47 protein-coding genes and 1 riboswitch (2 of these 48 cut by a window edge) are annotated in these 57,671 nt (G+C 67.6%); of the genes, 14 read left to right on the top strand and 33 right to left on the bottom strand.

The features are described 5' to 3' along the window. The 7 genes from cobD to btuB all read right to left on the bottom strand — a co-directional run. Positions 1 to 626, bottom strand: the 5' portion of a protein-coding gene (gene cobD / locus JI752_RS05145; RefSeq protein WP_216960109.1) for a threonine-phosphate decarboxylase CobD. The gene continues 370 nt to the left of window position 1, outside the view; 626 of the gene's 996 nt are visible here — the first part of the coding sequence; its start codon is at positions 624 to 626; its stop codon lies off the left edge, out of view. Then, positions 619 to 1,545 (bottom strand): adenosylcobinamide-phosphate synthase CbiB, encoded by a 927-nt coding sequence (cbiB, locus tag JI752_RS05150; RefSeq protein WP_216960111.1) that lies wholly within the window; start codon positions 1,543 to 1,545, stop codon positions 619 to 621. Before cbiB ends, cobD begins: the two co-directional genes overlap by 8 nt. After that, complete coding sequence (locus JI752_RS05155) at positions 1,542 to 2,840, bottom strand: cobyrinate a,c-diamide synthase (RefSeq protein WP_216960114.1); 1,299 nt, start codon at positions 2,838 to 2,840, stop codon at positions 1,542 to 1,544. Before JI752_RS05155 ends, cbiB begins: the two co-directional genes overlap by 4 nt. Next, a complete protein-coding gene (gene cobO, locus JI752_RS05160; RefSeq protein WP_216960116.1) occupies positions 2,837 to 3,463 on the bottom strand; it encodes a cob(I)yrinic acid a,c-diamide adenosyltransferase in 627 nt (208 codons plus the stop codon). The genes JI752_RS05155 and cobO overlap by 4 nt, the downstream gene beginning before the upstream one ends. Beyond that, entirely contained in the window at positions 3,460 to 3,984 is a 525-nt protein-coding gene (locus JI752_RS05165) for a hypothetical protein (protein WP_254200390.1), read from the bottom strand. Before JI752_RS05165 ends, cobO begins: the two co-directional genes overlap by 4 nt. 104 nt (positions 3,985 to 4,088) lie before the next feature. Beyond that, complete coding sequence (locus JI752_RS05170; RefSeq protein ID WP_216960122.1) at positions 4,089 to 4,670, bottom strand: hypothetical protein; 582 nt, start codon at positions 4,668 to 4,670, stop codon at positions 4,089 to 4,091. Positions 4,671 to 4,694: 24 nt separating this feature from the next. Further along, positions 4,695 to 6,539, bottom strand: a complete 1,845-nt coding sequence (gene btuB, locus JI752_RS05175) for a TonB-dependent vitamin B12 receptor (protein ID WP_216960125.1) — start codon at positions 6,537 to 6,539, stop codon at positions 4,695 to 4,697. 131 nt (positions 6,540 to 6,670) lie between these two features. Continuing rightward, positions 6,671 to 6,906, bottom strand: a riboswitch (cobalamin riboswitch). Positions 6,907 to 6,998: 92 nt separating this feature from the next. Here btuB and JI752_RS05180 point away from each other — a divergent pair. Further along, on the top strand, positions 6,999 to 7,592 hold the full coding sequence (locus JI752_RS05180) for a hypothetical protein (protein WP_216960128.1): 594 nt from the start codon (positions 6,999 to 7,001) through the stop codon (positions 7,590 to 7,592). Between the two features lie 75 nt (positions 7,593 to 7,667). Here the strand turns inward: JI752_RS05180 and clpB are convergent, their stop codons facing one another. Then, on the bottom strand, positions 7,668 to 10,253 hold the full coding sequence (gene clpB, locus JI752_RS05185) for an ATP-dependent chaperone ClpB (RefSeq protein WP_216960131.1): 2,586 nt from the start codon (positions 10,251 to 10,253) through the stop codon (positions 7,668 to 7,670). Positions 10,254 to 10,403: 150 nt separating this feature from the next. On the opposite strand from clpB, the gene otsB reads away from it, so the two are divergent. Genes otsB through otsA form a run of 3 tightly spaced genes read left to right on the top strand, consistent with a single transcriptional unit; the run spans position 10,404 to position 14,364 of the window. Beyond that, positions 10,404 to 11,153 (top strand): trehalose-phosphatase, encoded by a 750-nt coding sequence (gene otsB / locus JI752_RS05190; RefSeq protein WP_216960133.1) that lies wholly within the window; start codon positions 10,404 to 10,406, stop codon positions 11,151 to 11,153. A 47-nt stretch (positions 11,154 to 11,200) separates the two neighbouring features. Further along, positions 11,201 to 12,997, top strand: coding sequence for a glycoside hydrolase family 15 protein (locus JI752_RS05195; RefSeq protein ID WP_216961824.1), 1,797 nt, complete (start codon positions 11,201 to 11,203; stop codon positions 12,995 to 12,997). After that, positions 12,994 to 14,364, top strand: coding sequence for an alpha,alpha-trehalose-phosphate synthase (UDP-forming) (gene otsA, locus JI752_RS05200; RefSeq protein ID WP_216960136.1), 1,371 nt, complete (start codon positions 12,994 to 12,996; stop codon positions 14,362 to 14,364). The genes JI752_RS05195 and otsA overlap by 4 nt, the downstream gene beginning before the upstream one ends. Before the next feature lie 45 nt (positions 14,365 to 14,409). Here the strand turns inward: otsA and gloA are convergent, their stop codons facing one another. From gloA to rluD, 7 genes are all read right to left on the bottom strand, one after another. After that, the gene (gloA, locus tag JI752_RS05205; protein ID WP_216960139.1) at positions 14,410 to 14,940 is read right to left on the bottom strand and encodes a lactoylglutathione lyase; all 531 of its coding nucleotides are present in this window, start codon (positions 14,938 to 14,940) and stop codon (positions 14,410 to 14,412) included. Positions 14,941 to 14,998: 58 nt separating this feature from the next. Further along, positions 14,999 to 16,603, bottom strand: coding sequence for a hypothetical protein (locus tag JI752_RS05210; RefSeq protein WP_216960143.1), 1,605 nt, complete (start codon positions 16,601 to 16,603; stop codon positions 14,999 to 15,001). Positions 16,604 to 16,747: 144 nt separating this feature from the next. Further along, positions 16,748 to 17,194, bottom strand: a complete 447-nt coding sequence (locus JI752_RS05215; RefSeq protein WP_216960148.1) for a DUF3574 domain-containing protein — start codon at positions 17,192 to 17,194, stop codon at positions 16,748 to 16,750. Next, entirely contained in the window at positions 17,191 to 17,607 is a 417-nt protein-coding gene (locus JI752_RS05220) for a thiol-disulfide oxidoreductase DCC family protein (RefSeq protein WP_216960151.1), read from the bottom strand. Before JI752_RS05220 ends, JI752_RS05215 begins: the two co-directional genes overlap by 4 nt. Beyond that, entirely contained in the window at positions 17,597 to 18,145 is a 549-nt protein-coding gene (locus tag JI752_RS05225; RefSeq protein WP_216960154.1) for a DUF4166 domain-containing protein, read from the bottom strand. Before JI752_RS05225 ends, JI752_RS05220 begins: the two co-directional genes overlap by 11 nt. After that, positions 18,142 to 18,897: a peptidoglycan editing factor PgeF gene (gene pgeF / locus JI752_RS05230; RefSeq protein ID WP_216960157.1), complete on the bottom strand. Its 756-nt coding sequence runs from the start codon at positions 18,895 to 18,897 to the stop codon at positions 18,142 to 18,144. Before pgeF ends, JI752_RS05225 begins: the two co-directional genes overlap by 4 nt. Positions 18,898 to 18,900: 3 nt before the next feature. Next, a complete protein-coding gene (rluD, locus tag JI752_RS05235; RefSeq protein ID WP_216960159.1) occupies positions 18,901 to 19,887 on the bottom strand; it encodes a 23S rRNA pseudouridine(1911/1915/1917) synthase RluD in 987 nt (328 codons plus the stop codon). 79 nt (positions 19,888 to 19,966) lie between these two features. Between rluD and JI752_RS05240 the strand changes: the two genes are divergently transcribed. Beyond that, positions 19,967 to 20,812 carry an outer membrane protein assembly factor BamD gene (locus JI752_RS05240; protein ID WP_216960162.1) on the top strand — a complete coding sequence of 282 codons (846 nt, stop codon included), beginning with the start codon at positions 19,967 to 19,969 and terminating at the stop codon, positions 20,810 to 20,812. Between the two features lie 69 nt (positions 20,813 to 20,881). Here JI752_RS05240 and JI752_RS05245 read toward each other — a convergent pair whose 3' ends face one another. The 3 genes from JI752_RS05245 to sucC form a co-directional block, all read right to left on the bottom strand. Next, positions 20,882 to 22,516 carry an NAD+ synthase gene (locus tag JI752_RS05245; RefSeq protein ID WP_216960176.1) on the bottom strand — a complete coding sequence of 545 codons (1,635 nt, stop codon included), beginning with the start codon at positions 22,514 to 22,516 and terminating at the stop codon, positions 20,882 to 20,884. Positions 22,517 to 22,677: 161 nt separating this feature from the next. Further along, positions 22,678 to 23,553, bottom strand: a complete 876-nt coding sequence (gene sucD / locus JI752_RS05250; RefSeq protein WP_216960179.1) for a succinate--CoA ligase subunit alpha — start codon at positions 23,551 to 23,553, stop codon at positions 22,678 to 22,680. Between the two features lie 12 nt (positions 23,554 to 23,565). Next, positions 23,566 to 24,732: an ADP-forming succinate--CoA ligase subunit beta gene (gene sucC / locus JI752_RS05255; RefSeq protein WP_216960182.1), complete on the bottom strand. Its 1,167-nt coding sequence runs from the start codon at positions 24,730 to 24,732 to the stop codon at positions 23,566 to 23,568. 217 nt (positions 24,733 to 24,949) lie between these two features. Here sucC and JI752_RS05260 point away from each other — a divergent pair, with 217 nt between their 5' ends. The 8 genes from JI752_RS05260 (at position 24,950) to coaE (ending at position 36,762) form a co-directional block, all read left to right on the top strand. Then, complete coding sequence (locus JI752_RS05260) at positions 24,950 to 26,575, top strand: ATP-binding protein (protein WP_254200192.1); 1,626 nt, start codon at positions 24,950 to 24,952, stop codon at positions 26,573 to 26,575. 84 nt (positions 26,576 to 26,659) lie between these two features. Beyond that, positions 26,660 to 28,123: a sigma-54 dependent transcriptional regulator gene (locus tag JI752_RS05265; protein ID WP_216960187.1), complete on the top strand. Its 1,464-nt coding sequence runs from the start codon at positions 26,660 to 26,662 to the stop codon at positions 28,121 to 28,123. A 408-nt stretch (positions 28,124 to 28,531) separates the two neighbouring features. Further along, complete coding sequence (locus JI752_RS05270; protein ID WP_216960189.1) at positions 28,532 to 28,945, top strand: pilin; 414 nt, start codon at positions 28,532 to 28,534, stop codon at positions 28,943 to 28,945. A gap of 100 nt (positions 28,946 to 29,045) precedes the next feature. Then, positions 29,046 to 32,087, top strand: coding sequence for a fused MFS/spermidine synthase (locus JI752_RS05275; RefSeq protein ID WP_216960192.1), 3,042 nt, complete (start codon positions 29,046 to 29,048; stop codon positions 32,085 to 32,087). 108 nt (positions 32,088 to 32,195) lie between these two features. Continuing rightward, the gene (pilB, locus tag JI752_RS05280; RefSeq protein ID WP_216960195.1) at positions 32,196 to 33,917 is read left to right on the top strand and encodes a type IV-A pilus assembly ATPase PilB; all 1,722 of its coding nucleotides are present in this window, start codon (positions 32,196 to 32,198) and stop codon (positions 33,915 to 33,917) included. A 3-nt stretch (positions 33,918 to 33,920) separates the two neighbouring features. Continuing rightward, complete coding sequence (locus tag JI752_RS05285) at positions 33,921 to 35,180, top strand: type II secretion system F family protein (protein ID WP_216960198.1); 1,260 nt, start codon at positions 33,921 to 33,923, stop codon at positions 35,178 to 35,180. 45 nt (positions 35,181 to 35,225) lie between these two features. Then, a complete protein-coding gene (locus JI752_RS05290) occupies positions 35,226 to 36,089 on the top strand; it encodes an A24 family peptidase (protein WP_216960201.1) in 864 nt (287 codons plus the stop codon). 55 nt (positions 36,090 to 36,144) lie between these two features. Further along, complete coding sequence (gene coaE / locus JI752_RS05295) at positions 36,145 to 36,762, top strand: dephospho-CoA kinase (RefSeq protein WP_216960204.1); 618 nt, start codon at positions 36,145 to 36,147, stop codon at positions 36,760 to 36,762. Between the two features lie 26 nt (positions 36,763 to 36,788). On the opposite strand, the gene JI752_RS05300 is transcribed toward coaE, so the two are convergent. The 3 genes from JI752_RS05300 to JI752_RS05310 all read right to left on the bottom strand — a co-directional run bounded on the left by JI752_RS05300 (position 36,789) and on the right by JI752_RS05310 (position 41,783). Then, complete coding sequence (locus JI752_RS05300) at positions 36,789 to 37,787, bottom strand: Nudix family hydrolase (RefSeq protein ID WP_216960207.1); 999 nt, start codon at positions 37,785 to 37,787, stop codon at positions 36,789 to 36,791. 75 nt (positions 37,788 to 37,862) lie between these two features. Continuing rightward, on the bottom strand, positions 37,863 to 40,592 hold the full coding sequence (gene secA, locus JI752_RS05305; RefSeq protein ID WP_216960210.1) for a preprotein translocase subunit SecA: 2,730 nt from the start codon (positions 40,590 to 40,592) through the stop codon (positions 37,863 to 37,865). Between the two features lie 267 nt (positions 40,593 to 40,859). Beyond that, on the bottom strand, positions 40,860 to 41,783 hold the full coding sequence (locus JI752_RS05310) for a M23 family metallopeptidase (protein ID WP_216960213.1): 924 nt from the start codon (positions 41,781 to 41,783) through the stop codon (positions 40,860 to 40,862). Here JI752_RS05310 and JI752_RS05315 point away from each other — a divergent pair. After that, positions 41,782 to 42,237, top strand: coding sequence for a DUF721 domain-containing protein (locus JI752_RS05315; RefSeq protein WP_216960217.1), 456 nt, complete (start codon positions 41,782 to 41,784; stop codon positions 42,235 to 42,237). The two genes, JI752_RS05310 and JI752_RS05315, sit on opposite strands and share 2 nt — an antisense overlap. A gap of 223 nt (positions 42,238 to 42,460) precedes the next feature. Here JI752_RS05315 and lpxC read toward each other — a convergent pair whose 3' ends face one another. The 12 genes from lpxC to JI752_RS05375 all read right to left on the bottom strand — a co-directional run. Further along, positions 42,461 to 43,375: a UDP-3-O-acyl-N-acetylglucosamine deacetylase gene (gene lpxC / locus JI752_RS05320; protein ID WP_216960220.1), complete on the bottom strand. Its 915-nt coding sequence runs from the start codon at positions 43,373 to 43,375 to the stop codon at positions 42,461 to 42,463. A gap of 260 nt (positions 43,376 to 43,635) precedes the next feature. Further along, a complete protein-coding gene (ftsZ, locus tag JI752_RS05325; protein WP_216960223.1) occupies positions 43,636 to 44,856 on the bottom strand; it encodes a cell division protein FtsZ in 1,221 nt (406 codons plus the stop codon). 186 nt (positions 44,857 to 45,042) lie between these two features. Continuing rightward, a complete protein-coding gene (ftsA, locus tag JI752_RS05330; protein WP_216960225.1) occupies positions 45,043 to 46,278 on the bottom strand; it encodes a cell division protein FtsA in 1,236 nt (411 codons plus the stop codon). Next, a complete protein-coding gene (locus tag JI752_RS05335) occupies positions 46,275 to 47,015 on the bottom strand; it encodes a cell division protein FtsQ/DivIB (protein ID WP_216960228.1) in 741 nt (246 codons plus the stop codon). Before JI752_RS05335 ends, ftsA begins: the two co-directional genes overlap by 4 nt. Next, the gene (locus JI752_RS05340) at positions 47,012 to 47,992 is read right to left on the bottom strand and encodes a D-alanine--D-alanine ligase (protein ID WP_216960231.1); all 981 of its coding nucleotides are present in this window, start codon (positions 47,990 to 47,992) and stop codon (positions 47,012 to 47,014) included. Before JI752_RS05340 ends, JI752_RS05335 begins: the two co-directional genes overlap by 4 nt. Then, complete coding sequence (murC, locus tag JI752_RS05345; protein ID WP_216961827.1) at positions 47,989 to 49,431, bottom strand: UDP-N-acetylmuramate--L-alanine ligase; 1,443 nt, start codon at positions 49,429 to 49,431, stop codon at positions 47,989 to 47,991. Before murC ends, JI752_RS05340 begins: the two co-directional genes overlap by 4 nt. An 8-nt stretch (positions 49,432 to 49,439) precedes the next feature. Next, complete coding sequence (gene murG, locus JI752_RS05350; protein WP_216960234.1) at positions 49,440 to 50,531, bottom strand: undecaprenyldiphospho-muramoylpentapeptide beta-N-acetylglucosaminyltransferase; 1,092 nt, start codon at positions 50,529 to 50,531, stop codon at positions 49,440 to 49,442. Then, positions 50,531 to 51,856 (bottom strand): putative lipid II flippase FtsW, encoded by a 1,326-nt coding sequence (gene ftsW / locus JI752_RS05355; protein WP_216960236.1) that lies wholly within the window; start codon positions 51,854 to 51,856, stop codon positions 50,531 to 50,533. Before ftsW ends, murG begins: the two co-directional genes overlap by 1 nt. Then, on the bottom strand, positions 51,856 to 52,941 hold the full coding sequence (gene mraY / locus JI752_RS05360) for a phospho-N-acetylmuramoyl-pentapeptide-transferase (protein WP_216960239.1): 1,086 nt from the start codon (positions 52,939 to 52,941) through the stop codon (positions 51,856 to 51,858). Before mraY ends, ftsW begins: the two co-directional genes overlap by 1 nt. Next, on the bottom strand, positions 52,931 to 54,286 hold the full coding sequence (gene murF / locus JI752_RS05365; RefSeq protein ID WP_216961828.1) for a UDP-N-acetylmuramoyl-tripeptide--D-alanyl-D-alanine ligase: 1,356 nt from the start codon (positions 54,284 to 54,286) through the stop codon (positions 52,931 to 52,933). The genes mraY and murF overlap by 11 nt, the downstream gene beginning before the upstream one ends. Before the next feature lie 29 nt (positions 54,287 to 54,315). Continuing rightward, the gene (locus JI752_RS05370) at positions 54,316 to 55,788 is read right to left on the bottom strand and encodes a UDP-N-acetylmuramoyl-L-alanyl-D-glutamate--2,6-diaminopimelate ligase (protein WP_216960242.1); all 1,473 of its coding nucleotides are present in this window, start codon (positions 55,786 to 55,788) and stop codon (positions 54,316 to 54,318) included. Further along, positions 55,785 to 57,671 carry the 3' portion of a penicillin-binding protein 2 gene (locus JI752_RS05375; RefSeq protein WP_216960245.1) on the bottom strand. 54 nt of this gene lie beyond the right edge of the window, so 1,887 of the gene's 1,941 nt are visible here — the last part of the coding sequence; the start codon falls outside the window, past its right edge — the gene reads right to left on this strand; the stop codon is at positions 55,785 to 55,787. The genes JI752_RS05370 and JI752_RS05375 overlap by 4 nt, the downstream gene beginning before the upstream one ends.

Raw genomic sequence — 57,671 nt, forward strand, 5'->3', positions numbered from 1 at the left:
TCCGGTGATGCGCAGACGAACCCTGCACGCGCGCCGGCCAGGCCGAAGAACTTGCCCACCGAACGCAACACGATCAGTCCTTCGCGATCGCTCGCATCGCACAGGCTGTCGTGCGGCGTCGCATCGAGGAAAGCTTCGTCGACGACCAGCCAGCCGCCGCGCGGTGCCAACGCGCAATGCAGCGCAAGCAGCGTCGCGCGTTCGAAGCGTTCGCCGCCGGGATTGTTGGGATGGATCAGCGCGACGACGTCGAAGCGCTCGTGCGCCGACAGCAGCGCGTCTGCCGCCAGTGTCTCCACTTCGTGCCCCGCCGCGCGCCATGCGTGCGCGTGTTCGGCATAGCCGGGCGCGATGACGCCGACGCGCGAATGCGCACGCATTCGCGGCAAGGCCTGGATCGCCGCCTGCGATCCCGCCACGGGCAGCAGGTGCGACGCGTCGTAGTAGTCGCGCGCGGTCTCGATCAATCCGTCGTCGTCCTCGGGCAGCCGATGCCATGCCGATGCCGGAACCTCGGGCACGGGCCAGGCGAACGGACTGATGCCGGTGGACAGGTCCAGCCATTCCGAAGGCGCGATGTCGTAAGTTCGCGCCGCGCGCAGCAAGCGGCCACCGTGTTCAAGCATGCAGGTCTCCCGCAACAAGGGCCGCCACCGTCGCCATCGCGAGCCACAGCCCCACGCCGCGTCGAACCAGGCGTCGCGCGGCGGCGATGGCGTCGGCGTCCGCGAGCGCGCCTTCGCCGAGCGCGGGACGCGATTCCCAGACACCGTGATACGGCGCCGGTCCGCCCAGGCGCACCCGCAGCGCGCCTGCGCCGGCGGCCATCACCGGGCCGGCGTTCGGACTGTCCCACTGCGGCGCCTGCGTGCGCCAACAGCGCAATGCGGCGGCGGCATGGCCGAGCAGCGCGTAGGTGAGTGCGGTCAGCCGCGCGGGCACGTAGTTCAGCGCATCGTCGATGCGTGCAGCCGCCCAGCCATAACGTTCGAAACGCGGCGTGCGATAGCCCCACATCGCATCCAGCGTGTTCGACAACCGGTAAAGCACGACACCCGGCGCGCCCAGCAGCGCGAACCAGAACAGCGCCCCGAACACCGCATCGCTGCCGTTCTCCAGCACCGACTCGGTGGCGGCGGCGGCGACCTGCGAGGCGTCGAGCGCGCCAGTGTCGCGGCTGACCATCCGCCCCACCGCTTGACGTGCGGCATCCAGATCCCCCTCGCGCAACGCGGCTTCAACCGCGCGCGCATGCTCGCCCAGACTGCGATGTCCAACGGCTAGGTACAGTGCACACGCCGCGAACAGCCACGACGCCGTTGCCGACCACGCAGCCAGTGCCTGCACGATCAGCGCGGCGATCGCCACGAACGGCAGCACGGCGATGCTCCAGCCGATGACGCCGGCCAGGCGGCGGTTGCGATGGATGCGTCGTTCGATGCCCATGGCGATGCGTCCGAACGCGACCAGCGGATGCGCGCGCCGCGGCTCGCCCAGCAGCGCGTCCAGCGCCATGCCCGCCAGCATCGCCAGCGCCGTGCTCATGGCAGGAACAACCGCGTGGCCGCGACCGGGTCGGACGGGAAGTAGAAATGCACGAAGCTGGCCGTCATGCGCGCATCGCGATAGACCGCCTCGATGCTGGGGCCGCCGTTCGGGTTGATCGCCGATGCCAGCGCCGGCGATTCGATGTTCGCCTTCGCATAGTGGAAGGTGTGCCCGCGCAGCGTCCCTTCCGGCAGCGCGACCGACTGCAGCCCCAGCGCGGCCAGGCGCGGCTGCATCACGGCATGGCCGCGCAGGAGTCCGGCCATCGGTGCCTGCGCGCCGTCGCGATCGGTCAGCGAATCCAGCGCGAACAGCATGCCGCCGCACTCGGCCAGCAGCGGTTTGCCTGCGTCGCGATGTGCACGCAGTGCCGCGTGCAGGTCGGTGCGCTGCGACAGCGTTTGCAGGTGCAGTTCCGGGTAGCCGCCGGGCAACCATGCCGCATCGCAGTCGGGCAGCGCGTCGCCTGCCAATGGCGAGAAGAAGTGCAGCTCCGCGCCGGCCTGGCGAAGCAGGTCGAGGTTGGCGGGGTAAAAGAAACAGAACGCGGCATCGCGCGCCACGGCGATGCGCACGCCATGCAGGTTCGCATGCACGTCATTCGTGCGCGCCGGCGCGAAGGCGACCTCGGGCGGCAGCTCGGTCGACGCGTGGAGCTGCCATGCGTCGGCCAGCGCATCCAGAAGTCCATCGAGATCGGACAGTTCGCCGGCCGATACCAGGCCCAGGTGACGCTCGGGCAACGCGAGTTGCGCATCGCGCGGCAGCGCGCCGAGCCATTGCAGTTCAGGCGAAAGGCTCTCGCGCAGCAGCTTCGCGTGGTGCGCGCTACCGATGCGGTTGGCTGCGACGCCGTACATCGCCAGGCCTTCGCGATACCGTGCCAGCCCCACGGCCAGCGCGCCGAAGGTTTGCGCCATCGCCGAGCCGTCGATCACCGCGAGCACGGGCAATCCCAACGTCTGCGCGAGATCCGCGCTCGACGGCGCGCCATCGAAGAGACCCATCACGCCTTCGACGAGGATCAAGTCGGCTTCGCCGGCCGCGGCATGCAGCCGCGCGCGCACATCCGCCTCGCCGGTCATCCACAGATCGAGCTGGTACGCCGGCGCACCGCTTGCACGCTCCAGGATCATCGGGTCGAGGAAATCGGGCCCCGTCTTGAACACACGCACGCGTCGCCCTTGACGCGCGTGCCAGCGCGCGAGCGCGGCCGTCACACTGGTCTTGCCCTGCCCCGAGGCAGGCGCGGATACCAGCAGCGCAGGGCAGCGGCGCGCGTCCATGGTCACAGCTCGATTCCGTGCTGCGCCTTGATGCCGGCCTTGAACGCATGCTTGACCACGCGCATCTCGGTGACCGTATCGGCCGCGTCGATCAGCGCCTGCGGCGCGCCGCGCCCGGTGATGACCACGTGTTGTCGTTCCGGTCGCGAGGCCAGCGCGGCGAGCACCGCATCCAGCGCGACGTACTCCTTCGTCAGCGCGATGTTCAACTCGTCCAGGAGCACGAAGTCATAAGCAGGATCGGCCATCATGCGCGCGGCCACGTCCCACGCCGCACTTGCCGCGGCGATGTCGCGCGCGCGGTCCTGCGTTTCCCAGGTGTAGCCCTCGCCCATGACGTGATACTCCACCGCGTCGTCGAAACGACGGAAGAAGGCCTCCTCCCCCGTGGAGAAGCTGCCCTTGATGAACTGCACCACGCCGCAGCGAAATCCGTGCCCGAGCGAGCGCGCGAGCATGCCGAAGCCGGACGAGCTCTTGCCCTTGCCGTTGCCCGTGTTCACCACCACGACGCCGCGGTCGATGGTCGCACGGGCGATGCGACGGTCCACGAGTTCCTTCTTGCGCTGCGCGCGCTCGCGGTGATGCGCTTCCTCGCTGAGCCCGCGGCGCTCGGAGCCGGCGCTCACGCGCGCACGCTCCGCGCGGCGACGCGCGCGAACGCACCGATCGCGATCGCCCGCAACGCGAACGCCAGCCCGACATAGCCGGCGAGCGTGCCCAGCGCGCGCGGGTAATACTGCGGGATGCGGACGATGAAGCCCGTGAGCGTGGGCTCCGGATAACGGCCGGAGAAGAAGTAGAAGCCGCCCTTGGAAATCAGGTACGCCACGCTGGCCGTGACCACCAGCGCCAACACCAGGCGCGGCAGCGCGCTCCAGCGGTCCCGATGCAGCCGCGTGGCGTACACGTGACCGCCCAGCCACAGCGCCGCATACGCCAGCGCGACCGCCCAGTACGCCGGCGACAGGCACCAGTCGGTGATCGTGCCGGTGGCCAGGCTGGCGAAGTCGAGCAGCGAGGACAGCACGAAGAACGCCGGCAGTGCCCACATCGGCCGCAGCGTCGCGCCGACCAGGAAGAACACTGCCCACGATGCACTCGGCAGCGCATTCACGCTGGCGAAGTGCTGGCCGCGCGTGCAGATCATCAATGCGGCGAGCGCGGCGGCGACCAGAATCTGCGCACGCGGCGACGAGTACGGCAGGAGGCTTTCGGTGCCAGAGAATCGCAGTGCGTTCATGGTGAATCTCCTCAACGGCCGGCGGGCTGCGTGTTGGAACGAAGGCCCACCACGCGATCAAGGATCGCGTGGACGACCAGTGCGACGGCGATGTAGGCCATCGTCGTGCGCACGAACAGCGGACCCCACTGCCAGGCGCGCGCCAGATACTCGGCGGAATGCGGCTCCGCGTAGCGACCGCCCAGCCAATAGAACGCGCCATTGGAAATGGCGAACGACACCGACGCGCTAAGCAGTGCGACGCCGGCGGCGCCGAGCATCGACGCCCATGTGGTGCGCAGTCGATCGGCGTACAGACGTCCGCCATACCAGAGCGCGGCGTACGCGGGCAGCAGGAACGAATACGCCGCAGTCACGCAGAAATCGCTGACGCCGGCGTATTCGATGGCGATCCAGTCGATCGCCACCGCCAGCGCGATGAACACCGCGAACTGCCAGTGCTTGCGCAGGTAGAGGCCGCCGAGGAAGAACAGCGCCATCGAGGCGTCGGGCAGGTGCAGCGCGTCGCCGAAATGATGGAAGCGCGTGGCGATCATCAGCGCGGCGAAAGCGGCGAACAGGCCCAGGTCGGCGTGGCGTGTCAGGGGTTTCATCGGCGGCCTCACGTTGGTGTCCGCTCAGCGGACGGTGGGTTGATAGCGCACGGTCAACAGCCAGGTGCGACCCGGCTGGTTGTAGAGCGCGGCGGTCTCGTAGCGTTTGTCGAAGGCGTTGTCGAGCGAGGCCTGCACGCTCCATGCGTCGGTGAATGCATAGCCCGCCCGCAAGCCGAACAGTCCGTACCCGCCCATGCGGGTGGTGTTGGCGAGGTTGTCGTAACGCTCGCCCACGCCGATGACGCTGGCGCCGATGCTGAAGCGATCGAACTTGCGATCAAGGTCGATCCGCCCGGACTGCTTCGCACGGCGCGGCAGCAACTTGTCGTGGTTGACGTTGTCGCCGTCGTTGCGCGGGTCCAGCCAGGTGAGGCTGGTGCGCAGGCTCCAGTCCATCCAGACCACGCCCGCGGTCGCTTCCACGCCCTGGATGCGCGCGCGGTCGATGTTGTTCGGGCCGCCCATCGGGCCGAGCGTCGAGTCGAAGGCGATCAGGTCGTCGATCTTCGTGTCGAATGCATTGAGCGACCAGGTGCCCCAACCGTGTTCGCCGCGCAGGCTCACTTCGACACTGCGCGAGGTTTCCGGGCCCAGGTCGGGGTTGCCGTAGCCGGGGAAGTACAGCTCGTTGAACGTCGGCGCCTTGAACGCGGTGCCGTAGCTCGCACCCAGGCGCAGCGACGGCGTGAAGTTCCAGCCCCACAGCACGCTGCCGGTGGTTTCGCCGCCGAACTGGCTGTCGTCGTCGCGGCGCGCGCTCGCCTGCACGGACTGCGTGCCGAACGCCTGCTGCCACTGGCCGAACACGCCGCGGTTGATGCGACGATCACGCGCGTAATCGGTGTTGCTGTGCACCTTGTCGCCGAGCCAATCGAAGCCCAGCGTCAACAGGCCGGTGGCAAGGCCGACGTCGGCCTGCAACGAGCCCACTTCGCGGCGGGTATCGAAGGTGGAGGAATAGACGCCGTTGAGGAAGTTCTCGCTCAGGTCCGCGCTGGTGCCCAGCCCGGCGGTGAACTTCAAACGATCGCCCGGCGTGTAGCGCACACGACCGCCGACGACCTGCTGCACGGTGTCGGCTTCGTTGTTGGTGCTGCCGTCGTACTCGTTGTTGCCTTCGGCGCGGAAGGCGCGCAGGTCGGCATCCCACTGCTCGCTGAAGCGGTAGCCGCCCTGCAACGTCAACGACGTGTTGCGATAGCCGTCCTTGTCGGGATCGAAGTTGCGCGTGCCGCGGTAGGCGTTGATGCCGTCGGTGCTTTCGTGCGCGGCGTTGATCGCATACCAGGCGCCACGCGAGGGATCGCTCGCCTGCCCGGCGACGCCGGCCGCGTAGCGTTGCGTGTTATCGCTGCCGACGGCGGCGCTGGCGCTGGGCGCGAACGCGCCTTGCGGGCGGCGGGTGAAGATCTGGATGACGCCGCCCAGCGCTTCGGAACCGTACAGACTGGAGAACGGACCGCGCACGATTTCCACGCGTTCGATCTGTTCGACCGGGATGTCTTGCAGCGAGGCACCGCCGCTGGTGGCCGAACCGATCTTGATGCCGTCGATGAGCACCAGGACGTGGTCGGACTCGGTACCGCGCAGGAACAGCGACGTCGACTTGCCCGGGCCGCCGTTGTTGGCGATGGAGATACCCGCGCGCCCCGTCAGCAGGGCCGGCAGCGAGGCCGGCTGCAGGCGTTCGATCTCGGCACGGTCGATCACGGCGATCGCGGCGAGCGTCTGGTCCTGCGTCTGCGCGGTGCGCGTAGCGGTGACGACGACCTGATCGAGATCGGTGGCGGCATCGTCGGCGAAGGCCGGGGCCGCGAAAGGAAGGGAACACGACAACGACACCGCCAGCGCGCGGCGGCGGAACATACGGTGATGCGGATGCACTGACACACTCCTTGACCGCGCCTGCCCGCGCGGGAACGTTGGAAGAGGACAGGCGGAAGGAGGGTTATGGCAGCGGCACGCGAACGGCATGCGCCCCATGACATCGCCCACCGCGTGTCGGGTCGCACAAAGGCCGGTCTCCGGGCTTGCGAGCGAAGGCAGGGGTTCCTGCGCTTCCGGTCCGCGCCTTCCCATGCGTGAGCACAGTGGCTGTGATGCGGATCGTCTTCTCGCCTACCGTTGCGGGGGCAGCTCCGGAATTGCCGGTCGTGCATGCACGACCCGGCGCACCGGATTCCCGTTTCAACCACCGGCCAGGCCGGCGGTCACCTCAGGCGGGGGCATCTTAGCAAGATTCCCAGAGATCGCGCGTACGACCATCGGGGCCGCTAACGTAAGCACCCGCCGGACATGGCGGCTCAATACTACAAAGGGAGCAACATGAGGCACGTCATCAAGAGCGCGATGCTCGCCGTCGCGCTGCTGTTCAATTACGCCGCGTCGGCGCAGGACACCGGCACGCTGGTGGTCGAGGTTGCGCAATTCACCAGCGAGAAAGAACTGCCGAAGAAGGTCGACAAGCAGCTGCGTAATGGAGGACTGGAGTGGGGAGTAAAGGACACTCAGATGGTGTTCTCGATGGTCGCCAAGCAGTTCGTCGACCATCCGATCAATCATCTAACCCGCTACGGCCAATCCGAAGCACTGACGCTTCCTACCGGCACGTACCACGTGACCGGCATCGGCCTGGAGATGACGACGGGGTTTAGCGTGCAGAAGATTCTGGACAAGGGCGCCTACGTCAACGAGAACGTGCTCACCTTCACCATCGAACCGGGCAAGACGACGACCCTGGCAATCAAGCCTGTCATCCATAAGGACGCCACGTTCGCTGTGAACTTCTGGATGCCCACGCTCATGGCCAGCGTGCGGAGCGAAGCGGGCACAGGCACCGAGACAGCACTCAATACGCGGGGCGCGTCGTCCATCGCCTGGCCGAACTACAACGGTCCGCTAAAGTTCGTCGCAAAGTAGGGGCGCCTTCGTCTCCTAAGGCAAGGGCCGCCCATACGCGGCCCTTTTAATTGCAGTCCTGCGAAAGCGGCCGCGTTATCCCTTCCGGAACACCAACTGCCCGCCCTGCGCACCAACGCCGATCACATCGCCGCTGGTGAATTCGCCGGCCAGGATCTTCGAAGCCAGCGGATTCTCCAGCTGCTGCTGGATCGCACGCTTCAGCGGGCGCGCGCCGTACACCGGATCGAAGCCGACATTGCCCAGCAACGCGAGCGCCTCATCGGACAGATCCAGCTTGAGCCCGCGCTCGCCCAGCCGCTTCTCCAGCCCGTTGAGCTGGATGCGCGCGATCTGCCGGATCTGCTGCTTGTCGAGCGGATGGAACACGACGATGTCGTCGAGCCGGTTGATGAACTCCGGGCGGAAGTGCGCCTGCACCACGCCCATCACCGCGCTCTTCATCTGCAGGTAGGCCTGCGGCGAATCATCTCCGGACATCTCCTGGATCTGGTGCGAGCCCAGGTTCGATGTCATCACGATGACCGTGTTTCGGAAGTCCACCGTGCGGCCCTGGCCGTCGGTGAGGCGGCCGTCGTCCAGCACCTGCAACAGGATGTTGAACACGTCCGGATGCGCCTTCTCCACTTCGTCGAGCAGGATCACGCTGTACGGGCGGCGACGCACCGCTTCGGTGAGGTAACCGCCCTCTTCGTAACCGACGTAGCCCGGAGGCGCCCCGACCAGGCGGCTCACGGAATGCTTCTCCATGAATTCGCTCATGTCGATGCGCACCATCGCATCGCTGGAATCGAACAGGAATTCGGCCAGCGCCTTGCTCAACTCGGTCTTGCCCACGCCGGTGGGGCCGAGGAACAGGAACGAACCCGACGGGCGATTCGGATCGGAAAGCCCGGCGCGCGAGCGGCGCACCGCATCGGACACGACCTTGATCGCCTCTTCCTGGCCGACCACGCGCGTGTGCAGGTGCTCTTCCATGCGCAGCAGCTTCTCGCGCTCGCCTTCGAGCATCTTGCTGACCGGAATGCCGGTCCAGCGCGCGACGACCTGCGCGATCTCTTCCGCCGTCACCTTGTCCTGCAGCAGCGTGAAGCCCTTCGTCTCGGCTTCCTGCGCGGCCTTGAGCTGCTTCTCCAGCTCCGGCAGCGTGCCGTACTGGATTTCGCTCATGCGCGCGAAGTCCTGCTTGCGCTGCGCGGCCTCCAGCTCCAGGCGCGCGGCCTCGATCTGCTCCTTGATCTTCGTCGCGCCCTGCAACATGGCCTTCTCGGCCTTCCAGACTTCCTCCAGATCGTTGAACTCGCGCTCCAGCTTGGCGATCTCGTCCTCCAGGTCGGACAGGCGCTGCTTGGACTCGGCGTCCTTCTCCTTCTTCAACGCCTCGCGCTGGATCTTGAGCTGGATCAGGCGGCGCTCCTTGCGATCGAGTTCTTCCGGCTTGGAGTCGATCTCCATGCGGATGCGCGAGGCCGCCTCGTCCATCAGGTCGATGGCCTTGTCGGGCAGCTGGCGGTCGCTGATGTAGCGGTTGGACAGCGTGGCCGCGGCGACGATCGCCGGGTCGGTGATCTCCACGCCGTGGTGCACGGCGTACTTCTCCTTCAGCCCGCGCAGGATGGCGATGGTGTCCTCCACGCTCGGCTCGCCGACGAACACCTTCTGGAAGCGGCGCTCCAGTGCGGCGTCCTTCTCGATGAACTGGCGGTATTCGTCGAGCGTGGTCGCGCCGATGCAGTGCAGCTCGCCGCGCGCGAGCGCGGGCTTGAGCATGTTGCCCGCGTCCATCGCGCCCTCGGCCTTGCCGGCGCCGACCATCGTGTGCAGCTCGTCGATGAACAGGATGATCTGGCCTTCGCTCTTGCTCAGGTCGCTGAGCACGGCCTTCAGGCGTTCCTCGAACTCGCCGCGGAACTTCGCGCCGGCGATCAGCGCGCCCATGTCGAGCGAGAGCACGCGCTTGCCGCGCAGGCCCTCGGGCACTTCGCCGTTGATGATGCGCTGCGCGAGGCCTTCCACGATCGCGGTCTTGCCCACGCCGGGCTCGCCGATCAGCACGGGGTTGTTCTTGGTGCGGCGCTGCAGGACCTGCACGGTGCGGCGGATTTCCTCGTCGCGGCCGATGACCGGATCGAGCTTGCCGCTCTCCGCGCGCGCGGTGAGGTCGATGGTGTACTTCTCCAGCGCCTGGCGCTGGTCTTCGGCGTTTTCGGACTGCACGCTCTCGCCTCCGCGGACCTTGTCGATGGCCGCTTCCAGTTTCTGTTTGTCGGCGCCGGCGGCCTTGAGCGCGCGGCCGAGTTCGCCGCTGTCGTCCAGCGCGGCCAGCACGAACAGCTCGCTGGCGATGAAGGCATCGCCGCGCTGCTGGGCGAGCTTGTCGGTGACGTTGAGCAGGCGCGCCAGGTCGTTGCCGACGCTGATGTTGCCGGCTTGCCCGGTGACCTTGGGCAGCTTGTCGAGCGCTTCGCCCAGGCGTTCGCGCAGCAGCGGCACGTTGACGCCGGCCTGCGCGAGCAGCGGGCGGGTGCTGCCGCCGCTCTGTTCCAGCAGCGCGGTCATCAGGTGGGCGGGTTCGATGACGCTGTGGTCGCGGCCGATCGCCAGCGACTGCGCGTCCTGCAAGGCCTGCTGGAAGCGCGAGGTGAGTTTGTCCATCCGCATGGAGGTATCCCTTTCACTATGGGTGGCGGCCGCCACGGAGTGGGCCGCAATGCGCACCAGATGCGGTCGTTCGGCGCCCGTTTCAAGGAATTCCGGGGCGTTCGCGAAGCGTCCACCTGATGCTGACATACGCGTGTTCACAATGCGTGCATGTCCTCGCCCCCCCTCCACCTGCCCGCGCCGCCCGCGGTGTCGTCCGAATGGGCGCTGTTCCTGGATGTCGACGGCACGCTGCTGGATTTCGCCGATGTTCCCGGCGACGTCACGGTGGACCCCGGACTGATCGACGTGCTCGCCGTGCTGCACGGCCGCCTCGACGGCGCGCTGGCGCTGGTGAGCGGACGGCGGTTGGCGCAGCTCGACGCGCTGTTCGCGCCGCTGAGCCTGCCGGCCACGGGCCTGCACGGGCTGGAGCGGCGAGAAGACGGCCATCAGGAGCGGCACCCGCGCCCGCGCGCCCTGGACGAAGCCGTCGCCTGGGGGCAAGCGCTGGCAGCGCGCTATCCCGGCGCGCGCGTGGAGGACAAGGGCACCACCATCGCCCTGCATTGGCGCGCCGCGCCCGACGCCGAGGACCTGCTGCGCCAGTACGCCGATTCCATCCTGATCGAACTGCCCGGCTACCACCTGCAACCCGGCAACATGGTCGTGGAGCTGCGCCCCGACGGCGCGCACAAGGGCGGCGCGGTGGTGGAGATGCTCGCCCACCCGCCCTTCCACGGACGTCGCCCGGTCTTCGTCGGCGACGACCTCACCGACGAACACGCGTTCGCCGCGGTCAACAGCCACAACGGCTTCGGCGTGCTGGTGGGCTCGCGCCAACCCAGCGTGGCGCGTTACGGCCTGCACGACCCGGCCGCGGTGCGCGCGTGGCTCCAGGAGGGCCTGTCGCTGGCATGAGCGACGACGTGCACCCGCACTTCATCCACGAAATCCATGGAGCACCGATGACCTCATCCGCCTCCCTCCCCGCCAGCCTGGATCTGGGCCTCATCGGCAATGGCAGCGTCGCCGCGCTGGTCGACGCCCGCGCGCGCATCGTCTGGGGCTGCGTGCCGGCCTTCGACGGCGACCCCACGTTCTGCGCCCTGCTCTCCCCGCGCGAGCACGCGGGCGGCGACTGGGCGGTGGAGTTGGAGGACTTCGTCGAATCCGAACAGTCCTACATCACCAACACCGCGATGCTGCGCACGGTGCTGCGCGATGCGCACGGTGGCGCGGTGGAGATCGTCGACTTCGCGCCGCGCTGGCACCAGAACGATCGCTTCTACCGCCCGGTGATGCTGATGCGCCGGCTGCGCCCGCTGTCGGGCATGCCGCGCATCCGCATCCGCCTGCGACCGCTGGCCGACTACGGTGCGGTGCAGCCGGAAGTGACCTGGGGCAGCAACCATATCCGCTACCTCATTCCCGACTTCACCCTGCGCCTGACCACCGATGCGCCGGTGCGGCTGGTCCGCGACGCGCTGCCATTCATGCTCGATCGCGACGTGCACCTGGTGCTGGGACCGGATGAAACGCTCACCCAATCGGTCGCCGGTTTCGCCCGTTACGCGGAGGAGCAGACGCACGTGTACTGGCGCAACTGGGTGCGCAATCTTTCGATCCCGCTGGAATGGCAGGACGCGGTGATCCGCAGCGCGATCACGCTCAAGCTGTGCCAGAACGATGAAACCGGCGCGATCGTGGCCGCGCTGACCACCTCGATCCCGGAAGCGGCCAACACCGTGCGCAACTGGGACTACCGTTACTGCTGGCTGCGCGACTCGGCCTTCGTCGTGCGCGCCCTCAACCGGTTGGGCGCGACGCGCACGATGGAGGAATACCTGCGCTACGTCGCCAACGTCGCCTCCGCGCACGGCGAATTGCAGCCGCTGTACGGCCTGGGGTACGAACGGCAGCTGGCCGAATCGGAAGTCGAATCGCTGGCCGGCTATCGCGGCATGGGCCCGGTGCGCCGCGGCAACCTGGCGTGGCTGCAGAAGCAGCACGACGTGTACGGCAGCGTGGTGCTCGCGTCCACGCAATTGTTCTTCGACCAGCGCCTCACGCGCGTGGGCGATGCGTCGATCTTCGAGCGGCTGGAGCCCGTGGGCGAACTCGCCTACGCGCTGCACGACAAGCCCGACGCGGGCCTGTGGGAGTTCCGCGGGCGCGAGGAAGTGCACACCTATTCCAGCGTGATGTGCTGGGCCGCGTGCGACCGTTTGGCGCGCATCGCGGTGCACTTGCGCCTGGCGCCGAAGGTGCAGCTGTGGCGACAGCGTGCAGACGAGATCCATGCGCGCATCGTCGCGCACGCCTACAACGAGGAACTCGGCCATTTCGTCGAGTCGCCCGACGGCAATCGCCTGGACGCCTCGCTGCTGTTGCTCGCCGACCTGGGCTTCGTGAAGCCGGACGATCCGCGCTTCGTGCGCACGGTCGAGGCGATCGGCCGCGACCTCAAGCGCGGCGACGCGCTGTTCCGTTACGTCGCGCCGGACGATTTCGGCGCACCGGAAACCAGCTTCACCATCTGCACGTTCTGGTACATCGACGCGCTCGCGTCGATCGGCCGGCAGGAGGAAGCGCGCGTGCTGTTCGAGCGCATCCTCGCCCGGCGCAATCCGCTGGGCCTGCTTTCGGAAGACCTGGAGTTCGACGGCGGCGAGGCCTGGGGCAACTTCCCGCAGACCTATTCGCACGTCGGCCTGATCAATGCCGCCATGCGCCTGTCGCGGCCGTGGCAGGACGCGGCATGAGTCGTCTGGTCATCGTTTCCAACCGCGTCGCGTTGCCGGGAGTGAACAGCCCGGGCGGGCTCGCGGTGGCGCTGCAGTCCGCGCTGGAGGAAACCGGCGGCCTGTGGTTCGGCTGGAGCGGGCGCATCGACCCGGACGACTCCGGCCAGTTGCACGAGCGCGACGCGGGCAACATCCGCTACGTCACCGTCGATCTGTCCAAGCGCGACCACGACGACTACTACAACGGTTTCGCCAACCGAACCCTGTGGCCATTGCTGCATTTCCGCGTGGACCTGGTGGACTACAGCCGCGTCACGTATGCCGCGTATCGCCGCGTAAACGCGCTGTTCGCCGAGAAGCTCGCGCCGCTGCTGCGCGACGACGACATCGTGTGGGTGCACGACTACCACCTGATTCCGATGGCGAAGCTGCTGCGCGAACTGGGCGTGGCGTGCCGTCTGGGGTTCTTCCTGCATGTGCCGATGCCCTCCTCCGACCTGCTCGCGGCGTTGCCGCAGCACGAGCGGTTGTTCGAAGGGTTGTCCTCGTACGACCTGATCGGCTTCCAGACCGAGCGCGATCTGGAGCGCTTCCAGGATTACGTGCGCCTGTTCGGCCGCGGCCGCGTGATCTCGCACGGCGTGCTGGAAACGCGCAAGGGCAAGCGCCTGCGCGCGGGCGCGTTCCCGATCGGGATCGACACCGCGCAGATCGAGCAGCAGGCGCGCGCGGCGTCCGGCAAGGCCGGCGTGAAGCGGCTGGCCGGCAGCCTGTCCGGACGCGCGCTGGCGATCGGCGTGGACCGCCTGGACTATTCGAAGGGACTGCCGGAACGCTTCCGTGCGTTCGGCCGCTTCCTCAAGCGCCATCCGGAGCATCGCGGCAAGCTGACGTTCCTGCAGATCGCGCCGGTGTCGCGTGGCGAAGTGCTGGAGTACCAGAACCTGCGCAGCGAGCTCGAACAACTCTCCGGCCACATCAACGGCGCGCACGCCGAGCCCGACTGGACGCCCGTGCGCTACGTCAATCGCAACTACCCGCACCCGACGCTGACGGGCTTCTACCGTCTGGCGCACGTGGGGCTGGTCACGCCGCTGCGCGACGGCATGAACCTGGTCGCGAAGGAATACGTGGCGGCGCAGGATCCGGCGGACCCGGGCGTGCTCGTGCTGTCGACTTTCGCCGGCGCTGCGCGCGAACTCGACGCGGCGCTGCTGGTGAATCCCTACGACCTCGACGGCGTGGCCGATGCGATCGCCGCCGCGATGGAAATGCCGCTGGAAGAACGGCGCGAGCGGTGGGCCTCGATGATCGCGGTGCTGCGCACGCACGACATCACGGCCTGGCGGAGGAACTTCCTGGCGGCATTGCGCGAACCGGCGTAGCGCGAACGGCGCTCGTGCGCCGTCGCGTCGGCACCGTGCGGCTTCTTACACCCGCGTGGTCGGCTGAAGGATCTCGACCCAGTAACCGTCCGGGTCCTTGATGAAGGCGATGTTCTTCATGCGGCCGTCGGCAAGGCGCTTCTGGAACGCAACGCCGAGTTGCTCGAAACGCGCGCACGCGGCCTCCACGTCCGGCACCGAGACACAGATGTGGCCGAAGCCGCGCGGCTCGCCGTTGCCGTCGTGGTAGTGGAATGCGGGATCGGATTCGGTGCCGTGGTTGTGCGTGAGTTCCAGCACGCCGCGCTGGCTCAGCAGCCACTCGCCGCGCGCGGGTTCCTCGGCCGGGATCTGCGCCGGGTCGTCCACCAGCACGAGGAAGTAGAGGCTGAACTTCGCTTCGTCGAAATCGCGCCGGCGCACCAGCGTGAAGCCGAGCACGCGCGTGTAGAAATCCAGCGACGTCACCACGTCCTTGACGCGCAGCATGGTGTGGTTGAAGACGAAACCCTGAGTGGCGGCGTCGCGGGTGGCGGTCACGCCCGGGTTGGCGTTGAGCTGGTCTTGCAGGGACATGGTCGTGTCTTCGTTTCGTGGGGGCGAAGGAATCAGATGAGGGCGCGGGACGTCAGGCTCAATGTGCCGCATCCACGCTTTCGACCGGCGCCTGCCGTTGCAGCGACAGCAAACCCAGCAGCACGGCCAGCGCCACGTAGGCACCGGCGAACTGCCAGGCGATCGCCTTGCGCAGGCCTTCCAGCATCCACGGCCAGTAGATGCTGCCGCGCGGATCGACCGAATGGATGAAGCCGAACAGCGTCAGCGCCGCGCCGATGAGCAGCACCAGCGCCGCGCGGGGGAAGCGGTGTTCGATCATCGCCACCAGTGCGCTGGACCAGATCATCGCGGTGATGATGAAGCCGTTGCCCAGCGTGACGATGGTGGCCAGGTCCGGCAGGCCGTGGCCGTCGACGCCGTCGTACAGCGCGGCGAAGCGGTCCGGCGCGATCCACGCGGGATTGCCGACCTTGATCACCAGCAGGTAGGCGATGGACGGCAGGAACGCCAGCGCGACCGCGAGCGCGTGCCGGCGCGGGCTCTCGTGGAAGGCCTGCACGGTGATGTCCATGCCGACGTAGACGATGATCGGCGCCAGCACCGCGATCGGCAGCCACTGCACCAGCCCGGACACGTAGCCGAAGATGCCGCCCAGTCCGATGAACAAACCGGTGAGCAGCGTGTAACCCATGCGCGCGCCCATGTGCTTGTACGCGGGCTGGCCGATGTACGGCGTGGTCTGCGCGACGCCACCGCAGAAGCCGGCGACCAGCGTGGAGATCGCCTCGGCCAGCAGCACGTCGCGCGTGCGGTAGTCATCGCCGGCCGCGCGTGCGCTCTCGCTGACGTTGATGCCGCCCACCACCATCAGCAGGCCGAACGGCAGCAGCAGCGGCAGGTACGGCACGGTGTACGGCAGGCCTTCGAGGAACCCGAGCGTGGGCAGCGGCAAGGTGAAGCGCAGCGGCGTGGCATCGGGCAGCTTGAAGCCCGGCGTGCCCAGCCCCGCCAGGCCCAGGCCGTAATACAGCACGGTGCCGACGATGAAAGCCAGCAGCACGCCGGGCATGCGAATCGGCAGCTTGCCCTTGGCCACCAGCACGTACATCAACAGGCCGAAGGTGACGAAGCCCACCACCGGCGAGCGCAGCGTTTCGATCAACGGCAGGAAGCCGAGCAAGGCGAGCGCAGCGCCGCCGATCGAACCCAGCAGCGCGGCGCGCGGCACCGCGCGCGTGATCGCATCGCCGAAGAACGACAGCACCAGCTTGAGCACGCCCATGACCACCAGCGAGGCCATGCCGAGCTGCCACGTCGCCGTCGCGGCAGCGGCTTCGTCCATGCCCTGCTGCTTGAACGCGACGAACGCAGGCCCCAGCACGAGCAGCGCCATGCCGATGCTGGTCGGCGCGTCCAGGCCGAGCGGCATCGCGGTGACGTCCGTGCGGCCGCTCTCGCGCGCCAGCCGGTGCGCCATCCACGTGTAGATCAGGTTGCCGACCAGCACGCCGAACGCCGTGCCGGGGAACATGCGCGTGAACACGACCTCGGCGGGGAAGCCGAAGATGCCGATCAGCGCGGCGGAGATGAAGCCCAGGATCGACAGGTTGTCGACGACGAGGCCGAAGAAACCGTTGAGGTCGCCGGGGACGAACCAGCGGCGTGGGGTGGTGGGCGGCATGAAAGGCTCGCGGCGTGGGATGGAAGATCCCGGATGGGAGATCCGGGATGGGGAGATCCTAGCGGCTTTGAGCCCTCTTCCAACGGAAGGATTGGAATGAGGACATGGCGCAGGCAGCCGCGCATCGCCGGGCCGGCCGCCTGCTCAGAACGAAACGTCCACCGCGCCGCGCGCCCACAACACCGACTCATGCCCCGTCACGCGTTTCCACGCCAGGCGGATGGCCTCGATGTCCTCGCGACGCTTCGCGCCATCCTCGTGCAACACGACGAGCACCTTGCAGCGTTGCCGCACCAGCCGACCATCCTGCTGGAAGCGCCACTGGCCGTAGCCATCGAGCACGGTCAGACCGTCCGGGAAGCGCGGCGTCACTTCGCCGTCGAGGAACGCACGCCACTGCGATTCGTGGATGGTGCCGGTGCCGTCCTCGTTGCCGACGGCGAAGTACAGCTCGCTGCGGATCCAGCCGGCGGACTGCGCCGGCCTTGCGGCATCGCCCTGCATCGAGGCCGTGGTCGAGCCGGTGCTCGCGCAGCCGGTCAGCAACGATGCCGCGAGCACGATGGCGAGCGCGAAACGAAAGGAGGTCATGGCAGGAACCTCGCGGCCTGTTCTGGCGTGGGAATCGCGCAGTGCTCGTATCGTCCGAAGATCCGGTAGCGATTTCGCGCGAACCAGCGATAGAGTCGGTCGCGCAGGCCTCGCGGCAACACGCGCAGCAGTGCCGCGATCCGCCACGCGCCACCCAGACCCGAGAGCACGCGGACGATCGCGTCCGTGTCGGTCCACGCGACGCCTTCTTCGATGAGCAGGAACGACACGGGATCGTCCGCATCCAGTCCGTGCGAGATCAGCAGTGCGCGACCGCTTTCGCTCTGCATCGCGGCGAAGCGGTAATGTGCGCGGCGGTCGTGCCGGAGCAGGAACCGCACCCAACCGTTGCACACCACGCACACGCCGTCGAAGACGATTACCGCGTGCCCGCGATCGAGTTCAACCGACATCCAGCCACCCCCGGTAATGCACCAGCCGACCGATCCACGGCATCGCCGCGTTCACATCAAAACGGTAGCGATGGTCGCGTTCGTATTCGCGTGCAACGACACCATCGAACCAGCGCCGCGGCAACGGCACGCCCAGCGCGCGCACCTTCGCCACGCGCCACACGACCGCGTGGCCGCTTCCAAGCGCTTCCACGTCGAGGCGAAAACCGAACGTCACCAGCCCCAGTCGTTCGCACAACAGTCCGTCGCTCGCCCACAGGCGCGAGCGCATCGCGCGGCCATTGATGATGCGCGCCCAGCGTTCGCGATGCAGGGTGCTGTCGATCTCGACGTCGATCGTGCCACGACCTTCCGCCGGCAACCGCGTCGCCCACGCGCACAGGCACGACAGGACGCCGTGCCCGCGCTCCACTTCGACCTTGCCGTGATAACGATGGAATCCAACGCGCTCGTGCAATGCGCGCACGGTCGGCGGCAGATCGTCGAAACGCGCCGGAAGCAGCTGACGGTACAGCGGCGTCGGCGCGAGGGCGCTCATTCGCGCGGGTCGATCCAGAGCAGCGAAGCCATGCGGCCGGTGCGCTGGTCGCGGCGGTGGGAGAAGAAGCGTTGCGGTTCGCTGATCGTGCACAGCCCGCCGCCGTGGATGCGTTCGGGCGACATCCCGGCCGCCAGCAACCGTTGCCGCGCCAGAGCGTAGAGATCCACGCGCCAGTGGTGCGGACGCGTCGTCACGAAGGCGCTGCCGGCCGCCCAGTCGCGCGAGACGAAGGCGTCGTACACCTCTTCGCCGATTTCATACGCCTGCGGGCCCGCGGCCGGTCCGAGCCAGACGTGCATGCGCACGGGCGCGGTGCGCATGGCGGCGAGCGTGTTTTCCAGGACGCCGCCGACCAGGCCGCGCCAGCCTGCGTGCGCGGCGCCGATCTCGTCGCCTTCCTCGGCGCAGAACAGCACCGGCATGCAATCGGCGGTGAGGATCGACAGGACGACACCGGGCTGCGAGGTCACCGAAGCGTCGGCGGTGACTTCCTCCGTCGCCGGTTCGTCGAAACGGTGCACGTCGACACCGTGGACCTGTCGCAGCCAGCACGGCGCGGAAGGCAGGCGCGCCTGCTCGGCGAGCAGCGCGCGGTTGCGCTCCACCGCCTGCGCATCGTCGCCGGCGCGCAACCCCAGGTTGAGTTCATCGAACGGCGCCTGCGAGACGCCCAGGCCGTGCCGCAGCGTGGTGAATCCGTGCACGCGCGACGGTGCCGGCCACTGTGCATCGAGCCACGGCGCGGCCATCGATCAGCGTTCCCGCTCGGCAGCGGCCGCTGTGTCGTCGTGCAATACGCGCACGAGATGATTGAAGTCGTCCGGTGCCGGGGCGGAGCAACGCACGGGCTCGCCGGTCACGGGATGAGCGAATTCCAGCGTCTCCGCGTGCAGCGCCTGGCGCTTGAAGCCACGCAGCGTCTCGATGAGTTCCTCGGTCGCGCCGCGCGGCAGCTTCAACGGGCCGCCATACAGCGGATCGCCGATGATCGGATGCTTGAGGTGCGCCATGTGCACGCGGATCTGGTGGGTGCGGCCGGTTTCCAGGCGGCATTCCAGCAGGGTGTGCGCGCGGAAGCGTTCGCGCAGGCGGAAGTGGGTGACGGCGTCGCGGCCGTCCTCGCGCACGGCCATGCGGATGCGGTCGCGCGGGTGACGGTCGATCGGCGCGTTGGCCGTGCCACCGGACACCAGCGCGCCGACCACGACGGCCAGGTACTGGCGGTGCACCTGGCGCGAGGACAGTTGCTCGATCAGCGCCGTATGCGCCTGCAGCGTGCGGGCCACGACCATGACGCCGGAGGTGTCCTTGTCGAGCCGGTGGACGATGCCCGCGCGTGGCAGCGTGTTGAGCGAGGGGTCGCGGTGCAGCAGCGCATTGACCAGCGTGCCGGCCGGATTGCCAGCGCCCGGGTGGACCACCAGGCCGGCGGGCTTGTTGATCACGAAGACGTGCTCGTCCTCGTACAGGACGTCCAGCGCGATGTCCTCGGGCTGCGAATGCGTCTGCACCTCCAGCGCGGCATTGAGGGTGACGGTCTCGCCGCCGCGGACCGGATCGCGCGGCCGGACCTCACGCCCGTCCAGGCGGGCGTCGCCGGATTTGATCCAGGCGGCCAGGCGGGAGCGGGAAAAGTCCGGGAACAGCTCGGCCAGGACCGCGTCGAAACGACGGCCGGCCGCGGCGTCCGGGACGGTCGCTTGCAGGAGGGCGGCCGGGGAATGGGAATCGGTGGTCATCGGACGGGCAGGATTCAGGGCGGGCATGCGGGGACTGCTATTATCCGGTCTTCGTACCTTCGGCGCCCGTCGAGATCCCATGACCCTACGCTCCGCCCCTTCGCGCCTGCTCGCCCTGCTGCTGATCGTCGCCTTCGCCGGCGTGGGCTGCAGCAAATTCAAGAACAAGGACGCGGACGAGGGCGTGCCCGTCGAGCAGCTGTACGAAAAGGCTCACAAGTCGATGGTCAACGGCAACTGGTCGGCCGCCGAGACCACCTTCAAGCGCCTCGTCGCCCAGTATCCGTACGGCCCGTACACCGAGCAGGCGCTGGTCGAGACCGCCTACGCCCAGTACAAGGCCGGCAAGCACGATGACGCGATCAGCAGCATCGACCGCTTCATCCGCACCTACCCGACGCACAAGAACATCGCCTACATGTACTACCTGCGCGGCCTGAGCAACTCCAGCCGCGACACGGTGTTCCTGCAGAAGGTATGGACGCTGGACGCCAGCCGCCGCGACCTGGCGACCCCGCTTCAGGCGTTCAACGACTTCTCCATCGTCGCCGACCGCTACCCGAACAGCCGCTACGCCGCCGATGCGCGTGTCCGCATGGCCGGCCTGCGCGACATGTTCGCCCGCCACGAGCTCGACACCGCCCTGTACTACCTGCGCCGCACCGCGTACGTGGCCGCTGCCGAGCGCGCCAAGTTCCTGCTGGAAACCTACCCGCAGAGCTCGTACCAGAACGACGCCGTCGCCACGCTCGCCGCCGCCTACGAGGGCCTGGGCAACGAGGCGCTGGCCGCCGACGCGCGCCGCGTGCTGCAGCTCAACGATCCGAGCCATCCGTTCCTCGCCGGCAAGTGGCCGGACTATCCGAGCAACTGGCGCAAGCTCAATCCGTTCGCGGGCGAGAAGTCGGCGCTGGACAACGACTGACCGCTTCGGATTCCGCATCAGCAAAAACGCCGCCCTCGGGCGGCGTTTTTGTTTGCGCGCTCCGGCAGGTCAATGCCGGTAGCCGTTGCTGATCGGATACCGCCGCTCGCGCCCGAACGCGCGCCGCGAGACCTTGGGGCCCGGCGCAGACTGGTGGCGCTTCCATTCGCTGATGCGCACCAGGCGCAGCACGCGGTCCACGGTCGCCTCGTCGAAGCCGGCGCCGACGATTTCCTCGCGCGACTGCTCCTGGTCGACGTAGCGCAGCAGGATCGCGTCGAGCACGTCGTACGGCGGCAGCGAATCCTGGTCCTTCTGGTTCTCGCGCAGTTCCGCCGAGGGCGGCCGGTCGATCACGCCCTGCGGGATCACGCGGTCGCCGACGGTGTTGCGCCAGCGCGCGAGCTGGAAGACCTCGGTCTTGTACAGGTCCTTCAGCGGCGCATAACCCCCGCACATGTCGCCGTAGATGGTGGCGTAGCCGACCGCGTATTCGCTCTTGTTGCCCGTGGTCAGCAGCAGGCCACCGAACTTGTTGCTCATCGCCATCATCAGCGCGCCGCGCGCACGGGACTGCAGGTTTTCCTCGGTGGTATCGACCGGGTGGCCGGCGAACTGCTCGGACAGCGCATCGAGGAAACCCTGGAACGGCTTCTCGATCGGCACCGTCAACAGGCGCACGCCCTGCATGCGGCACTGCTCATCGGCCAGGTCGTTGGACAGGTCGGCCGTGTAGCGCGAAGGCATGCGCACGGCGGTGACGTTCTCCGCGCCCAGCGCATCCACCGCGATGGCGAGCACCAGCGAGGAGTCGATACCACCGGACAAACCCAGCCACGCCTGCTTGAAGCCGTTCTTGGCGAAGTAGTCGCGCGTCCCGCGCACCACGGCGCGCCAGGCCAGTGCGTCGCGGCTCTCGTCGCCGTCCTCCATCCACTGCACGGGCGAAAAACGGCGCGTGTCCGGATCGAAGTCCACCACCAGCCACTGGTCGGTGAAGGCCGCTGCCGCCGGATGCACGGTGCCGTCGCCGTCGGCGACGACCGAACCGCCGTCGAACACCAGCGCATCCTGGCCGCCGACGACATTGAGGTACACCAGGCCGACGCCGGTTTCCTGCACGCGCTGCGCCATCAGGGTGTCGCGCTCGGCATGCTTGTCGCGTTCAAACGGCGAGGCGTTGGGCACCAGAACCAACTCCGCGCCCTTGGCGACGGTGCTGGCCAGCGGCTCGGGGAACCAGAGGTCCTCGCAGATCACCAGCCCGACCTGCACGCCGTCCACGTCGAACACGCAGTCCTCGCGATCGGGATCGACATCGAAGTAGCGGCGTTCGTCGAACACCGCGTAGTTGGGCAACTCGCGCTTGCGGTAGGTGTGCGAGATGTGGCCGTCGCGCAGCACGCTGGCCGCGTTGTAGACCACGCTGCCGGCCGCTTGCGGCCACCCCACCACGGCGACGATATCGCGCACGCCGGCGGCGACGCGTTCGATCGCCGCCTGGCAGTCGGCGAGGAAGCCGGGCCGCAGCAGCAGGTCCTCCGGCGGGTAGCCGCTGAGCGCGAGTTCGGGGAAAAGCACGACGTCGGCGCCGTACTCGTCGCGCGCCAGTTCGATCATCGTGGCGATGCGCTCGGCGTTCTGCTGGACCGCGCCTACGGGGAAGTCGAACTGTGCGAGGGCGATGCGGAGGGGGTTCGGCATGACCAACCTGTGCGTGCGTTGTGATCCGCGGGAACGAGCCTCGAAGGGCTCACCGGGCTGCGCCTATTGTTCCAGATCCCGCAGCGCGGGTCCGTGAGCACGATGCGCCAACGAAAAAGGCCGCCCGAAGGCGGCCCTTTTCGTACAACCACTCGCTGCGCTTACTTCGCCAGACGCTTGGCAATCGCCGCGCCCAGGTCGCCCGGCGACTTCACCGTGGTGACGCCGGCCTTTTCCATCGCGGCGAACTTGCCTTCCGCGGTGCCCGAGCCGCCGGAGGCGATCGCGCCCGCGTGGCCCATGCGCTTGCCCTTCGGAGCCGAAGCGCCGGCGATGAAGCCGACCACCGGCTTGGTCACGTGCTTGGCGATGAACTCGGCCGCTTCTTCCTCGGCGCTGCCGCCGATCTCGCCGACCATGATGATGCCCTCGGTCTGCGGATCGTTCTGGAACAGCTTCAGCGCGTCGATGAAGTTGGTGCCGTTGATCGGATCGCCGCCGATGCCGATGCAGGTCGACTGGCCCAGGCCCACGTCGGTGGTCTGCTTGACGGCTTCATACGTCAGCGTGCCCGAACGCGACACGATGCCGATCTTGCCCGGCATGTGGATGTGGCCCGGCATGATGCCGATCTTGCACTCGCCCGGCGTGATCACGCCCGGGCAGTTCGGACCGACCAGCACGGTGTCCGGGTAGCCCTTGAGCACGTTCTTGGCGCGCAGCATGTCCAGCACCGGGATGCCCTCGGTGATGCACACGATGACCTTGATGCCCGCAGCGGCCGCTTCCATGATCGCGTCGGCCGCGAACGGCGGCGGGACGTAGATGACGGACGCGTCGGCGCCGGTGGTCTTCACGGCTTCGGCGACGGTGTTGAAGACCGGCAGGTCGAGGTGCTTGGTGCCGCCCTTGCCCGGGGTGACGCCACCGACGACCTGGGTGCCGTACTCGAGCATCTGCTGGGCGTGGAAGGTGCCCTGCGAGCCGGTGAAGCCCTGGACGATCACCTTCGTGTTCTTGTTGATCAAAACGGACATGTCATCAGCCCCTTACTTGCCAGCGACGGCCGCAACGGCCTTCTTCGCGCCATCGTTGATGTCGTCGGCCGGGGTAATGGCCAGACCCGAGTTCTTCAGCAGTTCCTTGCCGGCTTCGACGTTGGTGCCTTCCAGGCGCACGATCACCGGCACCTTGACGTCGACTTCCTTCACCGCGGCGATGATGCCCTCGGCGATCATGTCGCAGCGGACGATGCCGCCGAAGATGTTGACGAAGATCGCCTTCACCTTGTCGGATGACAGGATCAGCTTGAAGGCCTCGGTCACGCGCTCCTTCGTTGCGCCGCCGCCGACGTCGAGGAAGTTCGCCGGCTCGCCGCCGTTGAGCTTGATCACGTCCATGGTCGCCATCGCGAGGCCCGCGCCGTTGACCATGCAGCCGATGTTGCCGTCCATCGTGACGTAGTTGAGGTCGTGCTGGCTGGCCAGCACTTCGGTCTCGTCTTCCTGGCGGATGTCGCGCATGGCGACCAGTTCCGGGTGACGGAACGAAGCGTTGTCGTCGGAATCGACCTTGCCGTCGAGCACGGCGAGGTCGCCGTTGGTGAGGATGGCCAGCGGGTTCAGTTCGACCAGCGCCAGGTCCTTCTCGTTGAACAGCTTGTACAGGCCCAGCATGATCTTGGTCAGCTGGTTGACCTGCTTGGCGTTGAGACCCATCGCGAAGCCGAGGTCGCGGCACTCGAACGGCTGCAGGCCCTGCACGTAGTTCACGTGCAGCGAGTGGATGGCTTCGGGCTTCTCGGCGGCCACCTGCTCGATGTCCATGCCGCCTTCGGCCGAGGCGATGAAGGTGACGGACTTGGTGGAGCGGTCGACGAGGATCGACAGGTACAGCTCCTTGGCGATGTCGGTGCCTTCGGAGATCAGCACCGAGTCGATCGGCAGCTCGACGCCGGCCGTCTGGTAGGTCGCCATCTTCGTGCCGAGCATCGCGGCCGCGTACTGCTTCACCTCGTCGTACGACTTGGCCAGCTTGACGCCGCCCGCCTTGCCGCGACCACCCGCATGGATCTGCGCCTTGACGACCCACAGGTCGCCCGGGATGGTCTTGGCGGCCGCGACGGCCTCGTCCGGAGTGCGCGCGACGCGCCCGGTCGGCACCGCGATGCCGTAGTCGGCAAACAGCTGCTTTGCCTGGTATTCGTGAAAATTCATGCGTCCACCGAGGGGAGTGAAAAGAATCCCCGCGGCCAGCGCCGCTGCGGGTCCCATGAGGTATCGGGACACCCGTTCGGCCGAGCGCGAGGGGGCCGTATTGTCGCCCATCCATGCGGCCCGGGCAAAACCGCCCCTCGGCCGACCCGCGCGCTGGCGGCCCGACCCGACCGCCGGCCATACTCGGCACATCGCTTCAGCACGGAAGGACCGCCGCTTGTCGATTGCCTCTGCCCGGCCCCCCGTTGCCGCCGACGCCGACAGCGCGCTGCGCCGCGAGCTGTACTTCTTCACGCTCTACCGCCTGTTCGAGGCGGCACTGCTGGTGTTCTTCCTGTTCGGACCGGCCACCGGGCTGGTCGAGCCCCTGCGCAATGCGCTGGTCGCGCGCTCGATCGCCCTGTCCTACCTCTTCATCGCCGCCCTGCTCTTCGCCTTCGGCCGGCGCGGCGACCTGCGCGCACAGACCCTGACCGGCATCGGCGCGGACCTGTTCTTCGGCCTGCTGGCCATGCACGCGATGCCCGCGGCGGGGACCGGCATCGCACTGATGCTGCTGTTCAACGTCGGCGCGGCGGCGCTGTTGCTGCCGGCCCGGTACGGCCTGGGCGCGGCCGTGGTGGCGGTGCTGGGCCTGTTCGGCGAGTTCGTCTGGAGCAAGCTCGCCATCGAGAGCACCGACCGCACGTTGGCCGAACCGATGATGTTCGCGGTCGGCTACATGGCGATCGCGACACTGACCAGCATCCTCGGCCGGCAGATGCGCGAAAGCTATGACCTCGCCGAGCGCCGCGGCGCCGAGGCCGCGCACCTGGGCGAGATCAACGAACTCATCATCCGCCGCCTGCGCACGGGCGTGCTGTTGGTCGACCGCGGCGACCGCATCCGCCTGGCCAACGAAGCCGCCATGCTGCTGCTCGGCGACGCCGGCGAGAGCACCGACCTGCACGGCCAGCGCAGCCTGGCCGTGGCCGCGCCCGAGCTCTCGCGGCGACTGGAACGCTGGCGCCAGGACGGCAGCCACAACGACAGTCCGCTGCAGCTCGCGCCGGACCTGCCGGAAGTGGTACCGCGCTTCACCCGCCTGCTGGCGGGCAGCGAGCAGGTCCTGGTGTTCCTGGACGACACCTCGCTGCTGTCGCGCCACGCCGAGTCGATGACGCTGGCGACGCTGGGCCGCTTCTCCGCCAGCCTGGCCCACGAAATCCGCAACCCGCTGGCCGCGATCAACTACGCCGTGCAGCTGCTGGAAGAGTCCGACGACATCCCCACCGCCGAGCGCCGCCTGCTGGAAATCATCCGCCAGCAGGGCATCCGCATGAACGGCATCGTCGAGAACGTGCTAGGCATGGCGCGGCGCGAACCGGCCAAGCCGGAGCACGTGGAGCTGGTCGGCTTCGGCCGCCAGTTCGTCGAGGAATACCTGGCCAGCCACCCGCTCGACCTGGACACGCTGCGCACCACTTCGCAGGTGGCGCGGCTGCCGGTGCTGATCGATCCGCGCCACCTGCACCAGGTGCTCACCGTGCTGGTGCACAACGCGCTGACTTACGGGCGCATGCCGGGCGAACCGGCGCGGGTGACGGTGAACATCTACCCCGACGACACGGGCCTGCCCTGCATCGACGTGCTCGATCGCGGACCCGGCATCCCCGAATCCGTGGCCTCGCGCCTGTTCCGGCCGTTCTTCACCACCTCCAGCCACGGCACCGGGCTCGGCCTGTACATCGCGCGCGAACTGTGTCGCGCCAACCAGACCACGCTCGATTACGTCGCGATGCCCGGCGGCGGCGGGTGCTTCCGGGTGCGCCTGATCGGCAGCCACACCCTGCTTACGGCATGAAGTTGCAAGCTGAATGCGCGATTGTGTGCGTGCACGCTTGGCTCTTCACGCGGCCTTAAGTTATCGTGAAGGACGGAGGGCAGGATGGCCGAAACACGTAGTGCATTGGTGGTCGACGACGAACGCGATATCCGCGAACTGCTCGTCATGACCTTGGGCCGCATGGGCCTGCGATGCGACACCGCCTCCACGATTGGCGAAGCCCGCGGCCAGCTCGCGCGCAATCGCTATGACCTGTGCCTGACCGACATGCGCCTGCCGGACGGCTCGGGCATGGACCTGGTCGCCGAGATCAGCCAGAAGCATCCGGAAACCCCGGTCGCGATGATCACCGCCTTCGGCAACGTCGAAGCCGCGGTGGAAGCGCTGAAGGCCGGCGCGTTCGATTTCGTCGCCAAGCCCGTCGATCTGGCCGTGTTGCGCGACCTCGTCCGCCACGCCCTGGACCTCAACGAACGCCGCAAGACCGCGCCGCCGGCCGATGCCGTGGCTGCGCGCCTGTACGGCCAGTCGCCGGCGATGGCGACCCTGCGCGGGACGATCGGCAAGGTCGCGCGCAGCCAGGCCCCGGTGTACATCGTCGGCGAGTCGGGCGTGGGCAAGGAGCTCGTCGCCCGCACGATTCATGCAGAAGGCGCGCGCTCCACGGGCCCGTTCGTGCCGGTCAACTGCGGCGCGATCCCGGCCGAGCTGATGGAGAGCGAGTTCTTCGGCCACAAGAAGGGCAGCTTCACCGGCGCCCACGCGGACAAGCCCGGCCTGTTCCAGAGCGCCGATGGCGGCACGCTGTTCCTGGACGAGATCGCCGAACTGCCGCTGGCCATGCAGGTCAAGCTGCTGCGCGCGATCCAGGAAAAATCGATCCGCCCCGTCGGCGCCAACGCCGAAGTGCCGGTGGACGTGCGCATCCTGTCGGCCACGCACAAGGACCTGGGCGCGCTGGTCGCCGATGGCCGCTTCCGCCAGGACCTTTACTACCGAATCAACGTGATCGAACTGCGCGTGCCGCCGCTGCGCGAACGCCAGGACGACCTCGCGGGCCTGGCCGAGAAGGTGCTGCTGCGCCTTGCGACCGCGCAGGGACGCATCTTCCCGCCGACGCTCAGCCCCGATGCACTGGAAGCGCTGCGAGCGTATGCCTTCCCGGGCAATGTCCGCGAGCTGGAGAACATCCTGGAGCGCGCGCTCGCGCTGGCCGAAGGCGACAGCCTGACCGCCGAGGACTTGCGCCTGCCCAAGCCCGCCGGCGCCTCCGCGTCCGCGCCCATGGCCGCTGCCTCTGCGGCGCCCGCACCCGCATCGAGCGCCGCGGCCTCGCAGCCGTCGCTGATGGTGCCCGGCCAGCCCGCGCAGGCGATCGACCCGCGCACGCTCAATCCGCGCGACACCGCCAGCAGTCCCCTGCCCTCGTACATCGAGGAGATCGAACGCGCCGCGATCCAGCAGGCGCTGCAGGAGAACCGCTACAACAAGACGCGCACCGCGGCCGCGCTGGGCATCACCTTCCGCGCGCTGCGCTACAAGCTCAAGAAGCTGGGCATCGATTGACGCCCCTGGCGCGCGGACGCGCGCCGATCCGTCCATTGGCAATGCGCATCGCATGAGTGCGATGCGTCGGCGCGTGCGCCTCACATCAGCGAAGCGGGCCACCGCCAAACCGGGGTATCCACCACCCGATCGCCATACGGGCCCGTACAAAGACGTCAGGAATTTCCGGACAAACTGACGTAAATGGTCACGCCAGGAAGGGGCTGACAATCTGCGTCACACCGGCTCCGACGGCTTCTGACATTTATCGTGACCTCATTTCCAGTTCAGCAACCCCATGAGCGGAAAACGGCCTTGGCACGGGTTATGCGTGTACCTTAGCGGCACGTGCAGTGAGCACGGCTGCCCGAGGACCGGAAAAGCCGGCCCACTGGCACGTGAAGTCAAAACACTCCTAGGGGAAATCGTATGAAGAAGCAGCAGGGCTTTACCCTCATCGAACTGATGATCGTGGTTGCGATCGTCGCCATCCTGGCCGCCATCGCACTGCCGGCCTACCAGGACTACATGAAGCGTTCGAAGGTCTCGGAAGCCGTCGCTACCGCCGGCGCCTGCAAGACCTCGGTTGCTGAGTACGTCGCCGCCACGACCAAGCTGCCGGCCGACCTCGCCGCTGCCGGTTGCAGCAACGTCCAGAGCCAGTACGTTGACACGGTTGACGTCGTCAATGGCGAAATCACGATCAAGATGCGCGGCGTGGGCACCGGCGTCGACGGCAAGAACCTGACGCTGGAGCCGGTTCTGAACGGCGACAACATCACCGGCTGGACCTGCAGCACCGACGCCGACAAGAAGTTCGTGCCGGGCTCGTGCCGCGGTTAATCGACGCTTCGCGTTCGTAGAAGAAGGGGGGCTCATGGCCCCCCTTTTTTTTTCTAGTTTCGGATCGGGAGCCACGAAGGGTGGCTGGGGAAGTCGGGGAATGATGGTCAACACGCAACGACACGGGGCCGCGCTGCTCTGGATCTTCATCGCCTCGGGTTTTGCGGGGCTGATCTACCAGTCCATCTGGACGCAATACCTGGGCCTTTTCCTTGGGCATTCGGCGTACGCGCAATCGCTGGTGCTCCTGCTCTTCATGGGCGGCATGGCACTGGGCGCATGGCTGATCAGTCGCCTGAGCGATCGCCTGCAGCGTCCGCTGCTCTGGTATGCCGTGATCGAACTGGTGATCGGCCTGCTTGGCCTGACGTTCAACCAGATCTATGGCGCCTCGACATCATTGGCTTACGACGTGCTGTTCCCCGGCGTCGGCAGCCAGGCGTCCGTCGGCGCGATCCGCTGGGCGATCTCGGTGTTGCTGGTCCTGCCGCAGTGCATCCTGCTCGGCGCGACCTTCCCATTGATGAGCGCCGGCTTCCTGCGCCTGCGTCCGGATTCGGACGGCAAGGTCATCGCCGGGCTTTACTTCACCAACAGCATCGGCGCCGCCGCCGGCGCGCTGGCTGCGACGTATCTCCTGCTGCCCCGCATTGGATTGCCGGGCACGATCTTCACCGCCGGCCTGCTCAATGTGCTGGTCGCAATGGCGGTGTATCCACTCAGCAAGAAGGAGGCGACCGCACCGACGGCGGCCCCCGCTCCGACGGATGCCGGCGGCGTCGCTCCGTCGCTCATCCTCATCGCTGCGGCGGTGACCGGCCTGACCTCGTTCGTCTATGAGATCACCTGGGTCCGCATGCTGTCGCTCGCGTTGGGCACCACCGTCCATGCGTTCGAGCTGATGCTGGCGGCCTTCATCGCCGGTATCGCGTTCGGCGGCCTGTGGCTTGCGCGCAACACCGACCGCATCCGCTCGCCGCTCAAGATGGTGGGCTGGGTGCAAATCTGGATGGGCGTCGCGGCGCTGGCCTCGATGTTCGTCTACGCCAATGCCTTCGAATGGGTCGGCTGGCTCATGCGCGTGCTCACGCGCTCGAGCGAAGGCTACTCTCTCTACAACGTGTCCAGCGGCATCATCTCGCTGCTCGTCATGTTCCCGGCCGCTTTCTTCGCCGGCATGACGCTGCCACTGCTGACCATCATCCTGCTGCGCAGCGGTGCCGGCGAGCGCGCGATCGGTCGCGTCTATGCGGCCAATACCCTGGGCGCCATCCTCGGCGTCCTGCTGGCCGTGCACATCCTGCTTCCCTTCGTCGGCCTGAAATCCGCGCTGTGGATTGCGGCAGCCGGCGACCTGATTCTCGGCATCGTCCTGCTGCGCCGCGCCGCCCAGAACGGCGCCCTTTCGCAACCGGCGATGGCAGGGGCAGTCACCGCGGTCACGCTGGCCGCCAGCATGGCACTCGTGCACTTCAACCCGCTCATGCTGGCTTCTTCGGTGTATCGCACGGGCAACACGTCGCTCAGCGAGCGGACGAACATGCTGTTCTACCGCGACGGCAAGACGGCGAGCGTCGCGGTTTACGCGACGCAGGACGCCAAGGGCAGCACGACCATGTCCATCTCCACCAACGGCAAGGTGGACGCGGGCCTCACGGCATCCCTGAAGAACGAGCCGCGCCCCGACGAAAGCACCATGGTCCTCGCCGCCGCCTTGCCACTGGCGCTGAAGGACAAGGTCGACCAGGTCGGCGTGATCGGCTTCGGTTCCGGCCTGACCACCCACACGCTGCTGGGCAGCAAGCGCGTCGGCCAGGTCGATACGGTCGACATCGAACCGATGATGGTCGAGGGCGCGCGCCTGTTCGGCGAGCGCGTCGAGCGCGCCTACAAGGATCCGCGTTCGCGCCTGTTGTTCGACGATGCGAAGTCGTACTTCTCCTCGGCGCGCAAGAAGTACGACGTGATCATCTCCGAGCCGTCCAATCCCTGGATGGGCGGCACGGCGACGCTGTTTTCCACCGAGTTCTACCAGTTCGTTCCTCGCCACCTGAAGGACGACGGCCTCTTCGTCCAGTGGCTCCAGCTCTACGAGATCAATCCCACGCTGGTCAGTTCGGTGCTGACGGCCATGCTTCCGGAGTTCAACGACGTGCAGGCCTACATGGCCAACCAGGGCGACCTGATCATCGTCGCCTCGCCGAAGGGCAAGGTGCCGCCGCTGAAGGATCTGTTCGCAACTGATCCGCAACTGCGCGCGGAAGTCACCCGCGTGGGCTTCGGTTCCCTGCGCGACCTGCAGGATGCGTACGTGCTGGACCGTCAGGGCCTGGCGGCCTTCGCTTCGATGTTCCCGACACAGGCGAACTCCGACTACTACCCCGTGCTGCAGTTGAATGCGCCCATGTCGCGATTCAAGAACGACATGGTCATGGAGCTCAGTCACGTGCTCAAAGCCCCGTGGCCCGTTTCCGCGAGCATGTCGGACGTCCCTCGCCGGGCCTTGGAGTCGCCGCTTCCGACCACACGTCGAGAGCTCGCCAACGACCCCAAATTCCACGCGGCGCGGGAGCTTCGTGAGGCGCTCGTCAGCGGCAACCCGATCCGAGGGCAGTTCGCTGCCCGCGACGACGCGATGATGCTGGAGGCACTGCGCGGCCTCGCCCAGACCTGCAAGCTCGACCAGACGCCCGCGCAGAGCGCGGAGATCATGCTGTCGCTCGCGATCGAAACGATCCCGTTCATGGATGCGAAGGCGAACCAGGATCTGTGGGTGCAGCCGGTCTGGCTGGGCGACTGCAAGCCGACGCATCCGCTGGTGGTGGACACGCTCGCCCTGCTCGCGGCTACTTCGACCGACGACCATATCGCCGTGATCGAAGCGGGAGATCGCCTGCTCGGCGGCCCCAACGCCGGATTCATCTTGAGCAACGGCAACGCCAGTTACTACGTCTGGGGTGCGATGCAGTTCGCGGCCTACCGCCTCCAGAACCCGCAGCTCAGCCAGGCCCTGGACGCAAAGTACGGCGGCAAGATCGCGCGCAAGGTCAGCGATCAGATCCCGATCCGTCTGGTGCGCTCGCTGGCGGCGGGAGAACGTGGCGTTCCCGGTAAACAGGCCACGGCAGCCGGGGGGCGTTAGCCCCCGGTTCGTCCCGAAGTCGTTTCGACGCGTATTACGTGAAACAGTGCCGGCCCTCAGCAAAGGATTGATGTACATTCCCCAGTGGGGAAGTACCTGGGGGCCACCATGAACGTAGCTGCTACCGCCAACCTGGTGGGGATCACCGGCATTGCCCGGCGCCTGGTCATGGACGGGGCGTTGGACGACAACGCGGCACGGCAGGCGCTCAGCGCCGCTACCGCCGCCAAGCAGCCGATCACCGCCTATCTGGCCGAAAAACGCCTGGTCACGCCGGGCCAACTTGCGGCCGCCAACTCGATCGAGTTCGGCGTGCCGCTGTTCGATGCCACCGTGCTGGACCCGGCGCAGTCGGCGATCAAGCTCGTCAGCGAATCACTGGTACGCAAGCATCAGATCCTGCCGCTGTACAAGCGCGGCAACCGCCTGTTCGTTGGCATCTCGGATCCGACCAACACGCTGGCGCTGGACGAAATCAAGTTCCAGAGCAACCTCGCGATCGAGCCAATCCTGATCGCTGAAGACCAGATCCAGCGCTGCATCGAGAAGTGGCTGGAGGTCAGCGACAACCTCGCCGACACCGTCGGCAACGACGAAGGACTGGAAAACCTCGACATCTCCGGTGGCGATGACATCGCTACCGACAACACCGTCGACGTCAAGACCGACGACACGCCGGTCGTGAAGTTCGTCAACAAGGTGCTGGTGGACGCGATCCGTCGCGGCGCGTCGGACATCCACTTCGAGCCCTACGAAACCGAATACCGCGTTCGCCTGCGCATCGACGGCCTGCTCAAGCAGGTCACCAAGGTGCCGACCAATCTGTCCGGTCGCATCGCCGCACGACTGAAGGTGATGTCGCAGCTCGACATCGCCGAAAAGCGCGTGCCGCAGGACGGCCGCATCAAGCTCAACATCTCCAAGACCAAGCAGGTCGACTTCCGCGTCAGCACGCTGCCCACGCTGTTCGGCGAGAAAGTGGTGCTGCGTATCCTCGACGGCAGCGCGGCCAAGCTCGGCATCGACAAGCTGGGTTACGAGGACGATCAGCGCGCGCTGTACGAACAGGCGCTGGCCAAGCCTTACGGCATGGTGCTCGTCACCGGCCCCACCGGCTCCGGCAAGACGGTGTCGCTGTACACGGGCCTGAACATTCTCAACGAGGAACAGCGCAACATCTCCACCGTCGAAGACCCGGTCGAAATCCGCGTGCCGGGCATCAATCAGGTGCAGATGAACGTCAAGCGCGGCATGACCTTCGCCGCCGCGCTGCGCAGCTTCCTGCGACAGGACCCGGACGTGGTGATGGTCGGCGAAATCCGCGACCTGGAGACGGCGGAGATCGCGGTGAAGGCCGCGCAGACCGGCCACCTCGTGCTCTCCACGCTGCACACCAACGATGCCCCGCAGACCGTCTCGCGCCTGATGAACATGGGCATCGCGCCCTACAACATCACCTCGTCGGTGACGCTGATCATCGCCCAGCGCCTTGCGCGCCGACTGCACGACTGCAAGCAGGAAGTGCATCTGCCGGAGCACGCCCTGCTGGCCGAAGGCTTCACCCACAAGGAAGTCGAAGCGGGCATCAAGATCTACGAGGCGGTCGGCTGCTCCGACTGCACCGAAGGCTACAAGGGCCGCACCGGCATCTACCAGGTCATGCCGATGACCGAAAAGATCCAGGCCATCATCCTGCAGGGCGGCAACGCGCTGGACATCGCCGAAGCCGCCAAGCAGTCCGGCGTGCGTGACCTGCGCATGTCGGCCCTGCTCAAAGTGAAGAACGGCGTCACCAGCCTTGCCGAAATCAACCGCGTAACCAAGGACTAACCCATGTCCGCGACCCGTACCGCCACCAAAACCGCTCCCGCCACACGCCGCCCCAATGCGATGGGTGTCTTCGTCTGGCAGGGCACCGACAAGCGCGGCAAGGTGATGAAGGGCGAGCAGCCGGCGAAGAACGCCAACGCGCTGCGCGCCGAACTCCGCCGCCAGGGCATCACGCCGCGCACGGTCAAGCCCAAGGGCAAGCCACTGCTGGGCGGTGCCGGCCGTCGCATCACCCCGCTCGACATCGCGATCTTCAGCCGCCAGCTGGCAACGATGATGAAGTCGGGTGTGCCGATCGTCGGCGCCATCGAGATCATCGCGAACGGCAACAAGAATCCGCGTATGACGACGATGCTCAACTCGATCCGGTCGGATCTGGAGAGCGGCTCCTCCCTGTACGAATCGCTGAGCAAGCACCCGGTCCAGTTCGACGAGCTCTACCGCAACCTGGTCAAGGCCGGTGAAGGCGCGGGCGTGCTGGAGACCGTGCTCGACACGGTCGCCACGTACAAGGAAAACATCGAAGCCCTGAAGGGCAAGATCAAGAAGGCGATGTTCTACCCCGCCGCGGTGGTCGCGGTGGCGCTGATCGTGTCGTCGATCCTGCTCGTCTTCGTGGTGCCCCAGTTCGAGAGCGTGTTCAAGAGCTTCGGCGCGGACCTGCCAGCGTTCACCAAGATGGTGATCTCGATGAGCGACTTCATGGTCGCTTATTGGTGGCTGGTGCTGATGATCGTTGTGGGCACCATCGTCGCCTTCGTCATGGCGAAGAACCGATCCGTGGCGTTCTCACGCTTCCTCGACCGGATGATTCTGAAGCTGCCAGTAGTGGGCCAGATCCTGCACAACTCCGCCGTCGCCCGCTTCTCGCGCACGCTGGCGGTGACCTTCAAGGCGGGCGTGCCACTGGTGGAGGCACTGGACATCGTCGCCGGCGCGACCGGCAACGTGGTTTACGAAGACGCGGTGCGCAACATCCGCGACGACGTTTCGGTCGGCTACCCGGTCAACATGGCGATGAAGCAGGTCAACGTGTTCCCGCACATGGTCGTGCAGATGACCGCCATCGGTGAAGAAGCCGGTGCGCTGGACACCATGCTGTTCAAGGTCGCCGAGTTCTACGAGCAGGAAGTCAACAACGCGGTGGACGCGCTGTCGAGCCTGCTGGAGCCGATGATCATGGTGTTCCTCGGCGTGGTCGTCGGCGGCATGGTGGTGGCCATGTACCTGCCTATCTTCAAGCTCGGCGCGGTCGTGGGCTGACGCCCCAGGATTCCGTCGGACAGGACTTCGGGCACAATCCCACGCATGGCATTCCTCGATCAAAACCCCGCCATCGGCTATCCGCTGGCGGCCGGACTCGGCCTGCTGGTCGGCAGCTTCCTCAACGTGGTCATCCTGCGCCTGCCCAAGCGGCTGGAGTGGCAGTGGCGGCGCGACAGCCGGGAGGTGCTCGGCGAGCCCGACACCTACGATCCGCCGCCACCGGGCATCGTGGTGGAGCGGTCACACTGCCCGCACTGCAAGCACCAGCTGTCGTGGTACGAGAACATCCCGGTGTTCAGCTACCTCGCGCTGCGCGGAAAGTGCCGCAACTGCAAGGCGCCGATCTCGCCGCAGTACCCGTTGGTGGAAATGCTGACGATGCTGCTGGTGCTGGCCAGCGTGTGGAAGTTCGGCTTCGGCTGGCAGGGATTCGGCGCGATCGTCTTCACCTGTTTCCTGATCGTGCTGTCGGGCATCGACCTGCGCACGCAGTTGCTGCCGGACCAGCTGACGCTGCCATTGATGTGGCTGGGACTCATCGCCGCGTCGGACAACCTGTACTTCCCGGCCAAGCCGGCGTTGCTCGGCGCGGTGGCGGGCTACCTCAGCCTCTGGATCGTGTGGTGGCTGTTCAAGCAGCTCACCGGCAAGGAAGGCATGGGGCACGGCGACTTCAAGCTGCTGGCCGCGATCGGCGCATGGACCGGGCTCAAGGGCATCCTGCCGACCATCCTGCTCTCCTCCGTGGTGGGCGCCGTGGTCGGTTCGATCTGGCTTGCGATGAAGGGCCGTGACCGCGCGACGCCGATCCCCTTCGGCCCGTACCTGGCCATCGCCGGCTGGATCACCTTCTTCTGGGGCAAGGAACTCGTCGGCACGTACATGCAGTACGCCGGCCTGAAGTAGACCGGGCCGTCGCGCGCCGGTTTACCCTAGCGGTTCCGCGGCTGCGTCCTGGTCCATGAGCGAGTTCATCGTCGGCATCACCGGAGGCATCGCCTCCGGGAAGAGTGAAGTCACCCGGCGCTTCGAGGCGCTCGGCATTGCCGTGGCCGACGCCGACCTCGCCTCGCGCATTGCGGTCGCGCCCGGCTCCGACGGGCTTGCGGAAGTGGTCGCCGCGTTCGGCGCCGACGTGCTCGCCGCCGACGGCAGCCTGGACCGTGCCGCCATGCGTCGCCATGTGTTCGGCGACGAGGCCGCACGCCGGCGCCTGGAATCCATCATCCATCCCCGCGTGCGCACCGCCCTGCTCCAGGCGTGCGCCGAGGCGACGGGGACGTACGCGATCGCCGCGATCCCGTTGCTGGCCGAAGGCGGCGGTCGCGAGGCCTACCCGTGGCTGTCGCGCATCCTGGTGGTCGATGTGCCCGTCGATGTGCAGCGCGCGCGGGTCATGGCGCGCGATCACGTCGATGCGGAACTGGCCCAACGGATGATCGCCGCGCAGGCCACGCGCGACCAACGCCTGGCGATCGCCGACGACGTCATCGTCAACGACGGACCGATCGACGCCCTCGCCGCCCACGTCGCCGCACTCGACCGGCGCTACCGCGCGATGGCGAACGCGCACGCCTGAAGCGTCACGCGGGGCGGGACGCGGCCTCAGACCGTCGGCCAGAGCCCGCGTATGGCGGCGATGCCCTGCGCTCCGTTGGCTCGCGCCTCTTCGATGTCGGCCGGGTTCAAGCCGCCGATGGCGTAGATCGGCAGCGAGACGCTCTCGCGCATCGTGGCAAAGCCTTTCCATCCCATGCCCGCGACGCCCGGATGGCTGGGCGTGGGTTTGAGCGTGCCCAGGACCGCGAAATCGCAACCCAATGCCTGTGCGGCCTGCAGATCCTCGATGCCGTGGCAGGACGCGGCCAGCAGCAACCCGGCCGGAAGGGGCCGGGCGGACAGCGCGTGCAGGCGTTCGGCGGGCAGATGCAGGCCGATGCCGAATTCCGCGGCCAGGTCGGCATCACGGCTCACCAGCGCTTCTGCGCCGGCCTGACGGCAAAGCGCAGCGGCGCGCGAGACCAGTGAACGCCAGCGCGTCGCGTCGAGTCCGGGAGCACGCAGTTGGACGCGACGGACGCCGTTCGCCAGCGCCTGCTCCAGTTGCGCCAGCCAGATCTCGTCGCCCTCGCCCGGCGGCGGCGTGACCAGATAGTGCGCCGGCTGCAGCAGCGCGGCGACCACGGGACGGTCGGCGGGCGGCATCGAATAGCTGGGAAGTTTCTGCGGCGGCACCCAGACCAGCGCCTGGCCCTCGCGGCCTCGTGCATGACCTCGCCATGCGGCGATGTTGCGCACATCCAGGCGCAGGCGTTTGTCGGGATAGCGCTGCGGCACGTTGATCAGCGCGGTGCCGATCTCGACCTCGATGCCGAGCTCCTCGTGCAGCTCACGCGCCAGTGCGTCCTCGGCGGATTCCCCGGGCTCGTGCTTGCCGCCGGGAAACTCCCACAAGCCGGCCAGGTCACGGCCTTCGGTGCGACGGGCGAGCAACACACGACCGCGCGCATCGCGGATGACGCCGGCGACGACTTCCACCTGGCGCAGCGAACCGACCGGCGATGGCGCCGACAGCGGATGCGGGTGGGGCGCCTGGATGCTCATCGGGAAACCAGGGCGTTCAGACCCTGCGACCTACCCTCCCCCGCGTACGGGAGAGGGCGTCTGGAGCGGCTGCCGTCAGGCGATCTGCCCATGGCAGTGCTTGTACTTCTTGCCGCTGCCGCAGGGGCAGGGATCGTTGCGGCCGACGTTGGCGAACACGTCGCCACCGCCCGCGGCACGCGCCTGCGCGGCTTCTTCATCGGCGCCGTAACCGCCCACATCGGCGTGCTGGAACTGCATCTGCCGCGCCTGCGCTTCCGCAGCCGCGCGCTCCTGCGCTTCCATTGCGGCGATCTCTTCCTCGCTGCGGATGCGCACGCGCGCCAGCAGGGCGACGACCTCGCGCTTCACCTTCTCCAGCATTTCGGAGAACAGCTCGAAGGCTTCCTTCTTGTATTCCTGCTTCGGCTGCTTCTGCGCGTAACCGCGCAGGTGGATGCCCTGACGCAGGTAATCCATGCGCGCCAGGTGCTCCTTCCAGTTCTGGTCGAGCACGTTGAGCATGATGTGCTTCTCGAGCAGGCGCATGGTCTCGCCACCGAGCTGCGTCTCGCGCTGGCCGAAGTGCTTCTCGACCTCTTCCTGCACCAGGCGCTCGATGGTCTCCGCGTCGAGCTCGTCGCGCTGCTTCGCGATCCCGACCAGGTCCATCTGCACGCCGAATTCCTCCTCCAGCGTGGACTGCAGGCCCGGCAGGTCCCACTGCTCGTCGATGGAGTTCAGCGGCACGAAGCGCGCGACCGTGTCGGCGACGACGTCGCCGCGGATGCCTTCCACGTTGTCCTGCACGCTCTCGGCTTCCAGCAGCTCATCGCGCTGGGAGTAGATGACCTTGCGCTGGTCGTTGTTGACGTCGTCGAAGTCCAGCAGGTTCTTGCGGATGTCGAAGTTGTGGGCCTCGACCTTGCGCTGCGCGTTGGCGATCTGCTTGGTCACCAGCGGGCTTTCGATGATGTCGTCTTCCTTCAGGCCCATGCGCGCCATCACGCGCTGCACCCAGTCGGCCGCGAAGATGCGCATCAGGTTGTCTTCGAGCGACAGGTAGAAGCGCGAGGAGCCCGGGTCGCCCTGGCGACCGGCGCGGCCGCGCAGCTGGTTGTCGATGCGGCGGCTCTCGTGGCGCTCGGTCCCGACGATGTGCAGGCCGCCGGCGGCCTTGACCGCTTCGTGGCGCGCCTGCCATTCGGATTTCAGGCGGGCCTTGGTGACTTCGTCGATCTCGCCGCCGTTCTTGGCTTCGAGTTCGGAGACTTCGTTCTCCAGCGAACCGCCCAGCACGATGTCGGTACCGCGACCGGCCATGTTGGTGGCGATGGTGATCGCACCCGGACGGCCCGCCTGCGCGACGATCTGCGCTTCGCGCTCGTGCTGCTTGGCGTTGAGCACTTCGTGGTGGATGCCGGCATCGCGCAGCTGCTGGCTGAGCATTTCCGACACTTCGATCGAGGTCGTGCCGACCAGCACCGGCTGCTTGCGCGCGTTGGCGTCCTTGATCTCGTTCAGCACCGCGCGGTACTTGCCGTTGCGGTTGAGGAACACCGCGTCCGGATGGTCCTTCCGCTGCACCGGCCTGTTGGGCGGAATCACGATGACTTCCAGGCCGTAGATGGTCTGGAACTCGTAGGCTTCCGTATCGGCCGTACCGGTCATGCCGGACAGCTTCTTGTACATGCGGAACAGGTTCTGGAAGGTGATGCTCGCCAGCGTCTGGTTCTCACGCTGGACCGGCACGCCTTCCTTCGCTTCCACCGCCTGGTGCAGGCCGTCCGACCAGCGGCGGCCCGGCAGCGTGCGGCCGGTGAATTCGTCGACGATCACGACTTCGCCATCGCGGACGATGTAGTCCACGTCGCGCTGGTAGATCGCATGCGCGCGCATGGCGGCATTGAGGTGATGGACCACGCTCAGGTTCTGCGCGCCGTACAGCGCGTCGTCGTCGCCCTGCAGGATGCCCGCCTGGCGCAGCAGGCTCTCGGCGAGTTCCTGGCCGGCTTCGGACAGGTGCACCTGCTTGCTCTTCTCGTCGACCCAGTAGTCGCCTTCGCTGTCTTCCGTCGCCTGGCGGGTGAGCTGCGGAACGAGGCGGTTGACCTTGATGTACAGCTCCGGCGACTCGTCGGCCGGGCCGGAAATGATCAGCGGCGTGCGCGCCTCGTCGATCAGGATCGAGTCGACTTCGTCGACGATCGCGTAATGCAGGCCGCGCTGGAAGCGGTCTTCCTTCGACAGCGCCATGTTGTCGCGCAGGTAGTCGAAGCCGAATTCGTTGTTGGTGCCGTAGGTGATGTCCGCGCCATAGGCCGCGTGCTTGTCGCCGTGCGGCATGCCCGGGTAGACGACGCCGACCGACAGGCCCAGCCAGTTGTACAGGCGGCCCATCCAGGCCGAGTCGCGGCGGGCCAGGTAGTCGTTCACGGTGACGACGTGGACGCCCTTGCCTTCCAGCGCGTTGAGGTAGACCGGCAGGGTCGCCACCAGGGTCTTGCCCTCGCCCGTGCGCATCTCGGCGATCTTGCCCAGGTGCAGGACCATGCCGCCGATCAGCTGGACGTCGTAATGGCGCATGCCGAGCACGCGCTTGGACGCCTCGCGGCAGACGGCGAAGGCTTCAGGGAGGATCTTGTCCAGCGATTCGCCGTCGGCGATGCGCTTCTGGAATTCCGGAGTCTTGGCCTGCAGCTCCTCGTCGGAGAGCTTCTGCATCTCCCCTTCGAGGGCGTTGATCTTGAGGACGGATCGTTGCAGTTGGCGCAGCAGGCGTTCGTTGCGGCTGCCAAAGACACGGGTAAGCAGGCTGTTGAACATGGAGTACTGGGGTCCGGGAAGCGGAACAGGGAAACCGGCGGGCAGGACGCATTCAGAGTCCGCGTCCGCCGATGAGTTCCCCGAAGGAAGTCTGGTCGGCTCAAACGAAATCGGGGCGCCGCGCGCCCCGATCGTATCGAGCCTGAACTGTGGCCACGCCGATTGTAGCGTGGGGACACCGGCCCGTGCTTGCAAGGCGCGGCTGACCGGCCATGGCGCGATCCGCGACCGCCTTCGCAACCCGCCTTGGGGCGGGTCGCGGCGACCTCAGCCGTTGATCTCCATCTTCAGCGGCGACTGCTGGCTGAGAAACTTGCGCGGATTCACGACGCGGCCGTCTTCCCACACCTCGAAGTGGACGTGGGCGCCGGTCGAACGGCCCGTGGAGCCGGCCTTGGCGATCTCCTGCCCAGCCCGGACCAGTTCGCCGACCTTGCGGGTCAGACGCGAGTTGTGGGCGTAGCGGGTGACGTAGCCGTTGCCGTGATCGACCTCGATGACGTTGCCATAGCCCGAGCGCACGCCCGAGTAGCTGACCACGCCGTCGGCGACGGACAGCACCGGGTCGCCCACGTTGGCCTTGAAGTCGATGCCCTTGTGGTTGGCATGGCCGCCGCTGAAGGGGTCGGCGCGGCCGCCGAAGCCGGAGGTGATGTAGCTGTTGGCGATCGGCTCGCGGCCCGGCACGGCGTTCATGTCGAGCTGGCGGTTGAACAGCAGCGATTCCAGCACGGAGAGCTGCTCGCCCGACGCCTTGAACTGAGCGCCCAGCGTGGCCATGCCGTCGTCGAGCTCGGTCTTGGTCATGTCGCGGACCGGGCCGACGCCGCCGACGCCGACCGGCTTGTCGAAATCGAACTCGCCGTCCTGCAGCTGACCGATGCGGGTCAGGCGTTCGCCCAGGGCATTGAGGCGGTTGGCCTCGGCCTGCAGCTCGCCCATGCGGGCGGCCAGGGCGTTGATCTCTCGCTGCGCGTCGCGACGGGTTACCGCTATCAGCGCTTCCTGCTTCTCTGCCTTGCTGCGCAGCATGGCGTTGTCGGCCAGGCTGACGCCGGCCCCCAGCGCCGTGCCCGTGCCCAGCAGGAGCGCGATCGCGAGGCCCGGGCGCTGTGCGCCCCAGTGGCCGGCGCTCGCAAGCCAATGCGACAGGTGCGTGCGGGATTTGTTTACGATGGTCGAATAAGTCATGTCTAGTTCTGATTCCAAGCCCAGGTCGCCCAAAGGCCACCCTTCGACTCCGCGAAATGCGCTGGATGCGCTCCTCGCCGAGCCCGCTGGCGGTCCGGTGCGTCGTGCCATGTGGCTTGACGAACTGGACCAACGGTTTCGCCCACTCCTGCCGCCTTCTTTGGCCGCGCATGCGCGACTGGCCAATTACGAACGCGGCCGGCTCGTGTTTGTCGTCGATGCCCCGGTGTGGCGAGCCAAGATGCGGCTCGCTGCCCCTGAACTGCTCGACGCGGCCCGTTCCATCGGGCTGGATGCGGCTGAACTCATCGTCAAAACGACAACGCCGGTGACTGCCTCCCCGCAATCTGGCCGGAACGCCAAACCCATCTCTGCGGCTGCACTGCAAGCTCTGCAGGCAGCCTTGGAATCACTGAAGGACCCGGACTCCTCCGGCTCCAGCGACCCGACCTGAGCTCACGTCGACTTTGGCAGGGTTATTGCCGCGGACGCCGATACGCCAGGGTCGGGGGCATGCTAAAGGCCTAACCCTTTGAACTTGTTAAAGGGTTGGAAACATTTCGGAAGAAAAACGTAAAAAATACGTTAATGCGTCACGCGAAGTTCACGTCTGTGACGTCCGGCCAATTCATGAAACCGATTGCGGCGCCTTTCGCGGACCGCCCACGTGCCCCGCCTCAGACCGTGGCGGGGATCCCGTAGGTGACGGGAGCCTCTTTGACGTCGGCCTGCGTGAACGTGACTTCGTCCCAGGCTGAACGTTCGGCAAGCAGCGCGCGCACGAGCTTGTTGTTGAGCGCGTGGCCCGACTTGTAGCCCACATAGGCGCCGATGACCGGGTGACCGGCCAGATACAGGTCGCCCACGGCGTCGAGGATCTTGTGGCGCACGAACTCGTCGGCGTAACGCAGCCCGTCCTCGTTGAGGACGCGGAACTCGTCCAGCACGATCGCGTTGTCCATCGAGCCACCCAGGCCGAGATTGCGGTCGCGCATGTACTCCAGGTCGCGCATGAACCCGAACGTGCGGGCGCGGCTGACTTCCTGGATGTAGTTGGCGGTGGAGAACTCCACTACGGCCCGCGATTGCGACGCCGGGATGGCCGGATGGTCGAACTGCACGGTGAAATCCAGGCGGAAGCCGTCGTAAGGCTCGAAGCGGGCGACCTTGTCGCCGTCGCGCACTTCCACCGGGTGCTTGATGCGGATGAAGCGCTTGGGCGCCTCCTGCTCCTGGATGCCGGCGGACTGCAGCAGGAACACGAATGGGCCAGAGGAACCGTCCATGATCGGCACTTCGGCCGCGGACAGCTCCACATATAGATTGTCGACGCCCAGGCCGGCCAGGGCCGACAGCAGGTGTTCGACGGTCTGGATCTTGGCCGGGCCGCAGGTCAGGCCGGTGCACAGCGTGGTCTCGGTGACCAGTTCGGCGCTGGCGGGCACTTCAATCACCGGCTCCAGGTCCACGCGACGGAACACGATGCCGGTATCGACCGGCGCCGGACGCAGGGTGAGAAAGACCTTCTCGCCACTGTGCAGGCCCACGCCGGTGGCGCGGATCACATTCTTGAGGGTGCGCTGGCGCAGCATCGCAAGGGACCTATCGGGGGACGGCGTCTTCTTAGGTGAGTCCGACAGCAGGCGGATGCAAATGGTTCTCGCCTGAACGGGCCGGCAAGAATAGCACCGCAGGCCCTGAACCATGACGGAAACAAGTCACGAACCGGGACAGCAAGACGGCCGGCCGGACCCGCTAGAGCGGACCGGCCGGCCCCTGCCCCACGAGGGGCCAGAAAGGACGACGGACGACTAAGGCCCTCCCCCATCACTGGGGGAGGACCGGGTGAAACTCAGTCCGCCTGCCTGCGCAGGAACGCCGGAATGTCCAGATAGCTGCTGTCGCTGCCGAAATCGGCGACGGCCGGGGCCGCCGGCTCCACGCTGCGGCTGCCGGCGCTTCCGCGCAGGCTGGTGCCGAAGCTCGGACGGGCGGTCGGCATCTCGTCCATGGCCGAGAACTCCGGCTGCCCGGTCGTGGCGTTGCGAACCAGCGTGATCGGGGCCCGATGGGCCTCGCGCTCGTTGCCGCGCACGGACTGGCGGGCGACCGCACGGTTCAGGCCCGTGGCAACCACCGTGACCTTCACCTCGTCCTGCATGTCCGGATCCAGCACGGTGCCGATGACGACGGTCGCGTCTTCGGACGCGAAGTTCTCGATGGTGCGACCGACTTCGTCGAACTCGGCCATCGTGAAGTCCGGACCGGCGGTGATGTTGACCAGGATGCCGTTGGCGCCGGACAGGTTCACGTCGTCCAGCAGCGGGTTCTGGATCGCCGCTTCGGCCGCGGCCTGCGCACGATCGTCGCCGCGAGCCGCGCCGGTGCCCATCATCGCCAGGCCCATCTCGCTCATCACGGTGCGCACGTCGGCGAAGTCGACGTTGATCAGGCCCGGACGCACGATCAGATCGGCGATGCCCTGCACGGCGCCGAGCAGCACGTCGTTGGCGGCGCGGAACGCCTGGATCATCGTGGCGTTGCGGCCCAGCACGGTGATCAGCTTTTCATTCGGGATGGTGATCAGTGAGTCGCAGTGGTGGCTCAGTTCCTCGATGCCCTTCAGCGCGACCTGCATGCGACGACGGCCTTCGAACGGGAACGGCTTGGTCACCACGGCCACGGTCAGGATGCCCATCTCCTTGGCCAGCTGCGCCACGACCGGAGCCGCGCCCGTGCCGGTGCCGCCGCCCATGCCCGCGGTGATGAACACCATGTCGGCGCCGGTGAGGGCGTCCATGATGCGCTCACGGTCTTCCAGCGCAGCCTGACGGCCGACTTCCGGATTCGCGCCCGCACCCAGGCCCTTGGTGACGTTGCTGCCCAGCTGCAGCTGCAGCTTCGCGCCGCAGTTCTTGATGGCCTGCGAGTCGGTGTTGGCGGTGATGAACTCCACGCCGTCGACGTTGCCGCTGACCATGTGCGCCACGGCGTTGCCGCCGCCGCCACCCACGCCGATGACCTTGATCACCGCATTCGGGGCCATTTTTTCAACCAGTTCGAAATGTGCCATGTCGTCGTCCTCGTTATGTAGTGCTAGTTATGTGGTGTGTCTTTCGAATCGATGGTGTTGCCGAACCGCAAGTACCGCTTCGCCTTCGCCTCGCCTGCCCGCGTGATCCGGCTTGCCTCTCCGGACCGGGAACCGGCGTCGGCCCTTGCCGCGTCGATTCCATGAAACCTGTGGCGCGTTCGATCATCAGAACTCGCCGCGATACCAATTCTTGAGTTTGCTGAAGAAGCTGCCCGCGCGACCGGTCGGAATCACCGGACGCCGCGGGTTCTCGATCTGGCTGCCCATCAGCAACAGGCCCACGCCCGTTGCATGCACCGGGTTGCCGACCACTTCGCCCAGCCCCGTCACGTGCTGCGGAATGCCCACGCGCACCGGCATCTGCAGCATCTCTTCGGCCAGCTCGACCACGCCTTCCATCTTCGCGGCGCCGCCGGTGAGCACCATGCCGGCGCGCACGTGCTGCTCGAAGCCGCTGCGACGCAGTTCGGCCTGGATCATTTCGAAGATTTCCTCGTAACGCGCCTGCACCGCCTGCGCGAGCGACGCGCGCGGCATGCGGCGCGGCGGGCGATCGCCGACGCTGGGCACCTGGATGGATTCTTCCGCCGTCGCCATCTGCGCCAGCGCGCACGCATAGCGAACCTTGATCTGCTCGGCTTCCGGCGTGGGCGTGCGCAGCATGTGCGCGATGTCCTCGGTCACCTTGTCGCCGGCGATCGGCAGGCTCGCGCTGTGCGCGATCGCGCCGCCGACGAACACGGCGATGTCGGTCGTGCCCGCGCCGATATCGACCAGCACGACACCGAGTTCACGCTCGTCGCTGGTCAGCACGGCCTGGCTGGACGCCAGCACGCTCAGGACCAGGTCGTCCACCTGCAAGCCGCAGCGCTGCACGCACTTGCTGATGTTCGCCGCCGCCGACTGCGCGCACACCACCAGGTGCGCATGCACCTCCAGGCGCACGCCGGTCATGCCGACGGGATTGCGGATGCCTTCCTGCGAATCGTCCAGCACGTAGTCGCGCGGGATCGCGTGCAGGATCTTCTGATCGGCGGGAATCGCCACGGCCTTGGCCGCATCGAGCACGCGATCGAGATCACCGTAAGTCACCTCGCCGTCGCGGATCGGCGCGATGCCCTGCGAGTTTCGGCACTGCACGTGGTTGCCGGAGATCGAGGCGTACACCGAGCGGATCTCGCAGCCGGCCATCAGCTCGGCTTCCTCGATGGCGCGCTGGATCGACTGCACCGTGGATTCGATGTCCACGACCACGCCGCGCTTTAGGCCGCGCGATTCGTGCGAACCGATGCCGATCACCTCGATGGGATTGCCCTGGGAATATTCACCCACCAGCGCCACCACCTTGGAGGTGCCGATGTCGAGGCCGACGATGAGCGACTTGTCACCCTTGCGGTTCATGATTGTCCTTGCTGCTGTTGCGGCACCGGCGCCGACACCGGAATCGGCGCCCACGTGAGTGCAAAACCATTGGTGTAACGAAGGTCGGCGCGCTTGAGCACCTGCGCCTGTTGCGAGAGAAGCTGCGGCAGCAGTCGCACGAAACGGCCCAGCCGGGCGCGCGCCTCGCTGCGGCCGACGACGATCCGCGCGCCGTTGTCCAACGCAAGCGTCCAACTGCCGCGCGGATCGAGCTCGACCTCGCGCACCTCCAGACCGATCGGCGCGAACATCGCGCGCGACTCGTTGTAGAGCTCCACGACATCACCGACGCGCGACTCCGGGCCACCGAATTGCGGCAGGCCTTCCGGCACCTGGATGCCCTTGGCCGGGAACAACCGCCCCTGTTGCGAGAGCAACAGGTCGTCGCCCCAGCGCGCGAACGGGCGGTGTTCGTACACCGTCACTTCCAGCACGTCGGGCCAGCGCTTGCGCACTTCCGCACGCTCGACCCACGGCAGCTTCGACACGGCATCCTGCGCCGCCGCCAGATCCACCGCGAAGAAGCCGCGCTGCGCATACGGCAACAGCGTCTTCTGCAGCAGCGCGCCGTCCACGCGTTCGAACTCGGCGGTCGCGCGCAGCTTGGTCAGCGGCCAATGGCCTGCACCGACCCAGCCGTTGAGCACGGCCACGACCGGCAGCACGACCAGCGCTACCGCGAGGATCCATCCGACGAGGCGAAGCATGGCGTTCACGCCACCGCACCTCCTTCGTCGGCCAGGCTGGACTCGAGCACGCGCCAGCACAGTTCATCGAATTCGATGCCGACCTGGCGCGCGGCCTTGGGCACCAGCGAATGACTCGTCATGCCCGGCGCGGTGTTCACTTCCAGCAGGTACAGCTGGCCGGTGGCGCGATCGCGCATGAAGTCGACGCGGCCCCAGCCGCGGCAGCCGGCGGCGACGAACGCTTCGCTTGCGATGCGGCCGATCTCGGTCTCTTCCGCGCCTTCGAGCCCGGGGCACAGGTACTGCGTGTCGTCGGCGATGTACTTGGCGTGGTAGTCGTACCACTCGCCCTTGGGCACGATGCGGATCGACGGCAACGCCACGCCGCCCAGCACCGGCACGGTGAGTTCCTCGCCGACGATGAGCTGCTCCATCAGCATCTCGCCCGGGTAGTTCGCAGCCAGTTCGACGGCCGCCTCGAGGTCCGCATCGTTCAGCACGCGCGAGACACCGACACTGGAGCCTTCACTGGACGGCTTGATGAACACCGGCAGGCCCAGCTGACGGGCAGCGGCGTGCACGTCGTCGCCCTTGGCAAGCCTGACGTAGCGCGGGGTCGGCAGATCGAGGCTCAGCCACACCTGCTTGGTGCGGATCTTGTCCATCGTCAGCGCCGAGCCGAGCACGCCCGAGCCCGTGTACGGCACGCCCAGCGCCTCGCACAGCCCCTGCAGCACGCCGTCTTCGCCGCCGCCCTTGTTGCCGTGGAGGATGTTGAACACGCGGTCGACACTGCCGGCGCGAATCGCGTCGATCAGGGCGGGAATGCCGTCCACCGCAAAGGCGTCTACATTGCGCGAGCGCAACGCTTCGAGCACGTTGCGACCGGAGTCGAGCGAGACCTCGCGTTCGGCGCTGGTACCGCCCATCAGCACGGCGACGCGGCCGAAGGCGGCCGGATCGGTGATCCGGAGCGAACCGATGTTGGCGGGCCGTGCGCTCACTTCTTCTCTCCGTTGGAACCGTCGAAGCCGTTCGCGGCGATCTGCTGCGCGGCGTAGCCGATGTCGCCCGCGCCCATCATCAGCAGCAGGTCGCCATCGTTGAGGACATCGGGAAGCACCGACGACAGATCGCCGGCGCCGCTCACCACGACCGGATCGATGCGGCCGCGCGCGCGGATCGCGCGTGCCAGCGACTTCGCATCGGCACCGGCGATCGGCGCTTCGCCGGCCGGATACACCTCGGTCAGCACGAGCACGTCCACGCTCGACAGCACGGCGGCGAATTCGTCGAACAGATCGCGCGTGCGGCTGTAGCGGTGCGGCTGGAACGCGACGACCAGGCGCTTGTCCGGCCAGCCCCCGCGCGCGGCGGCGAACACCGCCTCCAGCTCCTTGGGATGATGACCGTAGTCGTCGACCAGCTGCACCGTCGCGCCCTTCGACGTGGACGGAGTTCCGAGCAGGTTGAAGCGGCGGCCGACGCCGGCGAAGTTCTGCAACGCGCGCGCGATCGCATCGGCGGCGACGCCGAGCTGCCACGCGACGGAAGCGGCCGCCAGCGCGTTCTGCACGTTGTGGCGGCCCGGCAGCGCGAGCGTGATCGGCGTGCGCGTCGCATCGGGCAGGCACAGCGTGAAGCGCATGTTCGGGCCGTGCTGCTGCACGTCCTCGGCGCGCACGTCGGCATCAATGCTGAAGCCGTAGGTCATCACGTGGCGCGGCGTCTTCGCCGCCAGCGCCGCGACTTCCGCGTCATCGATGCACAGCACGGCCAGGCCGTAGAACGGCAGGCGGTGCATGAATTCCTCGAACGCCGCCTGCACGCGGGCGAAGTCGCCGCCGTAGTTTTCCAGGTGATCGGCGTCGATGTTGGTGACGATGGCGATCTGCGGGTTCAGGCGCAGGAAGCTGCCGTCGCTTTCGTCGGCCTCCGCCACCAGCCATTCGCCCTTGCCCAGGCGCGCGTTCGCGCCTGCGGCGAGCAGCTGCCCGCCGATCACGAACGTCGGGTCGATGCCGCCTTCGGCGAGCACGCTCGCGGCCAGCGACGTCGTCGTGGTCTTGCCGTGCGTGCCGGCCACCGCGATGCCGCGCTTGAAGCGCATCAGCTCGGCCAGCATTTCCGCACGCGGCACGACCGGGATGCGCTGCGCGTGCGCTTCCATCAGCTCGGGGTTGTCGGCCTTGATCGCGCTCGACACGACCACGCAATCCGTGCCCAGTACGTTCGCCGCAGCGTGACCCTTGTTGACGGTCACGCCGAGCTTGGCCAGACGGCGCGTCACCGCGTTATCGGCGTTGTCCGAGCCGGACACCTGATAGCCCAGCGTGCACATCACCTCGGCCAGGCCGCTCATGCCGACGCCGCCGATGCCGACGAAGTGCACGCGCGGGAACGCCTTGGCGAGGTCGCCGGTGTGCTGCAGGCGGCGACGCAGGGCCGTACTCATTCGACTTGCTCCAGAACCAGTTGGGCGACGCGGTCGGCCGCGTCGGGCTTGGCGATCGCGCGTGCGGCCTGCGCCATCTGCAGCAGGGCGCCGCGTTCGCCGAGGATTTCGAGGGTGGCCGACAGACGCTGGCCGAGATCGCCCGCCGTGCCCTGCGGCAGCAACTGCGCGGCACCGCGATCGACGAGGTATTGCGCGTTCTTGGTCTGGTGGTCGTCCACCGCCTGTGGGAACGGCACCAGCACGCTGCCCACGCCGACGGCGCACAGCTCCGCGAGCGTCAACGCGCCGGCGCGGCAGACGACGACATCGGCCCAGGCGTACGCCGAGGCCATGTCGGCGATAAAGGGTTCGACCGAAGCCTGCACGCCCGCCTGCGCGTAAGCGCGCTCGGCTTCCTCGCGCAGCTTCTCGCCACTCTGGTGCCGCACTTCGCACTGCACGCGGCCACGCAGTCCGGCGACGGCCTGCGGCACGGCGCTGTTGAGCGCACGCGCACCCTGGCTGCCGCCCAGCACGAGCACGCGCAGCGGGCCGCTGCGTCCGGCGAAGCGCTGTTCCGGCGGCGCCACCGCCGAGATTTCCGCACGCACCGGATTGCCGACCACTTCCTCGTTCGCGAACGTGCCGGGGAACCCCGTCAGCACATGCCGCGCGAAACGCGCGAGAACGCGGTTGGTCAGGCCCGGTGCGCGGTTCTGCTCGTGCACGATCAGTGGAATGCCGGCCAGTCGCGCCGCCAGACCACCCGGCCCCGCCGCATAACCGCCGAAGCTGATGACCGCGCGCGGCTGTCGCTCGCGCAGTGTCTGCAGTGCGGCGCGCACCGCGCCGATCATGCGGAACGGCGTGGCCAGCAGCGTCGCGACGCCCTTGCCGCGCATGCCGCGCACGGCGATGGTGTCGATGGCGATGCCGTGCTGCGGGACCAGGCGCGTTTCCATCCCGCCTTCGGCACCGAGCCAGAGCACGGGCACGCCGCGCTCGTTGAGTGCCCTGGCGACGGCGAGGCCCGGGAAGATGTGCCCGCCGGTGCCGCCGGCGAGGATCATCACCGGATGCAGGTCGGAGTCGGTCGCAGGCAACATCATGCGATCCTCCCGAGCGTCGGTTCGACGCGCTGCTGCAGGCGGCTGGTGCCGCGCGCGGACGCGGTTGCGGCGGCCGGCTTGCGCGACGGCAGCGGCGTCGCATTCGGTGCGGCGGTTTCGTTCGACGACGGCGTGGGCGACAGCGGCGCGTTGTCGTTGCGCACGCGGGCGACCTGGCGCTGCGCGCGGTCGAGTTCGTACGACACGCGCAGCAGCAGGCCGAGCGCGGCGCAGGTCATGATCACGCTCGAACCGCCGTAGGAAATCATCGGCAGCGTGAGGCCCTTGGTCGGCAGCAGGCCCAGGTTCACGCCGATCGAGACGAAGCTCTGCAGGCTCATCCACAGCGCGATGCCGAAGGCGCAGTAGCCAGCGAAGTGACGGCGCATCTCCACGCACTTCAGGCCGAGCCAGAACGCGCGTCCGGCCAGGGCCGCGTACAGGCCGACGACGGCGCACACGCCCAGGAAGCCGAACTCTTCCGCGATCACGGCCATGATGAAGTCGGTGTGCGCTTCGGGCAGGTAGGACAGCTTCTGCACCGACGCGCCCAGGCCCACGCCCAGCCATTCGCCGCGACCCACTGCCATCAGGGCGTTGGTGAGCTGGTAGCCGGTCTTGAACGGGTCCTGCCACGGATCCAGGAACGAGGTCAGGCGCACGACGCGATACGGCTCCGCGATCGCGACGACCGCCAGCACCGGCAGGCCGATCAGCACCGGGCCGAACATGCGTGGCATGTTCACGCCGCCCAGCACCAGCATGCCGGCGGTGATCGCCAGCAGCAGCGAGGACGAACCGAAGTCCGGCTGCAACAGCAGCATCATCACCAGCGCCACGGCGACGCCGATCGGCTTGAGCATCGCGCCCCAGGTCGCGGTGACCTCTTCGCTGTAACGCTTGAGGTAGCTGGCCAGCCAGACGATGTAGAGCAGCTTCACCGCCTCCACCGCCTGGAAGTTGGAGAAGCCCAGGTTGAGCCAGCGCCGTGCGCCGTTCACGCTGCGGCCGATGCCCGGCACGAACACCGCGATCAGCAGTACGAAGCACACCAGCAGCAGCCACTGATTGTGCTGCTCGATGGTCTTCAGTTCGGTGCGCATCACCCACAGCGCCATCACCAGGCCGATGGCGAGGAACACCACGTGGCGCGTGAGGAAGTAGAACGGACTGACGTCGTGGCCATCGGCGACACCGATCGAAGCCGAGCCGACCATCACCACGCCCAGGCACGCCAACGCGCACGAGATCCCAAGCAGCCACGGGTCGAAGTGGCCGCCGATCGCGTCGAGTCGTGTTGCCTGGCGCGCGGATTCGCTCATCAACGTACCTTCAGCGTGGCCAGGCCGACGAGGACGAGCACCACCGAGATGATCCAGAAGCGCACGATCACGCGCGGCTCCGGCCAGCCCTTGAGCTCGAAGTGGTGGTGGATCGGCGCCATGCGGAACACGCGCTTGCCGGTGAGCTTGAACGAAGCCACCTGGATCATCACCGAGAGCGTCTCGATCACGAAGATGCCGCCCATGATCACCAGCACCAGTTCCTGGCGCACGATCACCGCGATGGTGCCCAGCACGGCGCCCAGCGCGAGCGCGCCGATGTCGCCCATGAACACCATCGCCGGGTAGGTGTTGAACCACAGGAACCCGAGTCCCGCGCCGGCGATCGCCGCGCAGATGATCACCAGTTCACCCGCGCCGGGCACGGCGGGAATCTGCAGGTACTTGGAGAACTCTGCATGGCCCGAGGCGTAGGCGAAGATACCCAGCGCGCAGGCGACCAGCACGGTCGGCATGATCGCCAGACCGTCGAGGCCGTCGGTGAGGTTCACCGCATTGGAGAAGCCGACGATCCACAGGTAGGCGATGGTGACGAAACCGATGCCCGCCAGCGGCAGCGCGATCGACTTGAAGAACGGCACGTAGAAGGTCGTCGCCGCCGGCACGTCGGCGAAGAACCACAGGTACAGGCCGGCGCCGAGGCCGAAGATCGACTGCAGCAGGTACTTCCAGCGCGACTTCAGGCCGTTGGGATCGCGGCGGACGATCTTGATCCAGTCGTCGTACCAGCCGATCGCGCCGAAGGCGAGCATTACCAGCAGCACGATCCAAACGTACTTGTTGCGCAGGTCGCCCCACAGCAGGACCGAAGCCATCACCGTGAGCAGGATCAGCGCGCCGCCCATGGTCGGCGTGCCGGCCTTGGAGAAGTGCGACTGCGGGCCGTCCTTGCGGATCGGCTGGCCGCCCTTGAGCTGGCCGAGCTTGCGGATCACCGCCGGCCCCCACCACAGCGACAGCGCAAGCGCGGTGAGCGCGCTGAGGATGCCGCGGAAGGTGAGATACCCGAACAGACCGAACAGGCTCTGCAGTTGTTCAAGCCAACGCGTGAGTTCAAGCAGCATGGGGTTCCCCTTCTTGCGGGCCCACGAGCGCGGCCACGATCCTGTCCATCGCGCTTCCGCGCGAACCCTTGACCAGCACGCGCACGCCGTCGTGCAGCTCGTTGCCGAGCGCCTGCGCCAGCGCGGTGTGCGTTTCGAAATGCCTGGCGCCCTCGCCGAACGCGGCCGATGCGGCGGCGCTGTACGGCCCGAGCGTGTAGAGACGGCGGATGCCGGCGCCCTTGGCGCGGCGACCTGCCTCGGCGTGCATCGCTTCGGCGTCGGCGCCGAGTTCGCGCATGTCGCCCAGCACCAGCCACGACTCACCGCCGCCTGCGGCGAGCGTGTCGATGGCCGCGGCGAGCGAGCCGGGATTGGCGTTGTAGCTGTCGTCGATGATCACCGCGCCGTTTTCGAGGCGGTGCGAGATCAGCCGGCCGGCGACCGGACGCGCGGCGTTGAGCCCTTCGGCCACCGCCTCCAGCGAAGCGCCTGCGCTCAGCGCCAGACCTGCCGCCGCGAGCGCGTTGCTTACGTTGTGGCGGCCCGGCAGTGCGAGCGCGATCGCCGCTTCGCCCTGCGGCGTCACGAGCACGAAGCGCGAGCCGTCGGCCAGCGCTTCGATGTTGCGCGCGGTGATGTCGGCGCTCGCTTCCAGCCCGAAACGCAGCAGGCGCCGGCCGTGCGCGCGCTCGGCGAAGTACGGCGCGAATGCGTCGTCGGCGTTGATGACGGCGACGCCGTCCGCCGGCAGCGCGTCGTAGATCGCCGCCTTGGTGTCGGCCACGCCGAGCAGGCTGCCCATGCGTTCCAGGTGGCCGGGCGCGATGTTGTTGACGATCGACACGTCCGGACGCGCGATGTCGGTGAGGTACGCGATGTCGCCCGGCTTGCCGGCGCCCATCTCGTAGATCGCGAATTGCACGCCTTCGGGTGCGTCGATGACCGCCAGCGGCAGGCCGATCTCGTTGTTGCGATTGCCCGGCGTGGCGTAGGTGACGCCGACGCGCTGCAGGATCGACAGCGTCAGCGCCTTCACGCTGGTCTTGCCGTTGCTGCCGGTGATCGCCACGACCTTCTGCGCGTTACCTTCCGAAAGCCGTTCGCGATGCACGGCGGCGGCAAAGTCGGCCAGCGCCCGCTCGGTGTCGGCGACGACGATCTGCGCGACGGGCGCATCCACGTCGCGCGATACCAGCGCCGCGGCGACACCGGCCTGCGCGGCCTTGGCGACGTGGTCGTGGCCGTCGAAGCGCTCGCCCTTGAGTGCGACGAACAGCGCTGCGCCCTGCTTCGGCAGCGCGCGGGTGTCGGTGGCGATGGCGTCGACCACGCGGTCCTCACCGACCAGGCGGCCGCGGGTCATGCGCGCGATCTCGGACAGGCGACGCGGCTTCACTGGCGTGCCTCCAGCGCCGCGCGGGCGACCTGCGTGTCGTCGAAGGGATGCTGCACGCCCTGGATGTCCTGGTACGGCTCGTGGCCCTTGCCGGCCACCAGCACGATGTCGTCGGCGCCGGCCATGCCCACCGCGTGCGCGATGGCGGCAGCGCGGTCGCGCTGCACGGTCACGCGCTGCGGATGCGCGAAGCCGGCCATGATGTCGGCGACGATGGCATCGCCGTCCTCGAAGCGCGGGTTGTCGTCGGTGACGATCACCACGTCGGCATGCTGCTCGGCAATGGCGGCCATCTGCGGACGCTTGCCGCGATCACGGTCGCCGCCGCAGCCGAACACGCAGATCAGCCGGGCCTGCACATGGCCTCGCAGCGAAGACAGCGCCTGTTCCAGCGCGTCGGGCGTGTGCGCGTAGTCGATCACCACCAGCGGTGCGACGCCGTCGCCGCCGAGGCGGTTCATGCGTCCGTGGATCGGCCGCAGCAAGGACAGCGTGTCGGCGACCTGCGCCGGCGCATCGCCGAGCGCCAGCAGCACGCCCGCGACCGCCAGCAGGTTGTCGACGTTGAAGCGGCCCAGCAGCGGCGACTGCACCGCATGCGTTTCGCCGTCGACGACTAGGTCGAAGCCGATGCCGGCGTTGTCGAAGCGCAGGTTGTGCGCGCGCAGCGTCGCCGCCGCGTCGTCGCGCGAGCTCACGCCGATCGCGCGCACGCCGGCCGGCAGCGTGCCGATCAGCTCGCGCCCGAATGCGTCGTCGAGGTTGATCACCGCGGCCTTCAACCCCGGCCACGCGAACAGGCGCGCCTTGGCGGCGCCGTAGGTCGCCATGTCGCCGTGGTAATCGAGGTGATCGCGCGTGAGGTTGGTGAACACCGCCACGTCGAAATGCACGCCGTCCACGCGGCCCTGGTCGAGCGCGTGCGAGCTGGCTTCCATCGCGATGGCCTGCGCGCCGTCGTCGTGCATCTGCGCGAGCAGCTCATGCGTCTGCAGCACCAGCGGCGTGGTGAAGCCGGTCGGAACGACCTGGCCATACAGGCCGGCGCCGAGCGTGCCCACGCTGCCGCTGACGATGCCGCGCACGTTCCATGCCTGCGTGAGCAGCTGCACGGTGGAGGTCTTGCCGTTGGTGCCGGTCACGCCGACCACGGTCATCGCCTCGGTGGCGCGGCCGTGGAAGCGGTCGCCCATCTCGCCCAGGCGCTCACGCAGCCCGGGCACGGCGATGGCGTCGTGCGGCGCGGGCAGGTCGTCCGGCGCAGGCGGCTCGAACAGGATCGCGGCGGCACCGGCCGCGCGCGCCTGCTCGACGAAGCGCAGGCCGTGCGCGCCGAAGCCGGCGATCGCGACGAATGCGTTGCCCGGTCGCACCGCACGGCTGTCGAGCACGAGCCCGGTGATGACCAGCTCCGGCGGAATGCCGTCCACGTCGGGCAACAGTTCGGCCAGCGGCATGAGGCGGCTCATCGCGCACCTCCCGGCTGGCTCACCATGCCGGTGGGCAACGGCAGTGCGGCGGCGGAGGCATGGACCGGTGCGGGCAGCACGGCGCCGGTCGGCTTGCCGCCGTTGGCCTTGGCGCGCTTGGCCTCGGCTTCGGCCTGCGCGGCCATCCAGGTGTCGATGTCGTCCGGGGCGACGTCCATCAGACGCAGCGCGCCTTCCATGACGCTCTTGAAGACCGGGCCCGACACGAAGCCGCCGAAGTAACCCTTCGCCGGATCCGGATCGTTGACCACCACCACCATCGAGAAGCGCGGATTGTTCACCGGCACCACGCCGGCGAAGAACGACACGTAGCGGCGCGAGTAGCCGCCGAATTCGTTGAACTTACGCGCCGTGCCGGTCTTGCCGGCGACGTGGTAGCCCAGGATCGCCGCCTGCGTGGCGGTGCCGCCCGGCTCGGTCACGGTCTGCATCATGCGCATGATCTGGCCGGAGATGGCCGGATCGAGCACCTGCACCGGCTCGTGCCGTTCGCCCTTCACGAAGGTCGGCGCGATCAGCTTGCCGCCGTTGCCCAGCGCCGCATACGCCTGCGCGATTTGCAGCGGTGTCGCCGACAGGCCGTAGCCGTAGGACATCGTCTGCTTGGTCGTGCCGCTCCAGCGCGACGGCGGCGCGAGCACGCCCGAGGACTCGCCCGGGAAGCCGCTGTTGGTCTTGCGACCGTAGCCGAAGCGCTTGAGGAACTCGTAGTACTCCTGGTTCGGCAGCTTGGCGACGATCTTCGACACGCCGACGTTGGAGCTCTTGGTGATCACGCCCGTCGTGTCGAGCACGCCGTAGTTGTGGTGGTCGGTCGTGCGGAACCGGCCGTTCGGCATCCAGCCCGGGTTGGTGTCGAAGCGCGTGTGCGGGGTGATCACCCCCGCTTCCAGCGCAGCGGCCACGGTGAGCGGCTTCATCGTCGAACCCGGCTCGATCACGTCGGTCACCGCGCGATTGCGGTGCGTGTCGGGATTGCCGACGGAGAGCGCATTGGGGTTGTAGGTCGGCAGGTTCGCCATGGCCAGTACTTCGCCGGTGGCGATGTCGAGCACGACGGCCGAACCGCTGCTGGCGCCAGTGCGCTCCAGCGCGCCGCGCAGTTCGCGCGTGGCGAGGAACTGGATGCGGCGGTCGATGGTGAGGGTGAGGTCGCGGCCGGGTTCGGCGGCCTTCACCAGGTCCACGCTCTCGACGATGCGGCCGGCGCCGTCGCGGATCACGCGCTTGGCGCCGGGCTTGCCGCGCAGCCAGTCGTCGAACGCGAGCTCAAGGCCTTCCTGTCCCAGGTCGTCGATGTTGGTGAAGCCCAGGATGTGCGCCATCGCTTCGCCCTGCGGGTAGAAGCGGCGGAACTCGCGCTGCGAGAACACGCCCGGCACCTTGTAGGCAAGGATGCGCTTGGCCTCGTCGGGATTGATGCGGCGCTTGAGGTAAACGAATTCCTTGCTCGAGCGCTGGCTGAGCTTGCGTGTCAGCGCATCGGGCGACACGCCCAGCGCCTTCGCCAGCTGCGGGATGCGAGTGGGATTCTTCAGCAGTTCCTGCGGGTTGGCCCAGATCGACTCGACCGGCGTGGACACGGCGAGCGGCTCGCCGTTGCGGTCGGTGATCATGCCGCGCGAGGTCGGGATCGGAATCTCGCGCAGCGAGCGTGCATCGCCCTGCTGGCGATAGAAATCGTTGCTGATGACCTGCAGGTCCAGCGCGCGGCCGACCAGCGCGATCGAGCACAGCCCCAGCGCGCCGCCCACCAGGATAAGCCGGTTGCGCAGGTTGAACGAGGCGCGCACACGGTTCTTGCCGCCGTTGCGATCGCGATCGCCGGCGAACTTCTCACGCAATGCGAGCACGGCATCGAG

Origin of the sequence: Lysobacter sp. MMG2 (assembly GCF_016735495.2) — a bacterium.
In the GTDB taxonomy this organism is placed as follows: domain Bacteria; phylum Pseudomonadota; class Gammaproteobacteria; order Xanthomonadales; family Xanthomonadaceae; genus Lysobacter_J.

Bases quoted from the DNA above. Each gene is read 5' to 3' on its own strand.
- cbiB (WP_216960111.1), bottom strand. From the start codon at position 1,545: ATGAGCACGGCGCTGGCGATGCTGGCGGGCATGGCGCTGGACGCGCTG.
- JI752_RS05165 (WP_254200390.1), bottom strand. From the start codon at position 3,984: ATGATCTGCACGCGCGGCCAGCACTTCGCCAGCGTGAATGCGCTGCCG.
- JI752_RS05170 (WP_216960122.1), bottom strand. From the start codon at position 4,670: ATGAAACCCCTGACACGCCACGCCGACCTGGGCCTGTTCGCCGCTTTC.
- btuB (WP_216960125.1), bottom strand. From the start codon at position 6,539: ATGTTCCGCCGCCGCGCGCTGGCGGTGTCGTTGTCGTGTTCCCTTCCT.
- JI752_RS05180 (WP_216960128.1), top strand. From the start codon at position 6,999: ATGAGGCACGTCATCAAGAGCGCGATGCTCGCCGTCGCGCTGCTGTTC.
- clpB (WP_216960131.1), bottom strand. From the start codon at position 10,253: ATGCGGATGGACAAACTCACCTCGCGCTTCCAGCAGGCCTTGCAGGAC.
- otsB (WP_216960133.1), top strand. From the start codon at position 10,404: ATGTCCTCGCCCCCCCTCCACCTGCCCGCGCCGCCCGCGGTGTCGTCC.
- JI752_RS05195 (WP_216961824.1), top strand. From the start codon at position 11,201: ATGACCTCATCCGCCTCCCTCCCCGCCAGCCTGGATCTGGGCCTCATC.
- otsA (WP_216960136.1), top strand. From the start codon at position 12,994: ATGAGTCGTCTGGTCATCGTTTCCAACCGCGTCGCGTTGCCGGGAGTG.
- gloA (WP_216960139.1), bottom strand. From the start codon at position 14,940: ATGTCCCTGCAAGACCAGCTCAACGCCAACCCGGGCGTGACCGCCACC.
- JI752_RS05210 (WP_216960143.1), bottom strand. From the start codon at position 16,603: ATGCCGCCCACCACCCCACGCCGCTGGTTCGTCCCCGGCGACCTCAAC.
- JI752_RS05215 (WP_216960148.1), bottom strand. From the start codon at position 17,194: ATGACCTCCTTTCGTTTCGCGCTCGCCATCGTGCTCGCGGCATCGTTG.
- JI752_RS05220 (WP_216960151.1), bottom strand. From the start codon at position 17,607: ATGTCGGTTGAACTCGATCGCGGGCACGCGGTAATCGTCTTCGACGGC.
- JI752_RS05225 (WP_216960154.1), bottom strand. From the start codon at position 18,145: ATGAGCGCCCTCGCGCCGACGCCGCTGTACCGTCAGCTGCTTCCGGCG.
- pgeF (WP_216960157.1), bottom strand. From the start codon at position 18,897: ATGGCCGCGCCGTGGCTCGATGCACAGTGGCCGGCACCGTCGCGCGTG.
- rluD (WP_216960159.1), bottom strand. From the start codon at position 19,887: ATGACCACCGATTCCCATTCCCCGGCCGCCCTCCTGCAAGCGACCGTC.
- JI752_RS05240 (WP_216960162.1), top strand. From the start codon at position 19,967: ATGACCCTACGCTCCGCCCCTTCGCGCCTGCTCGCCCTGCTGCTGATC.
- JI752_RS05245 (WP_216960176.1), bottom strand. From the start codon at position 22,516: ATGCCGAACCCCCTCCGCATCGCCCTCGCACAGTTCGACTTCCCCGTA.
- sucD (WP_216960179.1), bottom strand. From the start codon at position 23,553: ATGTCCGTTTTGATCAACAAGAACACGAAGGTGATCGTCCAGGGCTTC.
- sucC (WP_216960182.1), bottom strand. From the start codon at position 24,732: ATGAATTTTCACGAATACCAGGCAAAGCAGCTGTTTGCCGACTACGGC.
- JI752_RS05265 (WP_216960187.1), top strand. From the start codon at position 26,660: ATGGCCGAAACACGTAGTGCATTGGTGGTCGACGACGAACGCGATATC.
- JI752_RS05270 (WP_216960189.1), top strand. From the start codon at position 28,532: ATGAAGAAGCAGCAGGGCTTTACCCTCATCGAACTGATGATCGTGGTT.
- JI752_RS05275 (WP_216960192.1), top strand. From the start codon at position 29,046: ATGATGGTCAACACGCAACGACACGGGGCCGCGCTGCTCTGGATCTTC.
- pilB (WP_216960195.1), top strand. From the start codon at position 32,196: ATGAACGTAGCTGCTACCGCCAACCTGGTGGGGATCACCGGCATTGCC.
- JI752_RS05285 (WP_216960198.1), top strand. From the start codon at position 33,921: ATGTCCGCGACCCGTACCGCCACCAAAACCGCTCCCGCCACACGCCGC.
- JI752_RS05290 (WP_216960201.1), top strand. From the start codon at position 35,226: ATGGCATTCCTCGATCAAAACCCCGCCATCGGCTATCCGCTGGCGGCC.
- coaE (WP_216960204.1), top strand. From the start codon at position 36,145: ATGAGCGAGTTCATCGTCGGCATCACCGGAGGCATCGCCTCCGGGAAG.
- JI752_RS05300 (WP_216960207.1), bottom strand. From the start codon at position 37,787: ATGAGCATCCAGGCGCCCCACCCGCATCCGCTGTCGGCGCCATCGCCG.
- secA (WP_216960210.1), bottom strand. From the start codon at position 40,592: ATGTTCAACAGCCTGCTTACCCGTGTCTTTGGCAGCCGCAACGAACGC.
- JI752_RS05315 (WP_216960217.1), top strand. From the start codon at position 41,782: ATGTCTAGTTCTGATTCCAAGCCCAGGTCGCCCAAAGGCCACCCTTCG.
- JI752_RS05310 (WP_216960213.1), bottom strand. From the start codon at position 41,783: ATGACTTATTCGACCATCGTAAACAAATCCCGCACGCACCTGTCGCAT.
- lpxC (WP_216960220.1), bottom strand. From the start codon at position 43,375: ATGCTGCGCCAGCGCACCCTCAAGAATGTGATCCGCGCCACCGGCGTG.
- ftsZ (WP_216960223.1), bottom strand. From the start codon at position 44,856: ATGGCACATTTCGAACTGGTTGAAAAAATGGCCCCGAATGCGGTGATC.
- ftsA (WP_216960225.1), bottom strand. From the start codon at position 46,278: ATGAACCGCAAGGGTGACAAGTCGCTCATCGTCGGCCTCGACATCGGC.
- murG (WP_216960234.1), bottom strand. From the start codon at position 50,531: ATGTTGCCTGCGACCGACTCCGACCTGCATCCGGTGATGATCCTCGCC.
- ftsW (WP_216960236.1), bottom strand. From the start codon at position 51,856: ATGAGCGAATCCGCGCGCCAGGCAACACGACTCGACGCGATCGGCGGC.
- mraY (WP_216960239.1), bottom strand. From the start codon at position 52,941: ATGCTGCTTGAACTCACGCGTTGGCTTGAACAACTGCAGAGCCTGTTC.
- murF (WP_216961828.1), bottom strand. From the start codon at position 54,286: ATGACCCGCGGCCGCCTGGTCGGTGAGGACCGCGTGGTCGACGCCATC.
- JI752_RS05370 (WP_216960242.1), bottom strand. From the start codon at position 55,788: ATGAGCCGCCTCATGCCGCTGGCCGAACTGTTGCCCGACGTGGACGGC.